At 71.2% G+C, this 57671-nt stretch carries 43 protein-coding genes (2 of these 43 cut by a window edge); 19 read left to right on the top strand and 24 right to left on the bottom strand.

All coding sequences use genetic code 11. The annotated features are described in order from the left end of the window. The 3 genes from ACIOMQ_RS22825 to ACIOMQ_RS22815 form a co-directional block, all read left to right on the top strand. Positions 1-123 carry the 3' portion of a hypothetical protein gene (locus ACIOMQ_RS22825; protein ID WP_402190059.1) on the top strand. The gene continues 48 nt to the left of window position 1, outside the view, so the window shows 123 of its 171 coding nt (coding positions 49-171); its start codon lies beyond the left edge, outside the window; it ends in the stop codon at positions 121-123. Positions 124-688: 565 nt separating this feature from the next. Further along, positions 689-2509 (top strand): choice-of-anchor A family protein, encoded by a 1821-nt coding sequence (locus ACIOMQ_RS22820; RefSeq protein WP_402190057.1) that lies wholly within the window; start codon positions 689-691, stop codon positions 2507-2509. A gap of 130 nt (positions 2510-2639) precedes the next feature. Continuing rightward, positions 2640-3341 carry a L,D-transpeptidase family protein gene (locus ACIOMQ_RS22815; RefSeq protein ID WP_401987298.1) on the top strand — a complete coding sequence of 234 codons (702 nt, stop codon included), beginning with the start codon at positions 2640-2642 and terminating at the stop codon, positions 3339-3341. 55 nt (positions 3342-3396) lie between these two features. On the opposite strand, the gene ACIOMQ_RS22810 is transcribed toward ACIOMQ_RS22815, so the two are convergent. Beyond that, positions 3397-3936, bottom strand: a complete 540-nt coding sequence (locus ACIOMQ_RS22810) for a helix-turn-helix domain-containing protein (protein WP_362206556.1) — start codon at positions 3934-3936, stop codon at positions 3397-3399. A gap of 57 nt (positions 3937-3993) precedes the next feature. On the opposite strand from ACIOMQ_RS22810, the gene ACIOMQ_RS22805 reads away from it, so the two are divergent. After that, on the top strand, positions 3994-4638 hold the full coding sequence (locus tag ACIOMQ_RS22805; protein WP_402190055.1) for a dihydrofolate reductase family protein: 645 nt from the start codon (positions 3994-3996) through the stop codon (positions 4636-4638). A gap of 396 nt (positions 4639-5034) precedes the next feature. Here the strand turns inward: ACIOMQ_RS22805 and ACIOMQ_RS22800 are convergent, their stop codons facing one another. Continuing rightward, positions 5035-6051: a LysR family transcriptional regulator gene (locus ACIOMQ_RS22800; protein WP_401265422.1), complete on the bottom strand. Its 1017-nt coding sequence runs from the start codon at positions 6049-6051 to the stop codon at positions 5035-5037. Between the two features lie 220 nt (positions 6052-6271). Between ACIOMQ_RS22800 and ACIOMQ_RS22795 the strand changes: the two genes are divergently transcribed. Then, positions 6272-7081: a hypothetical protein gene (locus ACIOMQ_RS22795; protein WP_402190053.1), complete on the top strand. Its 810-nt coding sequence runs from the start codon at positions 6272-6274 to the stop codon at positions 7079-7081. Positions 7082-7331: 250 nt separating this feature from the next. Here ACIOMQ_RS22795 and ACIOMQ_RS22790 read toward each other — a convergent pair whose 3' ends face one another. The 3 genes from ACIOMQ_RS22790 to ACIOMQ_RS22780 all read right to left on the bottom strand — a co-directional run bounded on the left by ACIOMQ_RS22790 (position 7332) and on the right by ACIOMQ_RS22780 (position 9423). Continuing rightward, positions 7332-7541, bottom strand: coding sequence for a ferredoxin (locus ACIOMQ_RS22790; protein WP_402190051.1), 210 nt, complete (start codon positions 7539-7541; stop codon positions 7332-7334). A 36-nt stretch (positions 7542-7577) separates the two neighbouring features. Next, entirely contained in the window at positions 7578-8816 is a 1239-nt protein-coding gene (locus ACIOMQ_RS22785; protein WP_402190049.1) for a cytochrome P450, read from the bottom strand. A 124-nt stretch (positions 8817-8940) separates the two neighbouring features. Beyond that, the gene (locus ACIOMQ_RS22780) at positions 8941-9423 is read right to left on the bottom strand and encodes a MarR family winged helix-turn-helix transcriptional regulator (protein WP_362206550.1); all 483 of its coding nucleotides are present in this window, start codon (positions 9421-9423) and stop codon (positions 8941-8943) included. Between the two features lie 115 nt (positions 9424-9538). On the opposite strand from ACIOMQ_RS22780, the gene ACIOMQ_RS22775 reads away from it, so the two are divergent. Then, positions 9539-10183, top strand: coding sequence for an ATP-binding protein (locus tag ACIOMQ_RS22775; RefSeq protein ID WP_402190046.1), 645 nt, complete (start codon positions 9539-9541; stop codon positions 10181-10183). Between the two features lie 222 nt (positions 10184-10405). On the opposite strand, the gene ACIOMQ_RS22770 is transcribed toward ACIOMQ_RS22775, so the two are convergent. Continuing rightward, positions 10406-10822, bottom strand: coding sequence for a hypothetical protein (locus ACIOMQ_RS22770; protein ID WP_402190089.1), 417 nt, complete (start codon positions 10820-10822; stop codon positions 10406-10408). A 99-nt stretch (positions 10823-10921) separates the two neighbouring features. On the opposite strand from ACIOMQ_RS22770, the gene ACIOMQ_RS22765 reads away from it, so the two are divergent. Then, a complete protein-coding gene (locus ACIOMQ_RS22765) occupies positions 10922-11203 on the top strand; it encodes a transposase (RefSeq protein WP_401265408.1) in 282 nt (93 codons plus the stop codon). A 25-nt stretch (positions 11204-11228) separates the two neighbouring features. Here ACIOMQ_RS22765 and ACIOMQ_RS22760 read toward each other — a convergent pair whose 3' ends face one another. Further along, complete coding sequence (locus ACIOMQ_RS22760; RefSeq protein ID WP_362206547.1) at positions 11229-11813, bottom strand: TerD family protein; 585 nt, start codon at positions 11811-11813, stop codon at positions 11229-11231. A gap of 397 nt (positions 11814-12210) precedes the next feature. Further along, positions 12211-12345 carry a hypothetical protein gene (locus tag ACIOMQ_RS22755; protein WP_402190043.1) on the bottom strand — a complete coding sequence of 45 codons (135 nt, stop codon included), beginning with the start codon at positions 12343-12345 and terminating at the stop codon, positions 12211-12213. A 205-nt stretch (positions 12346-12550) separates the two neighbouring features. On the opposite strand from ACIOMQ_RS22755, the gene ACIOMQ_RS22750 reads away from it, so the two are divergent. The 6 genes from ACIOMQ_RS22750 to ACIOMQ_RS22725 all read left to right on the top strand — a co-directional run bounded on the left by ACIOMQ_RS22750 (position 12551) and on the right by ACIOMQ_RS22725 (position 20372). After that, on the top strand, positions 12551-15070 hold the full coding sequence (locus ACIOMQ_RS22750; RefSeq protein WP_401265402.1) for a DUF4118 domain-containing protein: 2520 nt from the start codon (positions 12551-12553) through the stop codon (positions 15068-15070). A gap of 249 nt (positions 15071-15319) precedes the next feature. Then, a complete protein-coding gene (locus tag ACIOMQ_RS22745) occupies positions 15320-15409 on the top strand; it encodes a potassium-transporting ATPase subunit F (protein ID WP_401265399.1) in 90 nt (29 codons plus the stop codon). A gap of 11 nt (positions 15410-15420) precedes the next feature. Then, complete coding sequence (gene kdpA, locus ACIOMQ_RS22740; RefSeq protein WP_401265396.1) at positions 15421-17085, top strand: potassium-transporting ATPase subunit KdpA; 1665 nt, start codon at positions 15421-15423, stop codon at positions 17083-17085. Beyond that, on the top strand, positions 17085-19214 hold the full coding sequence (gene kdpB / locus ACIOMQ_RS22735) for a potassium-transporting ATPase subunit KdpB (protein ID WP_402190040.1): 2130 nt from the start codon (positions 17085-17087) through the stop codon (positions 19212-19214). Before kdpA ends, kdpB begins: the two co-directional genes overlap by 1 nt. A gap of 35 nt (positions 19215-19249) precedes the next feature. Next, positions 19250-19879: a potassium-transporting ATPase subunit KdpC gene (kdpC, locus tag ACIOMQ_RS22730; RefSeq protein WP_401940052.1), complete on the top strand. Its 630-nt coding sequence runs from the start codon at positions 19250-19252 to the stop codon at positions 19877-19879. An 82-nt stretch (positions 19880-19961) separates the two neighbouring features. Continuing rightward, complete coding sequence (locus tag ACIOMQ_RS22725) at positions 19962-20372, top strand: DUF3592 domain-containing protein (RefSeq protein ID WP_401940055.1); 411 nt, start codon at positions 19962-19964, stop codon at positions 20370-20372. A 141-nt stretch (positions 20373-20513) separates the two neighbouring features. Here ACIOMQ_RS22725 and ACIOMQ_RS22720 read toward each other — a convergent pair whose 3' ends face one another. Beyond that, positions 20514-21263, bottom strand: a complete 750-nt coding sequence (locus ACIOMQ_RS22720) for a DUF4118 domain-containing protein (protein ID WP_362206539.1) — start codon at positions 21261-21263, stop codon at positions 20514-20516. Between the two features lie 534 nt (positions 21264-21797). Here ACIOMQ_RS22720 and ACIOMQ_RS22715 point away from each other — a divergent pair. Together ACIOMQ_RS22715 and lysA are read left to right on the top strand one after the other, a co-directional pair. Then, positions 21798-22226 carry an SAV_915 family protein gene (locus tag ACIOMQ_RS22715; protein WP_401265388.1) on the top strand — a complete coding sequence of 143 codons (429 nt, stop codon included), beginning with the start codon at positions 21798-21800 and terminating at the stop codon, positions 22224-22226. Between the two features lie 59 nt (positions 22227-22285). Further along, complete coding sequence (gene lysA, locus ACIOMQ_RS22710) at positions 22286-23617, top strand: diaminopimelate decarboxylase (RefSeq protein ID WP_362206567.1); 1332 nt, start codon at positions 22286-22288, stop codon at positions 23615-23617. Between the two features lie 512 nt (positions 23618-24129). Here the strand turns inward: lysA and ACIOMQ_RS22705 are convergent. From ACIOMQ_RS22705 to ACIOMQ_RS22695, 3 genes are all read right to left on the bottom strand, one after another. After that, positions 24130-25737, bottom strand: a complete 1608-nt coding sequence (locus ACIOMQ_RS22705) for an MDR family MFS transporter (RefSeq protein WP_362206537.1) — start codon at positions 25735-25737, stop codon at positions 24130-24132. Between the two features lie 57 nt (positions 25738-25794). Further along, positions 25795-26400 carry a TetR family transcriptional regulator gene (locus tag ACIOMQ_RS22700; RefSeq protein WP_362206536.1) on the bottom strand — a complete coding sequence of 202 codons (606 nt, stop codon included), beginning with the start codon at positions 26398-26400 and terminating at the stop codon, positions 25795-25797. Between the two features lie 197 nt (positions 26401-26597). Continuing rightward, positions 26598-27503: a S41 family peptidase gene (locus tag ACIOMQ_RS22695; RefSeq protein ID WP_362206535.1), complete on the bottom strand. Its 906-nt coding sequence runs from the start codon at positions 27501-27503 to the stop codon at positions 26598-26600. Positions 27504-27561: 58 nt separating this feature from the next. Here ACIOMQ_RS22695 and ACIOMQ_RS22690 point away from each other — a divergent pair, with 58 nt between their 5' ends. Both ACIOMQ_RS22690 and ACIOMQ_RS22685 read left to right on the top strand, forming a co-directional pair. Next, positions 27562-28119, top strand: coding sequence for an ArsR/SmtB family transcription factor (locus tag ACIOMQ_RS22690; protein WP_401940059.1), 558 nt, complete (start codon positions 27562-27564; stop codon positions 28117-28119). 45 nt (positions 28120-28164) lie between these two features. After that, entirely contained in the window at positions 28165-28731 is a 567-nt protein-coding gene (locus ACIOMQ_RS22685; RefSeq protein ID WP_402190037.1) for a transposase domain-containing protein, read from the top strand. Here ACIOMQ_RS22685 and ACIOMQ_RS22680 read toward each other — a convergent pair. The 11 genes from ACIOMQ_RS22680 to ACIOMQ_RS22630 all read right to left on the bottom strand — a co-directional run bounded on the left by ACIOMQ_RS22680 (position 28728) and on the right by ACIOMQ_RS22630 (position 53855). Continuing rightward, on the bottom strand, positions 28728-29405 hold the full coding sequence (locus ACIOMQ_RS22680; RefSeq protein WP_362206533.1) for a response regulator transcription factor: 678 nt from the start codon (positions 29403-29405) through the stop codon (positions 28728-28730). The genes ACIOMQ_RS22685 and ACIOMQ_RS22680 overlap by 4 nt on opposite strands. Beyond that, the gene (locus ACIOMQ_RS22675) at positions 29402-30754 is read right to left on the bottom strand and encodes a sensor histidine kinase (protein ID WP_402190035.1); all 1353 of its coding nucleotides are present in this window, start codon (positions 30752-30754) and stop codon (positions 29402-29404) included. Before ACIOMQ_RS22675 ends, ACIOMQ_RS22680 begins: the two co-directional genes overlap by 4 nt. Before the next feature lie 56 nt (positions 30755-30810). Next, the gene (locus ACIOMQ_RS22670; RefSeq protein WP_402190033.1) at positions 30811-32796 is read right to left on the bottom strand and encodes a protein-arginine deiminase family protein; all 1986 of its coding nucleotides are present in this window, start codon (positions 32794-32796) and stop codon (positions 30811-30813) included. A gap of 414 nt (positions 32797-33210) precedes the next feature. After that, positions 33211-33429 (bottom strand): transposase domain-containing protein, encoded by a 219-nt coding sequence (locus ACIOMQ_RS22665; protein WP_402190086.1) that lies wholly within the window; start codon positions 33427-33429, stop codon positions 33211-33213. A 350-nt stretch (positions 33430-33779) separates the two neighbouring features. Further along, complete coding sequence (locus ACIOMQ_RS22660; protein ID WP_402190031.1) at positions 33780-35120, bottom strand: MFS transporter; 1341 nt, start codon at positions 35118-35120, stop codon at positions 33780-33782. A 70-nt stretch (positions 35121-35190) separates the two neighbouring features. Then, positions 35191-36306: a GntG family PLP-dependent aldolase gene (locus tag ACIOMQ_RS22655; protein WP_401754320.1), complete on the bottom strand. Its 1116-nt coding sequence runs from the start codon at positions 36304-36306 to the stop codon at positions 35191-35193. After that, complete coding sequence (locus ACIOMQ_RS22650) at positions 36303-36524, bottom strand: MbtH family NRPS accessory protein (RefSeq protein WP_362206528.1); 222 nt, start codon at positions 36522-36524, stop codon at positions 36303-36305. Before ACIOMQ_RS22650 ends, ACIOMQ_RS22655 begins: the two co-directional genes overlap by 4 nt. 30 nt (positions 36525-36554) lie before the next feature. Then, positions 36555-40562, bottom strand: a complete 4008-nt coding sequence (locus ACIOMQ_RS22645) for an amino acid adenylation domain-containing protein (RefSeq protein WP_402190029.1) — start codon at positions 40560-40562, stop codon at positions 36555-36557. Next, positions 40559-45502 carry an amino acid adenylation domain-containing protein gene (locus tag ACIOMQ_RS22640; protein ID WP_402190026.1) on the bottom strand — a complete coding sequence of 1648 codons (4944 nt, stop codon included), beginning with the start codon at positions 45500-45502 and terminating at the stop codon, positions 40559-40561. The genes ACIOMQ_RS22645 and ACIOMQ_RS22640 overlap by 4 nt, the downstream gene beginning before the upstream one ends. Further along, complete coding sequence (locus tag ACIOMQ_RS22635) at positions 45499-53505, bottom strand: amino acid adenylation domain-containing protein (protein WP_402190023.1); 8007 nt, start codon at positions 53503-53505, stop codon at positions 45499-45501. The genes ACIOMQ_RS22640 and ACIOMQ_RS22635 overlap by 4 nt, the downstream gene beginning before the upstream one ends. A 146-nt stretch (positions 53506-53651) precedes the next feature. Then, the gene (locus ACIOMQ_RS22630) at positions 53652-53855 is read right to left on the bottom strand and encodes an MbtH family NRPS accessory protein (protein WP_362206524.1); all 204 of its coding nucleotides are present in this window, start codon (positions 53853-53855) and stop codon (positions 53652-53654) included. A gap of 381 nt (positions 53856-54236) precedes the next feature. On the opposite strand from ACIOMQ_RS22630, the gene ACIOMQ_RS22625 reads away from it, so the two are divergent. Together ACIOMQ_RS22625 and ACIOMQ_RS22620 are read left to right on the top strand one after the other, a co-directional pair. Next, entirely contained in the window at positions 54237-54701 is a 465-nt protein-coding gene (locus ACIOMQ_RS22625) for a hypothetical protein (protein ID WP_362206523.1), read from the top strand. Positions 54702-55059: 358 nt separating this feature from the next. Beyond that, positions 55060-55272, top strand: a complete 213-nt coding sequence (locus tag ACIOMQ_RS22620) for a hypothetical protein (RefSeq protein ID WP_362206522.1) — start codon at positions 55060-55062, stop codon at positions 55270-55272. Positions 55273-55289: 17 nt separating this feature from the next. On the opposite strand, the gene ACIOMQ_RS22615 is transcribed toward ACIOMQ_RS22620, so the two are convergent. Next, a protein-coding gene (locus ACIOMQ_RS22615; RefSeq protein WP_402190021.1) for a BTAD domain-containing putative transcriptional regulator crosses the window boundary here: on the bottom strand, positions 55290-57671 show its 3' portion. It continues 648 nt past the right edge of the window; the window shows 2382 of its 3030 coding nt (coding positions 649-3030); its start codon lies beyond the right edge, outside the window; its stop codon occupies positions 55290-55292.

Here is a 57671-nt window from a genome sequence, read left to right as displayed (position 1 = left end):
GCCACGAAGGAGGAGGCGGCCGAGATGGCTTGGGGCACCGGGTACGTTTCGGCGCTGGTGACGGCCAAGGACGGGGACGCGACATTCGTGTCCCGCGCCGCCGCCTTCGATGTCACACGCTGACCGCCGCCGCGGCCGGCGACTCCGAGGCGCCCGGCCGCCCCGCCACGCCCGCCCGTTCTGCGAGGTGTCCGCGTGATGCTCCGATCGGCGGCACCCTGGAACGACGGCGGATGCGAGAAGCGGCTGCGCCGGGACAACGGCGCGACCTGTACGCCGAGCACCGGAACGGCGCCTGACCGTGCCTCACGTGCCTGAAGAGATCGTGCCCCCTCTGCCCCGGAAGGCCAGGCCGGCAATCCCGGATAGCTTTCGATGACTCCCGATGGTTCCTGGTGGCTGCCGATGACGCGGTTTGTCCGCGGTCCAGGTCCGGCACCTGGAAGCCGGCACACCGAGAGGGCACCCGGCCATCGGCCCCGCTCAACCGCACCGGCCGACGGTCGCATGATGCTCGCCGTGGGGCGTGGCAGCGTCGGCCGACGAGGCCCGGTACGCCTGGGCACCCGTCCGATCGGCCCGGGGACCCACCGGCATACTCCGTTCGCATGAGATAGGTCGCGAGATCCGATCACCGGTACGTGTCATACAGTCGGTTTGTACGGGGGAGCCATCGACCATTCCCCTCATGAGACCCATCTCCCAGCACTTCGGCGCGCTGCGTGCCCGTGTCGGCGCCACCGGAACGGCCTTGGCCGTAGCGGCGGCGACCGTGCCCGCCCTCACCCTTGGCCTCGGAGCGGTTCCCGCCTACGCGGCCCCGCTTCCGGGCGGCCTCGGGCCATGCGTTCCCGGCTCCTGCCCGAACCCGTTCCCCGGAATCAACAACGGGCCGATCACCGGCCGCGACAACGCCATCAACATCTTCGTCGGGAACGACTTCCTGGTGCGCGGCCGGGCGGCGGAGGCCGAGGGCCGCGTGGTCGTGCTCGACAACTTCGACCAGAACAAGGACGCGGCGGCCAGCGGCCTGTACAACCTCGGGATCGTCGGCGTGGGCTCGCGCGTGCCGCCGCCGAACGGGGCGGACTTCCTGACCACCGGCAGGAACGTGACGATCGCGAGTGGCCAGCGCCTCGACACCACCGGCGGACTGATCGGCGAACAGGGCGTCGTACGGTACGCGGGGACCGAGTCCGGCACGGTGACCGGACGACTCGTCCACGACCCCAACGCCGCTCAGCCCTACACGGGCCTGCGGAACCAGCTGACCACGGCCAGCCGATGCTATGCCCGGGTCGACGGCCGGCCCCGGCACGCCACGGGCACAGCGGTCAACCAGGGCACGCAGACCGTGTTCCGCGGCGACGGAACGTCCTCGCTCCAGGTCTTCAACGTGGACTTCGACCTGACCGCGCCGGGCGGCCGCCAGCAGGGAATCGTCTTCCAGAACATCCCCGACGGCGCCACGATCCTGGTCAACATCCTGGGCGGCAATCGCACCATCAACACCTTCAGCGGCGGCATCGACGACAGTACCGACCCGCTGAACTCCTACCGCGAGCGACTGCTGTGGAACGTCCCGGACGCGACCTCCGTCCACCTGAACGGCACCGGACAGATGCAGGGCAGCTTCCTGATGGGTGACCAGTCGTCCATGACGACCGTGACCCTGCCCGGCATCAACGGCCGCTTCTTCACCACCGGTTCCCTGACCCACACCAGCTCCGCGACGGGAGGCGGCGGCCAGGAGTTCCACGCCTACCCCTTCAACGGCGACCTGCCCGACTGCTCGGGGACGACCCCGGTCACCGGTGAGGTGCGGGTCCTCAAGACCGACGCCGAGACCGGAAAAGCACTCCCGGGCGCCGGGTTCGAACTGTGGCGCGAGACCAACGGCACGCCGGGACTGCAGACCACCGGAACGAGCCCCGACACCCGCGTGAGCACCTGCACCACCGCCGCCGACGGGCGCTGCGCCGTCACCACCACGACGGGCACCTACTACTGGCGCGAGACCTCGGCCCCCGTCGGCTACGACCTGCCCGACCCCGCCGTGTTCGGTCCGCTGACCCTCACCGACGACAACGCGGACCACGGAGTCGAGGCCGTGGCCCGCGACACCCGCACCTCCGTACCGCCCACAACCGGCTCGATCCACCTGACCAAGACCGACCGGAAGAACGGCCGCCCCTTGACGGGAGCCGTGTTCGAGACCTGGCGCGAGACCAACGGCGTCGCCGGACTGCAGACCACCGGTGCGACCCCCGACACCCGGGTCGGCCCAGGCTGCGCCACCGACGGCGCCGGGCTGTGCACCTTCGACCACCTGCCGCTCGGCGAGTACTACCTGCGTGAGACGGCTGTGCCCGAAGGATATGTCCTGCCCGAGAACCCGGTCTCCGGGCCCTACGCGGTGACCGAGCGCAACAGCTCCACCGGAGTGAGCGTCAAGCTCTCCAACAAGCGCGGCGAGCCGTGCAAGGGCAAGGACTGCAAGAACAGGTGATGCGGCGTACACCCCGCCCCGCTCCGGGACCGGGGCGCTCACCGGTTCGGCCGCCCACACCTGGGCGGCCGGACCGGCGCGCTGATTCACTGGCAGGGACCGTCCCCCCGCGCGCCAGGAGGTTCACGCCGTGCGCCCTGCCCTCATATCCGGTGTCGTGGCCGCCGCTTCGGCGGCAGCAGCCCTCGTGTCCACGGTGCTCGCCGCCCCGGACGCAATCGCTGCCCCGGCCCGCGCCGGCTGCACCGCGTCGACCGGCCCCTACCAGCGGCCGATGGAGCAGTACCTCGGCCGACCCGTGGACGGGATCCAGTCGGAGGCGGACTGTGAGGCCGTCCGCGCCTTCCAGACGAAGCACGCGGTACCTCGTACCGACGGGTACGCGGACCTGGCCACCTACCGCTTCATGCTTGCGGTGAAGGCTGCCGCGAACCCCAACGCCGCCGGACACTGCCCGGTCCGTACCTACCGGGTCACCTGCGTCGACATGGACCGGCAACTGCTGTGGGTGCAGACCGGCAAGCGGATCGACTTCCGCCCGGTACCGATCCGCACGGGCCGCGACGCGCAGGAGACCCGGCCCGGCTGGCACGCCATCTATTGGCGCGACAAGGACCACGTCTCGACGCTGTACGACAACGCCCCCATGCCGTACGCGCAGTTCTTCGACGGAGGGCAGGCCCTGCACGGGCACCCGGGCAACCTCTTCGACGGCGGTGGCTCCGCCGGCTGCGTCAACCTCACCGTCCACGACGCGGCCTCCCTGTGGAAGCTCCTCGGCATCGACGACGCCGTCTACGTATGGGGGACGAAGCCCGGCACGGCCGTCTGAGGTCCGTCTTCAAGGACCGCCCCGGCACCGGTCTGCGGATGGGGCGGCACACGGACTATCCAGCTGTTTTGTCTCCACGCTCGGCGACAGCTTCGTGATACGCGGCGGTCAGTTCCGCAAGCACCCCATCTGCGGGTGCCGACCCTCCAGCCAGGTGCGTGGCGCGGAGTTCGGCCATGAACCGCTCCCACAGCGGGGGACCCCCGGCCGCCAGCAGTTCGGCTCGCACCGTCAGTTCCGGCGTCGTGTCCAACCAGTAGGCACCCCACGCGCCCAGGTGGGCCATCACCGGGACGAGCTGGATCGCCGCCTCGGTGAGATGGTATTCGACCTTCTGGCGGTGGCTCGGGTCGTCGTCGCGGGTGAGCAGGCCCGCGGCGACGAGTTTCGCGAGGCGGCCGGCCAGGATGTTCGACGCGATGCCCTCGATGGACGCGGTGAGCAGCTCGCGGAAGTGGGTGCTGCCGCCGAACATGATGTCGCGCAGGACGATCAGGCTCCACCGGTCCCCGAGGAGCTCGATCGTCATGTTGATCGGGCAGCCGGACTTGCCCGGGGGTACCGGGAGCTTGTCGTGAGGAACTGGTTGCGTCATGAGATCAGTCTAAGTAGGTTGTTAACCGATTGCATATTGCAACCGGAAGGGGTTTCGATGACTCAGTTGGTCCGCGTTCAGAACTTCAACTTATCCAGTGACGGCTATGGTTCCGGGGAGGGGCAAAGCCTTGAGCGCCCGTTCGGCGACGCCGATGCGGGTCCGCTCTTCTCCTGGTCGGGTGCCACCGCTCACTGCGCCACCCGGACCGAACCGGGCGGCACCTACGGTCTCGACGACTACTGCACTCGCGACTTCACCAACAACATCGGCGCCGAGATCATGGGGCGCAACAAATTCGGTCCGCAGCGGGGGCCATGGGAGAACTACGACTGGCAAGGGTGGTGGGGGGAAGAACCCCCCTTCCACACGCCGGTGTTCGTCCTTACTCATCATGAGCGACCCTCGATCACTCTGGGGGACACCACGTTCCACTTCCTCGACGCGTCTCCGAAGGAGGCGCTGGCGCGGGCCTTCGATGCCGCGGAGGGCAAGGACGTGCGGATCGGCGGCGGTGTTGCCACGGTCCGGGAGTTTCTCGACGCCGATCTCATCGACACGATGCATTTCGCCGTCGCGCCGGTCGAGATCGGTCACGGCGAGAGGTTGTGGGCCAGTCCCGACGTCCTTGTCGACCGCTTTCATTTGGAGCAGATCCCGAGCCCGAGTGGGGTGGTGCATCACTTCTTCTGGCGACGGTGACCGGGGGCGCGCCGACGTGCCCCGCGCCCTTCGACGTGACGCGGGTTCAGGTCCCTGACGAGTGGCAGAGGCACAGCGCTTCGGTCCTACGTGCCGGCAGGGCGGCAGATCAGCCGGCGGAGGGCGCCCGTCGTGGCGCAGCCGCGGCACGCCGTGGAGTTGCGGCCGGTGTGCGCGGGCATGGCGGTCGCAGGTGCAGGTTGCTCTTCGTTTGAGTCCGGTGGGGCGGGCGTGGTGTCGTCGTGCCCGCCCCACCGGTGCCGATCAGAGGGGACTCGCGTGTTCCGTGTGCGGTGCGGTACAGGAAAGAGGGCGCTCTTGCGGACGCCGGAGGCTCGGCCGACCGGTGAAGGGGTTCCTGGGCAGTCCGAGCGGCGCCCCGAGGAGCTGGCGCTGTCAGCGGCTTCGCGAACTGCCCGGTGTGCGACGAGGGGGTGAGGCCGGAGGCGCCTCGGACGGGTCGTGCAGCGGACGGATGACGATGTCGCCCCTCGTGCGTCCGGCGACGGTTGCCGCCTCGGCGTAGTCACGGGCCGCCTGCTTCAACGCTTCGGCCACCACCCGGGCAGCCAGAGCGCTGCCGCCGTGGCCGGTGCGGAAGAGCGTCCGCGTGATCTGGCTGCCGGTGACGGGAAGCGTCGTCACCGTCACGTTCTCCAACTGGGCCGCGAGATAAGCGGGCAGGACCGCAGCACCGACCTGCCCGGCCAACAGTGCCTGGACGGCCATCAAGTGATCGGCCAGGTGCTCGACCGACGGCACGACCTCGTGGGCGTTCGCGAACCGGGTGAAGGCGCGACCGCGAGCAGAGTGCGCAGGGGCGCTGATCCAAGCACGGCCGGAGAGTTCGGCGGCGGCGGTCGGAACGACCCAGGTGGCCGGGACGACCACACGGTAGTCGTCCTCGCTCAGTACCTGGGCTTGCACCGAGGGCGGCAGCGGCAGTGCGGTCTCCCGGTCGTCGGTGATGACCAGGACGTCCAGCTCGCCCAGCCGCAGCTGCCGCAGGCCGTCCGGCAACCCGGCCTCCACGAACCTCGGCTCGACCTGCGGGTGCAACAGGGCGAGCGACCGCAGCGCCCGGACCGCGATCCGGGCAAGCACCCACGACGTCGCCCCGATCGCCACCGGCCCCTGAATGACCTGTTGGTTCACGGAGCCCAACTGCTGCACCGCTAGGCCGAGTTCCTTGCCGATGCGCTCTCCGGTGGCGGCGAGCAGCCGTCCGGCCGCCGTGAGTTCCAGTCGTGCGCCCGAACGGTCGACCAGCGGCAGGCCCACCTCCCTCTCCAGCCGGGCCAGTTGCTGTGAGACCGCCGAACGGGTATGGCCGAGCACGCGCGCCGCCGGAGCGAGGCCGCCGCTCTGTGCGATTGCGCTCAGGACCAGCAAGCGCCTGGGGTCGAGGTCCATGCGCGCCGCGCTCCTCTGCGTCGGGGAAAACCGTGCCACGGACTGTACCGGCGCACCGCCAGCTCTGCTGTCGAGGGGGGTAAGCACTGCTGCGCAACGGGGCTGCCTCGCAGCCGTGCAGCTGCGAAACTTGCCGATATCCCGAGGGCTTCAGCCGGCACCCACCCTGGCACAGGCATGCCCGAAGCCCGGTCATGTCCCGTTCACAAGGAGGCCGCACGTGGCCAGTTCCGTTCCCAAGCGTGTCCGAGCGTCTTCCGCTCTGCGTCCCGGCCGGTCCACTGCCGCGCTGGCCGTGGTCTGCACCCTGCTGGGGCTGCCCCTGGTGTCGGCCTGCGGCCCTTCCAACGGCGCGGCCAACGGCCCCGTCCGTCCCGCTGCTCAGAGCGGTGCGGCCGACCCCGCGACGACTGGGGGTGGTGGCACCACCAAGGGCGGTGCCACCGACCCAGCCTCAGCCGGGAGCGCGGCCGGGGGAGGAACCTCTGACGGCGGCGACGGCGGCGCCTCGTGGGCGCTCACCGCCCCGCAGGTCGCGGCCGGCTATCCGCAGCGCCGGCCACCGGCGGACATGGTGCGGCGGTTCAACGCCGATACCCGGCAGAACGCCGCGCGTCTCGGCGTGTCCGGCACACCGGTACACGCCTATTACGACGACCGGGCGGACGGTGCGTGGATCTTCTACACGGGGGTCACCGGCAGCGGCTTCGACCCCGACCATATGCACGACATCCTCGACCACCTCCCCGCGGTCAACAACGACGGCGCCGGTGACCGGACCACCACCAGCGCCATTGATGCCAAGCCCGGCGAGCACGGCGGCCGGGCCATCTGCAACACCGTCCTGGTCCAGACCGAGTTGCTTGCCACAGCGGTCTCCACGTGCTCCTGGTTCACCCCGACCACCGCCGCCGGCATCACCCTCATCTCAAAGGCCGACGGCACCAGCACCAAGCTCGGCTTCACCGCCGTCGACGTCGCCCCGATCATGCGGGCGATCCGCGCCGAGGTCGAGATACGGCGGCGGTAGCGCCAGGGACCTCGGTTCACCGCGTCGGACGCCTGGCGGGCAGGTCCCGAGTCGTTCTCGCGCCGGACGTACTCAGGCGATCAGTTCGCGGGTCCGGCCTTCCGCAGGGCGGTGGTCATGGGCTGCTCACCAGCGGGAACGGCGCGAGCCGTTCCCGCTCGCCACGCGTGTTGCGGCCGGAGATGCGCGGGCCTGCCAACGCCGGGGTGCGTTCCGGTCCGCTCATGCGCTGGTGGCGGCCCTTGCTGTTTCACTCCTTCTTCTCCTGTTCCTGCACCCAGATCGCCCGGGCCGGGCAGAGGGCGGCGGCCTGCCGGACGCTGCCGACCAGGTGCTCAGGCGGGGTCTCGGTGAGCAGGACGACGATGCCGTCCTCCTCGTCCTGGTCGAACACCTCCGGCGTGGTCAGCACGCACTGGCCGGAGGCGACACACTTGTTCCGGTCGACGATCACCTTCATCGGATCCTCCTTTTCCTGCACGGCACTTGGCCGTGGTCACCAGGTGATGGGCAGTTCGTAGACGCCGTAGACGAGCCCGTCGTGCTTGAACGGGATCTCGTCGAGGTCCGCCGCCAGTTGCAGGGTCGGGACGTGGCGGAACAGGGTGCCGTAGACGACCTGCAGCTCGACCCGGGCCAGTGGCTGGCCCAGGCACTGGTGGACGCCGAAGCCGAAGGCCACGTGGTGGCGGGGGTTGCGGCCGATGTCGAGCCGGTCGGGGTCGGGGAAGGCGGCGGGATCGCGGTTGCCGATGTCGTTGGCGAGGATGACGCCGTCGCCGGCGAGGATGGTCACGCCGCCGATCTCGATGTCCTCCAAGGCCACCCGGCGCCGTCCGCTGTGCACGATGTTCAGATAGCGCAGGAGTTCCTCGACCGCCGAGGCGATCACCTTCGGATCGTCGCTCTCGCGCAGCCGAGCCAACTGGTCCGGGTGGTGCAACAGGGTCAATGTGCCCAGCGCGATCATGTTCGCCGTCGTCTCGTGCCCGGCGATCAGCAGCAGCACACCCATGTTGGCCGCTTCACGACGGGAGAGCTCACCGGATTCGACCCGCGCGGCCAGCGTGGAGAGCAGGTCGGCGGCCGGGTGGGCGAGCTTGCCTCCGATCACCCCGTCCAGGTAGTCGGTCAGCCGCTGGACGGCCGCCCGCGCCTGCTCCGGCGTGGCCGTGCGCTTGATCAGCATCCTGCTGTTGGACTGGAAGAAGTCGTGGTCGGCATACGGGACACCGAGCAGCTCGCAGATCACCAATGACGGCACCGGCAACGCGAACGCCTGGACCAGGTCCACCGGCTTCGGTCCGGCGAGCATCGCGTCGATCAGCCCGTCGACGATCTTCTGGATCATCGGCCGCAGCGCCTCCACACGCTTGATGGAAAAGGCCGCGGTGACCATCCGGCGCAGCCGAGCGTGCTCCGGATCGTCCATCACGATGAAGCTCCGCGACTGCCTCCGGCGCTCCAGAGAGGCCGGGGACTGATGGGGGTAGTGCGGGCGGGTGCTGTCCGAGCTGATCCGAGGATCGGCCAGCAGCGCCCGCATGTCCTCATAGCGAGTGACCAGCCACGGGGTGCTGCCGTCCCACAGCCGTACCCGGCCGATCGGAGCCTGGGTCTGCAGGGTGCGCAGGGCCGGCGGCGGGTCGAACGGGCAGCCGGCCGCCCGGGTCATGGGGTAGTCCGGTACCTCCGCCGGCGGTGCATCAGTGCCGGGTGCCGAGATGATGCTCATGGTTCTCCGCCCTCTCCGGAAATCCGATAGGGAAGCAGGCACCAGGACCGGGGCCCGGCGCGCGGGGCGCGACGGGGTGGGTCCGGCCTGCAGGAGGAGGTGCTGAAGAGCGCGGCCCGGAGGTTCAGGAAGCCGGTCCGCCGGTCTTGGCCCCGAGCCGCGGAGCTGTCCCGAGCATGCGCCGGACGATGGGCATGACCGTGCGCATGGCCTCCGCCAGCGCCCGCACGTCCTGCTCGGGCAACGCGGCCAGCAGGCCGGCCACCCGGGCATCTCCCGCCCGGCGGCGCTGGGCCAGCAGCTCGCGACCGGCATCCGTGATGGCGACGAGGCGGACCCGCCCGTCTTCCGGATCGGCCACTCGCGATGCCACGCCCTGGGCTTCCAGCCGCTGCACCAGCACGGTCATCGACGGCTGGGTCACACCCTCCGCCGCAGCCAGCACGGTCAACCGGATCGGACTCTCCCGCTCCAGCCTGTCCAGCACCGCGGCGGTGGTCAGACTCATCCCCTGCCGGTTCAGCAGAAGGAGCCTGACCATCCCGGTGACCAGCTCGTGCAGCGCCGCCGCCACCTTCGTGGGGCCCTCTTCGAGCGTCTCATCCATACCTCCACACATAGCACTTTTTATATAGACTGTCTATATAAAAAGTGCTATAGATGGTTTTAGGGCTATTTGGAGTTCCAGTCGGATTCAAGGTGCCACCCGGTGCCGGAGGAAGATGATCACTGTGACTTACGCCTTTGCCCCGGCCGGCTCCCCGTCGCAGGGCGCCCGCCGGCCCCCGCAGGCATCGGGCAGTGCCTGGCCCCTGGCCCACAGCCCGGAAGCCGCCGGGGAGGCCCGCAAGATCACCAGAGAGGTCCTCGCCCGGTGGAAGGTCGCCGAGGAAGCGGCCGACACGGTGCTGCTGGCCGTATCCGAATTCGTCACCAACTCCGTGGAGCACGCTCAGCCTCCACTGAACCTCGAACTGAGCCGCGACCCGGGCACCCGGCGGGTGCACATCGAAGTCGCCGACGGAGGCCCTGCCGCCAGGGACGGCGACTGGGCAGCCGGCTGTGCTCCCGGTGAGCACGGCCGCGGGCTGGAGATCATCGACAGGCTCACCGCCGCGCACGGCGACCGCCAAGAGGCCGGACGCGCCATCCACTGGGCCGACGTGAACACCGCGCGCGTCTCCCCTCGGCCACCGGCAGCGCCCCCTCCCGGACGACGCCTTCCGGCCGCCCTGCGACAACAACGCATGCCGGCCACACCGTCGAAACCGTCCGGCCCAGCCCGGCCGGTCACCGCAGAAAACAGGCGGCTCGGCTGTCGGTCTTCTCTGGAAGCGTGCCGGATGCCGCGTCGACGCAGGTACTGACGGCACGGCCGGTTGCTGTGTGCCTTGTCGGTCGTGAGGCTGTCGGGCTTCTTGCGCGGCCCGCCGGGTCCGGGTCTCGGAGCGCGGATCCTGTCCAGCGCGGGCTTGAGCTTCCTGAAGCAACCGTTCCCAGGCTCCGTCGGCCGACCACAGCCGGTGCCATTCATGGGCCGTCTTCCGGGATCCGAACGGTTTCGGCAGGTCACGCCACTGCACGATCAGTCAGGGAGCCGAGCGCAGCCCCAAGGCGCTGTGCTGAATGATACCGGCCGGCGCATCGGCAGAGCCCGACTTCTGGCGCGTCAACTCCACCGGTTCCGCTCGGAGATCAGGCGCCGCCTCGCCGAGCACGATCGCACTGATCACCAACTCGAGCATCAAGCAGTCATAGTCGTCGTCCGCACCCCGATAGCGCTCGCGATCACGTTCGACCACGGCACCAGCGATTCGCCACCCACCGTCGTCAACCGGCGCGAAGGTCGCCGCGAAGACTCCGTTGCCGGTCCAGCTCCGGTGCAGGAAGACGACGTCGCCCTCCGTGAAGACGTCCCACTTTTCGTCCATGTCCCGTGAAGAGTAGCCACGTCGGATCCGCTCCCAGTCGTCATCCGACCAGATCCGCCGGGGCAGCCGTGGCATCGGTTGAGGAACGGATATCGGCTGGATACGACCGGCGAATGAGGACCGGGTCACGCGTTCGTCAGCGGGCATGCCGCGATCCTACGGAAGAAGCAGGGGGTGACCGCACCCTCTCCGCGACCTCATGGCGAAACGGCCATTGCGCGGGTCGGTGAACGGCTTGGCTCCGGCGGTGAGCTGATCACCGACGACACCGGGTTCATCGGGAAGGGCGCTGCATCGCCGGGGGCGGGGCGGCAGTACGCGGGCACGTCCGGGAAGACCGGCAGCTGCCAACTCGGACCCCGTGTCCGAGTTCAAGCCGTCGCGGACGCCTGCGAGGCGCAGTTGGTCGGCGCCGGAGAACGCGAGACCGCCCGGCGGTCCACCGAGCAGACGTAGATGGGGCCGGGCCGGTCATTGCGTGCTACTTGCTGACGGCGAAGCGCATCAGGGCATGCTCGCTGCCCTGCTTGATCTTCCCCGTCGTATTGATCACTTCGAGCTTCCAGCTGTCGCTGACGCGTACGGCCTTGGCCACGGCACAGCCGTTGTCCTGGGTGAGCAGGCTCGGCCAGATGTCGGCGACCTGCTGGGAGCTGCCCCCGGTCGCGTCGTACACCTTGAAGCTGATGTTGCGCGCCTTCTGGAAGGAACTGCCCTTCTTGTAAGCGGCGGCGACGAACACTATCGACGTGATGTTGGGCGGTATCCGCGCGAACTCGACCGTCACCGTCTCGTCGTCGCCGTCCCCACGCCCGGTCTGGTTGTCACCGCTGTGAACCAAGGAGCCGTTCCCCATGGGATCGAGGGAATCGAGTCCCGCCAGGCGCACCGGGTCTCCGCCCTGCATCGCGATGGCGATCAGGTCGAGGTCGGTACCGGACTTGCGGCGGAGCATTCCCATCACCCCGCCGCTGCTGCCGGCAGTTGGATCCCAGGACACTCCGATGGACAGATGGGTCACTCCGTCCAGATCGGCCGGGCCGTCTTCCTTCTTGAGCGTAATCATGCGTGAATCATCCTCTTGACGACGGGAATGCGACACACAGAGTGTGCCTGGGGCCTTCGAAGTCCTGCACACCTGGTCCGACGGTTGTGGATTCGTCCCTTTTCTTCCTGTGTCAGTACAGGGCCACGCCCCTGCTGCGAAACGCGCCTCCGCGACACAGGAGCACCCGTCGCCGTCGCCCCCGCTGTCGCCCCCGCCGTCGTCATCGCCCACTCCGCTCGCTCCGGCTGCTCCGCCCGTCCGATGTTCGCCGGACGAGAGCAGCACGCAACTGATCACGGCCGGCACCGTGATTGAGCCCCAAGAGCCCCAAGAGCCCCAAGAGCCCCGGAGCCACGAGTAGCGACTGCGGACCCGGACGCCCGTACCCGTGACTCGGGTCGTGGCAATCTTCCGTTCACGGTGCGTCGAGAATGCGGGCCACCCCCCGCTTGGCGTACGCCAGTCCGGCGTCCACCGTCGCCTCCAGGAGCCGGCTGAAGCCCGGTGCGCTCAGCCAGGTGCAGTCGGGCATGACCGTTGCCGCCAGCATGCCGGCCGGACCGCATCCGAGTACATGCGGCTCCATTCTCCGACGGGTCAGGCGCATCGTGCTTTCGCCCGACCGGGGCGGGCAGCGGGGCGCCGGGGTGCTCTTGGCGGCTCCGGACCGGTGTCGTCGGGTGGAACGGTTGCGAGGGGCGCACCATGGAAGGGCGCGAGCACGTCATGGGGGTGACCTGGGCAGGAGTCCGCCGGTGGCACGTGGACGGTTGCGGATCTACCTCGGGGCCGCCCCCGGGGTCGGGAAGACGTACGCCATGCTCGCCGAGGGGCAGCGGCTGCGTTCACGGGGCGCGGAGGTGGTCGTCGGCTTCGTCGAGCCGCACGGGCGTCGGCCCACCGCGGCCATGGCCGAGGGGCTGGAGACGATGGCCCGCCGTACGCTGAGCCACCGCGACGCGCTCTTCACCGAGATGGATCTCGACGCGGTGCTGGCCCGCCGTCCCCAGGTCGCCCTGGTCGACGAGCTGGCCCACTCCAACGTTCCGGGGGCCCGCAACGCCAAGCGGTGGCAGGACGTCGAGGAACTCCTGGCCGCCGGCGTCGATGTCGTCACCACGCTCAACGTCCAGCACCTGGAATCCCTCAACGACGTGGTACGGCAGATCACGGGGGTCGTACAGCGGGAGACCCTGCCCGACGAGGTGGCCCGCCGGGCGGACCAGATCGAACTGGTCGACCTGCCACCGGAGGTGCTCCGCCGCCGCATGGTCCACGGCGACATCTATCCGCCGGATCGCATCGAGTCCGCCCTCACTCACTACTTCCGGGTCGGCAACCTCACCGCCCTGCGCGAGATCGCCCTGCTGTGGCTCGCCGACCGGGTGGAGGAGGGGCTGCAGCGCTACCGCGCGGAACACGGCATCGTCGCTCCCTGGGAAACCCGGGAGCGCATCCTGGTGTCCCTGAGCGGCGGGCCGGAGGGCGAGACCCTCATCCGTCGTGCCGCGCGGATCAGCACCCGTACCCCCGGCACCGAGTTGCTGGCCCTCCACGTGGTCCCGGAGGACGGACTCCCCGGCTTCGACCCGACGGTACTGGAAGCCCAGCGCACCCTTCTGGAGTCGCTCGGCGGCAGCTACCACCAGACCACCGGCGAGGACGTCGTCGATGCCCTGTTCCAGTTCGCCGAGGCGGAGAACGTCACCCAGATCGTGCTGGGCGCGAGCCGGCACGGTCGTCTCGCCTCCCTGCTGAGAGCAGGTGTGGGAGAGCGGGCGATCAGGGGGTCCGGCCCGATCGACGTGCACCTCGTCACCCACGAGGAGGCGGCAGGGCCGGCTGGGCTGAGGCTTCCGCGTCCGAGCCGCGGCACGGGCCCGAGACGGTACTGGTCCGCGCTGGCCGGCGCCGTGCTGCTGCTGCCCGTACTGACGCTTGTGCTGACCGCGCTGCGTGGCAGCCTCGGCCTCTCCAGCGACCTCGTGATCTATCTGCTCGCGGTGGTCGTGGTCGCTCTGGTCGGCGGGGTCTATCCCGCGCTGTTCGCCGCCGTCGCCGGAGCACTGCTTGCCGACTACTACTTCACCGCACCGGTGCACACGCTGGCCATGGAGCGCTCCGACGAGCTCACCGCACTCGTGGTCTTCGTCGCCACGGCCGTTCTCGTCGGCACGGCAGCGGGCACGGCTGCGCGGCGTACGCACCAGGCGGTACGCGCGACGTCGGAGGCGAGGACGTTGAGCCGCCTGGCCGCCGCCATGATGCGCGGCCAGGATCTGACGGCACTGGTGGAGCAGATCCGGGAGAACTTCGGCCTCCGTGCGGTCAGCCTGCTCGAAAGGGATCCGGAGGCATCGCCCGTACCCCGCTGGTACGTGGTCGCCAGCGCCGGGGAGCGGCCGCCGGAAAAGCCCTACGAGGCAGATGTGGAAAGCCCCGTCGACGACAACCTCATCCTGGCCGCTCGCGGCTCGGGACTGAGTACGGAGGACCGACGCGTCCTCGCCGCATGCGCCGCCGAACTGGGACTGGCCCATGCCCGGGAGCGGGTCGCCGGGTGTTCCGGCGGCACGGACGCCTTCGCCGACGCCGAACGCACCCGGGCATCCCTGCTTCTCGCGGCAGGCCGCGATCTGCGTGCTCCGCTGCACACCGCCGAAGCAGCGCTCGTGCGCTTGCGGCGTCGAGGTGCCGCGGTGTCCGGCCCGCAGGAGGCGCAGCTGCTGGACACCGCCCGCGCGGCGGTGCGCCGTGCGGCTCAGTTGGTCACCGATCTCGACGACGTGAGCCGTCTGCACGCCGGGGCGCTCGCTCTGTACCTCCGCCCGGTCGACCTCAACGAGGTGCTGGGCGCTGCTCTGGACGACCTCGGGCCCGGTGGTCACTCGATCGTTCTGCGCATGCCGGAGCGGCTGCCCGACGTGATCGCCGACGCCGCTCTTCTCACCAGGGCCCTGACGGCCCTGGGGGCCGACGCGTTGCGTCACAGCCCGCCGGAACGGCCCCCCGCCTTCACCGCCGAGGTCCGGGCCGGCCGCGTGACGATTCTGGTGGAGGACGGTGTGTCCGACCGGGAGCCGGAAGTGGGCACCGGGGCCTCCCGGCCTCCGGGTACCAGGGCCGGCAGCCTGGCTCTGCGGCTGTCGCGCGACTTGACCGAGGCCATGGACGGGACCCTGGAGACGACCGCCGAGGGGCCCGCCTTCTCGGTGATGCTCACCCTTCCGGGTTCCGCGTCCGGCGGCAGCGGAGCATCCGGCGGCGCCGAGTGAGTCCGTACACCGCATCGTCATCCCATCGGCTCACAGGGCGGCAGGGCACGCGCGACCTCAACTGATATAGCGTCAGAAATGAATCGGCCTCGCGTGCGGGATCGACACCACATTCCAGCCGGGAGGGCCGAACAGCCCCGCCCTCATGACTCTGCGGGGTGCCTCGCACATGTCGGACGTTGTGTACATCGGCCTCACGGTGGCGGTGTTCGCCCTGATCGGCCTGGCCGCCAAGGGGGTCGGACGCCTGTGAGCGTGGAGAACCTCGTCGGCTTGATCGTTGCCGCGTGCCTCGTGATCTATCTGGTCATCTGCCTGGTCTTTCCCGAGAAGTTCTAGGGAGAGCCCGGATGAACGACACCCTCGCGGGCTGGCTCCAGGTACTCGCCCTGGTGGTCGCGCTAGGTCTCTCGTTTCGCCCGCTGGGCGGTTACATGGCTCGCGTCCTGGTTGACGGCCATCATGGGCGAGTCGAACGCCTGATCTATCGAGCGGGCGGAGTGAACGGTGACGCGGACCAGAAGTGGACGATCTACCTGCGCAGCGTCCTGGCCTTCTCCGCCGTGTCGGTACTGTTCCTGTACGCATTCCTGCGCCTGCAGAACCATCTCCTGCTGTCCCTGGGAATGAAGCCGGTCACCACGGACCAGTCGTTCAACACCGCGGCATCCTTCGCCACCAACACCAACTGGCAGTCGTACTCGGGTGAGTCGACCATGGGCCATCTGGTCCAGATGGCGGGCCTCGCGGTGCAGAACTTCGTCTCCGCAGCCGTCGGCATCGCCGTCGTCGCCGCACTGATCCGCGGCTTCACCAGGAAGAAGACCGATCGCGTCGGAAACTTCTGGGTGGACCTGACGCGGATCGTCGTTCGCGTCCTGTTGCCCCTTGCGTTCGTCTTCGCGCTCGTCCTGGTGGCCGCGGGCACCGTTCAGAACTTCCACGGAATCCATGACATCACCACCGTCGCGGGCGGGCACCAGCGTCTGACCGGGGGCCCCGTCGCCTCTCAGGAGGCCATCAAGGAACTGGGCACCAACGGCGGTGGTTTCTACAACGCGAACTCCGCGCACCCCTTCGAGAACCCCAACGCCTTCACCAACCTGATCGAGATCTACCTCATGCTGGTCATCGCGTTCTCGCTGCCGCGCACCTTCGGGACCATGGTCGGCGACAACCGGCAGGGCTATGCCATCGTCAGCGTGATGGCATTGATCTGGGCCGCGTCGGTCGCCATCGTGACCGCCAACGAACTGCACAGCGTCAGCAGTACGGCCGGTCACGCGGCCGGCGGAATGATGGAGGGCAAGGAGACGCGGTTCGGGATCTGGGCCTCGGCCCTGTTCGCCGTGTCCACCACCCTCACGTCGTGCGGAGCGGCCGGCTCTTCCCACGACTCGTACACGCCGGGCGGCGGCGGAATGACGATCTTCAACATGATGCTGGGGGAAATCGCACCCGGCGGTACCGGATCCGGGCTCTACGGGATCCTGATCCTCGCGATCGTCGCCGTCTTCGTCGCCGGACTCATGGTCGGCCGTACGCCCGAGTACCTGGGCAAGAAGCTCCGGGGCCGGGAGATGAAATTCGCCTCGCTCTACATCCTGACCACACCCGCGCTCGCCCTCGTCGGTGCGGGGCTGGCGATGGCGTTCGCGGGCGAGAGGGCCGCGATGCTCAATTCCGGACCGCACGGCTTCTCCGAGGTCCTCTACGCCTTCGCGTCGGCCGCGAACAACAACGGCTCGGCGTTCGCCGGGCTGAGCGCCAACACCGTCTGGTACAACACCGTGCTCGGCGTGGTCATGCTGGTCGGCCGGTACCTGCCGATGGTGTTCGTCCTGGCGCTCGCCGGCTCGCTCGCCGGGCAGCAGCCCGTTCCGGTCACCGCGGGCACCCTGCCCACACACCGGCCCCAGTTCATCGGGCTGTTGACCGGAGTGATCCTCATCGTCGTCGGACTGACATACTTTCCCGCGCTCGCGCTCGGACCCCTTGCGGAGGGTCTGCACTGATGTCCACGACCACCACTCCCGCTCCCGTCCCGCCGGGCGCCGGGAATCAGCAGCGCCGGGTCTCGGGCGGACTGCTCGATCCCAAACAGCTTCTGACGTCCTTCCCCGACGCCCTGCGCAAACTGGATCCGCGCTCGATGGTCCACAACCCCGTCATGTTCGTCGTGGAGGCCGGGGCGGTCCTGACCACGCTGTCGGCCATCAGGACGCCCAGCGTATTCGCGTGGGTGATCACGGCATGGCTCTGGCTGACGTCCGTCTTCGCCAACCTTGCCGAAGCCGTGGCCGAAGGGCGCGGCAAGGCCCAGGCGGAGACTCTGCGCCGTACCAGGACGACGACGACGGCCCGCCGTCTCACGGACTGGCGGCCCGGCGCGACCGACGCCGCAGAGGAGGAGGTTCCGGGCGTCGCGCTCCGTCTGGACGATCACGTCGTCGTCGAGGCCGGGCAGACCATCCCCGGCGACGGCGATGTGGTCGAGGGCATCGCGAGCGTCGACGAATCGGCCATCACGGGCGAGTCGGCGCCGGTGATCCGCGAGTCGGGCGGCGACCGGTCGGCCGTCACGGGCGGCACCAAGGTGCTCTCGGACCGCATCGTCGTGAAGATCACCTCGAAGCCGGGGGAGACCTTCATCGACCGGATGATCGCACTCGTGGAGGGGGCCGCGCGGCAGCGGACGCCCAACGAGATCGCACTCAATATCCTGCTGGCATCCCTGACCATCATCTTCCTGATCGCGGTGGCGACCCTCCAGCCCTTCGCCATCTTCGCAGGGGCCGAGCAGACCATCGTCATCCTCGTCGCCCTCGTCGTGGCCTTGATCCCCACGACGATCGGCGCGCTGCTTTCGGCGATCGGCATCGCGGGCATGGACCGGCTCGTCCAGCGCAACGTGCTGGCGATGTCCGGGCGCGCGGTGGAGGCAGCGGGCGACGTCAACACCCTTCTGCTCGACAAGACCGGCACCATCACCCTCGGCAACCGCCGGGCCGCCGAGTTCCTGCCGGTGGACGGGGTGAGTGTCGAGGAACTCGCCGACGCCTCCCAACTGTCGTCGATGGCCGACGAGACGCCCGAGGGCCGCTCGATCGTCGTCCTGGCCAAGCAGCAGTACGCGCTACGCGGCCGGAGCGAGGGCGAACTGGACCGGGCGACGTTCGTCCCCTTCACCGCGCAGAGCCGGATGAGCGGTGTCGACCTCAACGATCCTCAGCAGAACGTGTCTCTGCGCAAGGGAGCGGCGGCGGCAGTGATGCGCTGGGTCCGTGACAACGGCGGCCACCCCTCGGCAGAGGTCGGCGGCATCGTCGACGGCATCTCCGCGAGCGGTGGCACCCCGCTGGTCGTCGGCGAGGTGACCCGGAACGGCGACGCGCCCGGTGCCCGCGTCCTCGGCGTCATCCACCTCAAGGACGTCGTCAAGGAAGGAATGCGCGAACGCTTCGACGAACTCCGCCGCATGGGCATCAGAACCGTCATGATCACCGGCGACAACCCGCTGACCGCGCGCGCCATCGCCCAGGAGGCGGGGGTGGACGACTTCCTCGCCGAGGCCACCCCCGAGGACAAGATGGCCCTGATCAGGCGCGAACAGGAAGGCGGCAAGCTCGTCGCGATGACCGGCGACGGTACGAACGACGCGCCCGCGCTGGCCCAGGCGGACGTCGGCGTGGCGATGAACACCGGAACCTCGGCCGCCAAGGAGGCCGGGAACATGGTGGACCTGGACTCCAACCCGACCAAGCTGATCGAGATCGTCGAGATCGGCAAGCAACTGCTGATGACCCGCGGTGCGTTGACGACCTTCTCGATCGCCAACGACGTCGCGAAGTACTTCGCGATCATCCCGGCGATGTTCGCGGTGGTCTACCCGGGCCTCGACGAGCTCAACATCATGCGCCTGCACAGCCCGACCTCGGCGATCGCCTCCGCGATCGTCTTCAACGCGCTGATCATCATCGCGCTGATCCCACTCGCGCTGCGCGGCGTGCGCTACCGGCCGTCCTCCGCCGCGACACTGCTTCGCCGCAACATCTGGATGTACGGGCTCGGCGGGCTGGTACTGCCCTTCGTGGGCATCAAGCTGCTCGACCTCCTGATCCAGTTCATCCCCGGCCTGCGCTGACGGACGGCCCGACGAGAGAAGAAGGCGATCCCACGGTGCGCACCCACCTTCCCCCCGTACTCCAGCACCATCTGGCCGCCCTTCGGATGCTGCTGGCGTTCACCGTGATCACCGGCATCGCCTATCCGCTGCTCGTCACCGGCATCGCCCAGGCCGGCCTCTCCCACCAGGCCAACGGCTCCCTGCTGACGACGGACGGCACGCCGGTGGCCTCCAGCCTGATCGGCCAGAACTTCGCCCTGCCGAAGAAGAATCCCCGAGACGCCAAGGAGCCGCTGCGCCCCGACCCCAAGTGGTTCCAGCCCCGCCCGTCTGCCGGGGGCTACGATCCCACGGTCTCCGGCGCCTCCAACCTGGGCCCGAACAACACCGACTTGATCGAGACCGTCAGGAGCCGCCGCGCCGCCGTCGCCGCCTTCGACGGGGTCCCGCCCGCGTCCGTTCCGGCGGACGCCGTCACCGCCGGCGGCTCCGGGCTCGACCCGGCGATCTCCCCGGCGTACGCCTACGAACAGGTCGGCCGCGTCGCGAAGGCCCGCCACCTCGCCCCCGCCGAGGTCAGGAAGCTGGTCGCCCACCACGTCCAGGGACGTGTTCTCGGCTTTCTGGGTCAGGAACGCGTCAACGTCGTCGAACTCAACCACGATCTGGCCCGGCTGATGTGACCAGAATGTGGGGGCGCCGATGCGACGGCGGCCGAAGCGAGGACATACACCGGCGTGGGGGCGTGACATGGATGTGGGAGCCGTGGCCGTACTTGCGGGGATCGCCGCGTTCGGCGGCCTGCTCGCCGCCCTCGTCGGGGCCCACGGCCTGAGCCAGGCACGGCGTGTGAGCGAAACGGGTGTGCGCGTCCAGGCGCTGGTCAAGCGGCGCCCGGGAGAGGTCCGTGAGGAGTCGGCCCCACCGCGCCCGCTGCTGCAGTTCGTGACGGAGGACGACAGGGTGATGGAAGTCGTCTGTCCCGTTCCCCCCACCCGGCGGAAGCCGCTCGACGACGGCGACGACGTGCTTGTCTCCTACGATCCGGCCGACCCGCGAAGCGTCGTCGTCCACGGGCGGGAACACGTGGGTTCCGACCGTGTGTTCATCGCCGGGGGTGCCCTTGTCCTACTGCTCTCGGTGACCGCGCTCGTTGTCGCGATCGCGGCTCGGTGACAGCCCGGAGAGCTTCTCGTCGTTGCCTCTCGCAGGGGAGTCCTGCGAGTTGCGGGGGAGTCCTACGAGTGGTGTCCGGGCGTCGGCAGTGCGGGCCGACCGGCAGCCGGGACAACGGCTCGGCCGACGCGGTCCGGGCCGTCAGACGCCGGCGCGGCCGGCCGTGTCGAGTGCCGCCCCTACCTGGTCGGCGAGAGTCACCGCGACCAGCCGCGCGGCGAGTGGGGGCGCCGCGCCGGGTGCGGGCCGGAGCATGAACCGGCCGTGGAAGTGTCCGTTGTGGAAGACCCGCAGTTCCAGCTCCTCGCCCGGCAGACCGTCGCGGTCGGCGTCCCAGCGCCGGTGGCGGTCCCAGGTAATGCTGCCGTCCTCCTCCAGGCGGGGCGGACGCCCGATGAGGGTGCCGTATTCGAAGCGGCAGCCGTTCAGGCCGAGCAGTCCCACGAGCTGCCGGCACACATGGTCGATCACGGTGTACGGGCTGGTGGCGGTCTCGGCCAGCCGGGCGGTGTGGTGGATCTGCGCCAGGTAGTCGTCGTCGGTGAGGGCGATCACCTTCAGCTTCCGGGCCCGCGCCGCGAGCTGGGAGACGGCGATGCCGACGACGAGCAGCAGCACGGCGGTGATGACGTCGGCAGCCTTGACGATGGCGAACTGTCCGTAGGGACGGGTGAGGAAGAAATCGAACCACACCGCCGCGGACAGGGCCGTGAGCGCACCGGCGAGGCGATGGCCCAGTGCGGCCACCGCAACGACGGCGACGACGAGCACCAGGGCCGCGTCGGTGTTGGACATGCCGGTCCGGAAGGGCACCAGCACCGCGCACACGGCCGGCGGCAGTGCGAGGGCGGCCCCCACCGCCACCTGGTTCCGGGTGAGGTACAGAGACATGAGGCACACCTCCACCTCAGGTGTAACGGGGACGGACGGGCCTGTGTCCAATTGTGGACCGCTTTGATGGATCCTTGACGACATCGGCTCGGGAGGGCGCACCGGTCCGCCGGATCCGCCCTCGTCCGCTACTGCCCGTAGCGAGGGCCGGCACAACGTGTCGAACGCCCGTGAAGGGCACGCGTGGCGCTGCCCGAGTCCGTCGAGGAACTCGGCCCGCCCTCCGGGAGCACCGGCGCCATGACGCCCGCCGCCCACGCTCCGGAATGGTGCCGGGGACATCGGCAGGGGACGGAGCAGCAGGTGCGCCACCGGATGCCGGGCCCGTACCGCCGGGGCGCCAACGATGCTCGGCGCAGCTGCGAACGAGGCCGCACGACTGGCCGTCGTCAATCCCGCGTCAAGGGTCGGCGGTGCGGGGTCAAGGGTCCGCTAACGGAGAAGTCCGGCCCAGGCGGGGCGGGCATAGCGTCACTGCTGTGCCCCGGCTTGCCAGCAGTCCGGGTTGATGTGCCCGTCTTCACGAGGAGTGCCATGATCGACAACCAGCGCGCCGAGGACCCCGACCCCCTTCAACCGGACCGGACCGGGGCGCTGTTCGTTCCGGTCCGGCCGGGGCCCGCGGGCTGCTGCGCCCGCCTCTTCCGGACGCCCCTGGGCATCCGCACCGCGGTCGCCTTCACCAACGAGCGGCAACTGATCCTCACCCTGGGGGAGCGGCAGACCTGGATCCGGCTCTCCGAGCCGGCGGTACGCGCCCTCGTCGCACCCTTGGGGGTGGTCGACCTCGTCGTCGACCCCCTCCTCGTTGCCCCCGGGCCCGGTGCCGCGGCCGCTGTGAAGCCCGCTCGCCGAACGGCCCCCGCGCCGCGGCGGAAGCGCAGGCAGGGCTGGGAACCGGGAGCGGCCGATGGGGTCCGCGCGACCGGCACACAGTCGTTGTCTCCTGCATCAACCTCTTGATCGGCCGAGGGAACACCATGACCACATCACTGCCAGGACGGTCGGTTCCGGCGCCGGACATGCCGCACGCGGTCCCCGCGCCGCCGGGCAACGCCGCAAGTCTGTCCGTCTGGCCCGCTTCGGCGCGGCCCGCCCCCCGCGGCGATGTCGCGGTGGGAGGAGTCTCCCTCGTCGAGGCGGCCGAGCGGTTCGGTACCCCGGTCTACCTCCTGGACGAGGGCGAGGTGCGGGAACGCTGCCGCACCTATCTGCGGGCCTTCCCGGACACCGATGTCGTCTACGCGGCGAAGGCATTCCTCTGTCGCGCCCTGCTGCGCTGGGTGCGGGAGGAGGGTCTCGGCCTGGACGTCTGCTCCGCGGGCGAGCTGGAACTCGCCGTCACCACCGGCTTCCCGCCCGAGCGCATCGTGCTGCACGGCAACGCCAAGAGCCCGGAAGACCTGAGCGCCGCGCTGCGCCTGGGTGTCGGACGTATCGTCATCGACAGCGCGTGGGAGATCGCCCGGCTGTCCGCGCTCATCCCGGACGGCGCCCGCCAGAAAGTGTTGGTGCGCGTGGTTCCGGGCGTGAGCGCGGGCAGCCACGCCGCGATCCGCACCGGCACGGACGACCAGAAGTTCGGGCTGTCGATCACCGATGGGAGCGCTCAGCACGCCATCGCCCGGATCCTCGACCAGCCGCGGCTCGAACTGGTCGGACTGCACTGCCACATCGGCTCGCAGATCCCCACGGCCAAGCCCTACCTGACTGCGCTCCGACGGGTGGTCGGGCTGCTTGCCCAGGTCCGCCACCAGCACGGGACAGTCCTGCCGGAGCTGGACCTGGGGGGTGGGCATGCGGTCGCCTACCGGCCGGGGGAGAACGCGCTCGACATACCGTCGCTCGGCGCCCGCATCCGCCGCGAACTGGCCACGAGCTGCGCGGCGGCCGGCATCCCCGTGCCCCGGCTCACCATCGAGCCGGGCCGCGCGCTGGTCGGGCCCGCAGGCGTGGCGCTCTACCGCGTGCTCGCCGTCAAGAGGACCGGCGACCGGGTCTTCGTCGCCGTGGACGGCGGGATGAGCGACAACCCGCGGCCCGCGCTCTACGGAGTCCGCTACGCACCCCGGCTCATCGGCCGCCCCTCGACGGCCGAGCCCTGCACGGCGACCGTCGTCGGCCGGCACTGCGAGGCGGGCGACGTGCTCGCCGCCGACGTGGCCATGCCGGGCGACATCCGCCCGGGTGACCTGGTGGCCGTCCCTGTCGCGGGCGCATACCACCTCTCCATGGCGTCCAGTTACAACGTGGTCGGCCGCCCGCCGGTGGTCGCCGTCCACGACGGCCGTGCGCGGCTACTGGTCCGCCGTGAATCCCTCGCCGACATCAACGGCCGCGACGTCGGTCTCTGAATCGTCCGCGCCCATGTCCGTACGCTCCCGGCCACCGGTAACCGGCTACCGGTAGCCAGTAACCGGTAGCCGACAACCATCACGGAGCTGATATGCCCTGCGCCGGCCGTTCGTCTCTTGGCGAGCGTCCGTGGGCGGAGCGTCGCCGCTGGGCGGCGGGCGCGGTCGGTCCCGCGTTCGCCGGCCGGGCAGGAGTACCCCGCCCTGCCGGTCTCCCGAGCCTCGGCTCCGCGTGGTCATGTGCCGGCTTCAGCAACACTCCGACGCGCGGACTCACTGCTCGCGGTCGGTGGGCCGGCGCCAGATCCTCATCGGCGGGGGAAGGAGCGCAGGACCGTGCGCCGGGAGACCACCGCCAGGTCCGCCACCTGGTCGACGGTGGTCTGGTTCATACCCCTGGGCGAGAAGGAGCCCGGCCGCCGTGCTCGGCACGTCCTCACGCGTCCGCCGCGTCGTGCGCGTCCGCAGATTCTGTCCGGGCACGGCGTCCGGCCTCCTCGGGCTCGCCGTGCTCAGTGCGCCGGAGCGGCCGGTGCCTTCGAGGCGGCGGCGTTCTCCTCCGCGAGCCGCTCCATGCCGCTCTGCGTCTTGAGCGGCTTCTCCTTGATGAAGAGCACCGCGATCAGGGCGAGAAACGCGAAGGGGGCTCCGATCAGGAAGACATCGGCGGTCGCGACCCCGTAGGCGTGCTCGACCACCTGCCGGGCCGGTTCGGGAAGGGTGCTGAGGTCGGGGACACCGTGCCCGGCGCCCCCGTTGTCCGCCGCCCCGCCGAAGCCCTTCGCCATCTCGCTCGCCACCCGGTGGCTGAGCACGGCGCCCAGCGCGCTCGTGCCGATCGCCCCACCGAGGCTGCGGAAGAACGACAGCACCGAGGTCGCTGCGCCGAGCTCCGACGCGGGCACGTCGTTCTGAGCTGCCAGCACCAGGTTCTGCATCAGCATGCCGACACCGACGCCGAGCACCACCATGTAGACGCTGAGCAGGACGAACGAGGAGTCCGCGCTGATCGTGGACAGCAGGCCCATGCCCGCGGTCATGATGACGCCGCCCGCGATCAGGAAGCCCTTCCACTTGCCCCGGGCGGAGATGATCTGCCCGGCGACGGTCGTGGACACCATCAGGCCGAGGATCATCGGCAGGCTCATCAGCCCTGCGATGGTCGGTGACTTGCCGAGGGAGATCTGGAAGTACTGGGAGAGGAAGACCGTGCCGCCGAACATGGCCACGCCGACCAGCAGGCTCGCCACCGTCGTCAGCGCCACGGTGCGGTTGCGGAAGATGTCCAGCGGGATGATCGGTTCCTGGACCCTGGATTCGACCAGGACCGCTGCGATCAGAAGTACCAGACCGGCGGTGACCAGGGCGGCGGTCTGCCATGACGCCCAGTCGAACCGGTTGCCTGCGAGTGTCACCCACAGCAGCAGTGCGCTGACCCCGCTCATGATGAGGACGGCACCGAAGTAGTCGATCTTCACCTCCCTGCGGACCGTGGGCAGCTTCAGCGTCAGCTGGAGCAGCACGATCGCGAGCAGGGCGAACGGCACACCGATGAAGAAGCACCAGCGCCACCCCAGCCAGGAGGTGTCCACGAGCACGCCGCCGATGAGCGGTCCTGCGACCGTGCCGACGGCGAAGACGGCGCCGAAGATGCCGGAGTAGCGGCCGAGTTCACGAGGCGGGATGATCGCCGCCATCACGACCTGGGCGAGGGCGGTGAGACCGCCCGCGCCGATGCCCTGCACCACACGGCTCACGATGAGCAGGCCGACGCTGTGTGAGAAGCCCGCGACGAGTGAGCCGACGATGAACATCGAAAGAGAGAGCTGGATGAGCAGCTTCTTGTCGTAGAGGTCGGACAGCTTGCCCCAGATCGGGACGGTCGCTGTCATCGCCAGGAGCTCGGCGGTGACCACCCAGGTGTACGAGGACTGGCTGCCGTGCAGATCGGCGATGATCCTGGGGAGCGCGTTGGAGACCACGGTGGAGGCCAGAATGGCCACGAACATGCCGGCCATCAGGCCCGACATGGCCTGGAGTATGTGACGACGCGTCATGGCTGGTGCGGCCCCCTCGGGCGCACCGGCCGTACCGGTTTCGGGTGTGACGGCAGCGGTCATTGGCTGACGTTTCCTCATTCTCTGGTGAAATGCCCCGGTGGGGGCTTCGGATGTGCTTCAGCCGCTCAGACCGTCGGCCAGCGAGGCGAACGCCTCACGATAGATGCTCTGGAACGTACGGGTACGGCCGGAGGCCACCCAGAGCTCGACGGCGGCGCGCACGGCAGCGATCGTCACGTGCGTGAGAAGCCGAGGGTAGAGATCGGACTCCGGATCCTGGCCGAGGCGCTCGGCCACGACGGCGACCAGTGCGCGTTCGTCCGCGCCCTGGGCGGCCAGGAATCCGGACAGCAGCGAAGGGCTCGTCCTGAGCGCGGCCATCTGGAGCTCCCAGCGTTCGTGATCCTCCTCGATGTGGGCGAGTTCCTGGCCGATCGCCTCGCGGAGAGCATGGAGTGCCGTGAGTTCCTCCGGTGCGTTCAGCACCGCGCGGCGGGCCCGCTCGGCGCTGTCCTGGTCCGGACGGGTGATCGCGTCTTCCAGGCACGGGAAGTAGTTGAAGAAAGTGCGCACCGAGACACCGACCGCATCGGTGACCGCTTCTACGGTCATGTTCTCGATTCCGCGGTCCGCGGCCATGCGCAGCGCCACGTCCGCGAGGGCGTCACGCGTGGCACGCTTCTTGCGTTCACGCAGCCCGAGGGGCATGTCGTCGGCACACATGAAGTGCATGCTATGCAATTTTGCGTGGCGTGCAAAATTCTTTCTGCAAGGGTTCCGGTGCCGGACGGGTGCCCCGAACCGGTCCAGGCAGGCCCCGGCCCCGGCCCGCCGCCGTCCCCGCCCGACCGCGCGTACGCCTCCCGCGCGGTCCGGGGCGTGGGCGCTGCGCGCCGTGCTGTCGGTGGAACCGAGGTGGATCAGCCTGCCAGCCGGGCGAGGGCCAGTTCGTGGGCGCGGTCGAGGGAGTCGGCGGCGGCGCAGGGGATGTCCGGTTGCACACCGGTGCCCTCCCAGTTGGTGCCGGAGACGGGGTTGACGGGGCGGCCGAGCGGGATAGTGGCTTCCAAGTGCGGGTGTACCGTCCAGCCCTCCCGGGGATGCGCACCGCCACCGGTGCGCTCGCCGACGACAACGGCGCGGCCGAGCTGCTGCAGGTTGTACGTCAGCTCCTCGGCACCGGAGAAGGTGATGCCGCTGGACAGTACGTACAACGGCTTGCTGCCGCCGAAGCGCGCGCCGGGGACGTGCGGCAGGCTCCAGGACTGCTCGCGGCGCTCCCCGTCGCGCCAGTGCATGGTGTTGAGGTGGGTGCGCTCATCCAGCAGGTAGCTGCAGACGAAGGCGACCGTGTCCGGGTCACCGCCCTGGTTGGCGCGAAGGTCCACGATCAGCGCCCGGGCGCGGGAGGCGAGGGTGAGCGCGGCACTCAGCGGTTCGGCGGCCCACTCCAGCGGAAAGAGCGCCGGTGCCAGCTCCACCACGGCGACCCCTCCGTCGAGCAGCTCCACCCGGGGCGCACCGCCCAGCGAGATGTCGAAGTCCCGGCGCATCGCAGTCAGGGTGGCCGCCCCTTGCTCCGGAGGCACCGGGGCGGCGTGGTACTTCAGTCTCAGGTGGCGGTCGCCGTTGACGGACTGCAGGTCCGCGGTGACGAGCCGGCCGAGCTCCTCGGCGCTGTCGACGTCGTAGGCGCCCTCGGCGAGGCGCCGTTGCAGCAGGTCTGTGAGCTGTTCGGCCGTCTCGGGGAATACATAGTGCTCGATCAGGAGCCGGGCCGTCTCGTCGATGACCGGGGCAGGCCGAAACCGCGTCGGAGTTGTCATGGCAGGGGAGTAGAGCACCGCCCTTGCGAAAGCGTCAAGACAGTTGGACACTTTCCGTATGCATGATCAGCCTTCCTGTCCGCCGCCTCCTGAGGACGTCCAGGAGATCGGTGCGCCTGAGCAGTTCGCGGCGCTCGCCCACCCCTTGCGTCAGCGACTGCTCTTCGCTCTGGGCCACCGGCCCGCCACCATCAGCCAGCTCGCGGCGCAACTCGACGCGAAGAAGGGCAACGTGGCCCACCACCTCAAAGTGCTCCGCGAAGCCGGACTCGTCCACGTCGCCGAAACCCGCCAGGTCCGCGGCGGCACCGAGCAGTACTACCAGCGCACGGCCCGCCGCATGGTCGTCGCCGAACCCCGGGCGGCGGGCACCGCCGCGATGCTCTCCGCAGTCGCCCAGGAGCTGGACCGCTCACCCGCCGAGACTCACCTGACGCTGCGCCACTTGCGTCTCAGCCCTGCGAAGGCAAGGGAACTCGGCGAGACCCTCGCCCGGTTGGTCGACGAGGCCGAGGAGGAGGTAGGGGATCAGCCCATGCACGGCGTACTGGTGACGCTCTATCAGCAGGCCTTGCCGACCGGCACCACAGGTTCCGTCCAGCAACAATACCGGTGACTTTGTTGGTGGGTCGTCGGGTGTGGTGTGCCAAGGCCTGGACAGGTGAAGTCGTCGGGTGAGCGGTTGTCGGACCGGATCGCTCCGGGTGTGCTGACGCGGGTGTTTCCGCCCGAGTTGGTGGATGAGGTGGTTGTGGGGTGTGGGCGTCCGGAACAGCGGTCGCGGCTGTTGCCGGCCCGGGTGGTGGTCTATTTCGTGCTCGCGATGTGTCTGTTCTCCGGGCAGGGCCATGAGGAGGTGGCCCGGCTGCTGAAGCAGGGGCTGGAGCGGGTGCGGCGGTGGGAGAAGCCGTGGCGGGTGCCGACGACAGCGGCGATTGGCCGAGGCCGCCGACGGTTGGGGCCGGAGCCGTTGAAGGTGCTGTTCGCGCGAGTGTGCCGGCCGGTGGCCGTTGAGGAACCTGCTGGTGCCTGGTATCGACGGTGGCGTCTGGTTGCGGTGGACGGCACGGTCTTCGATGTGCCGGACACCGGGGCGAACAGCGGTTTCTTCGGTCGGCCCGGCTCGGACAGGGGACAGCAGTGCAGCACCTACCCGCAGGTGAGGCGGCTTCCTTCTTGTCCACCACGCACTTCGGGACGTCATCTGAATCACCGGTATTGCACCTAGCGGACCTGATCGGTGGGTGCCAGACCGGACTCCCAGGCCCAGGCGGCGATACCGACCCGGTTACGGACGTCCAACTTGCGCTGGAGGCTGGCCACATGGGACTTGACGGTGGCGAGCGAGATGAACAGCTCCTCGCCGATGTCGGTGTTGGACAGCCCCCCGGCCACCAGCGCCGCGACCTCCTCCTCGCGCGGCGTCAGCGGCTCGGGGGGCGGCTTCCCCTCCCCGAGCACCGGTGGGACGAGCCGGTGCAGCATGCGCGCGGTGATCTGCGGGCTGATGAGGGCGTCGCCGGACATCGCCGCACGTACTGCTTCGACCAGCAGCGTCGGTCCGGAGCGTTTCAGCAGGAAACCCGAGGCTCCGGCGCGGAGCGCGGTGTGTACGTACGCGTCGAGGTCGAAGGTGGTGACCACGACGACCCGTAGCGGCGGGTCCGCGCCGGGTCCGGCGAGCCGCCGGGTCAGTTCCAGGCCGTCGAGACCCGGCATCCGGATGTCCGCGAGGAGCACGTCGGGGCGGAGCCTCATGGCGGCGCCCAGCGCGGTGACACCGTCTGCCGCCTCGCCGATCACGGTCATGTCGGGTTGGGCGTCCAGGACGAGGCGGAAACCGGCGCGGATGGTCTCCTGATCGTCCGCCAGCAGAATCCGGATGGTGCCGGTGCCGCTCATGCGACGGTCCCCTCGGGTGCCGTGTGCCGGGCGGCGGCCGTATGTTCGTGCCGGCCGCTGGTCGGTGCCGCGCTGTCGGGCAGCGGGAGTGTGGCCGCGACCTGCCAGCCCGCGGTCCCGTGCGGCCCCGCAGTCAGCGTGCCGCCGAGAGCCTCGGCACGGTCGGTGAGGCCCGCCAGTCCGAGACCGCCCCGCGAGCGCTCCGGGAGCGGAGAGGTCCGCTCGGCGGCCCGGGCCCCGGCCTCAGCGGCATCGGTGACAGTGAGCTGAAGGGCCGTACCGCCGCCGTACGGAACCCGCCGGGCGGCGATGCGGACGGTGACGGCAGCGGGAGCGTGGCGGCGCACGTTGGTGAGGGATTCCATCACGATGCGGTATCCGGTCGCGCTGACCTGCACGGGTAACCCTTCCAGCACACCGGCGGGCACATCGAGCCGGGCCGGAACGGTGCCGGTGCGGGTGAACCGGGCTGCCAGGGCGGGCAGTTCGCCGAGGTCGCGCTGACGGTCGCGGGTGCGCGCGGCGCACTCCGCGCGGGGCGGCCGTCCGGACGGCTCGGCGGAGGCGTCGCCCGAACCGGCAGCATCCCCTTCACGGTCCCGGTCCTCCTGTGCGTTGAGCGTCCGGACCGTGCGGTCCATCGCGGCCAGCGCCTGCATACCCGCCTCCTCCATCCGCGGCAGCAATTCCACGGCCCGCTCGGGGTCCTCGCGCGCCAGGAGCCGAGCGGCTTGGACAAGGACCACCACCCCCATGACATCGTGCGAAGCGAAGTCGTGCAGATCACGGGCCACTTCGAGAAGCTGCTCACGACGCTGGTCCGCGAGCGCCCGGCGCCTCCTGGAGTCCTGGCTGCGCAAATACCCGCCCAGCGCCGTGGCGCCCGCCGCCAGCAGGGACCAGAACAGGCACAGCACGCCGATCTCCGCCGCTGCCGCAGGCGGCGTCAGATGCAGGCCGATCCGCAGCGGCAGCACCGCGACCGCCGCGCCGAGCACCATGGCGCATGCGATCGCCCCGGCCCGCCCGTTCATCCGGCGCACCGTCGGCACCAGAAGAGCGAGCAGCGCGCTCGTCTCCACGGCCCACCACCAGCCCGTGGCATTGACAACCGGCCCCTGGAAGCAGGCCGTCAACACCAAGGAGGCAGCGGCGGCAAGCCACGGCCGCCGGGCTGCAGGAGGCAGCGGCAGGCGGGCCGCCGTCGCCACCGCCGCACCGGCCGTCACCAGACCCACGGCGACGATCGCGACACCCGCGGTGGACGCGGTCGCCCACGCGGCGGTGGACAGGCCCAGGAACAGAAGACCGCCGAGGACGCGCAGGACGGGCAGGTGTCGATCGCTCATGAGCATCGACCCTATGAGACGCGGCGGTTCGATGGGATGGCGCCCCGGGACCGGGATCAGTCCCGCTCGGTCCACCACGGCCGGCTCCCGGACAGGCTTCGCAGGGCGTTGGTCGCGCAGTGCACTTCCCCGCCGACGGTGCCGAGGTGGTGCGAGTAGGCCCAGTCCTCCACCCAGAAGATCCGGGTGCCCGTGCCGCTCAGGGCCTTCTCGGCCGCCCGCTCGAAGACGTCCCGGCCGTCGGTCTCCGGGGCGTGCGGGCGTGGCGCCAGGTAGACCCCGGTGCCGGTGCTCACGCCGTTGGCCGCGCCGGGCAGGTAGTTGGCAACCACGTCCCGGCGCGGATACCCGACGGGCACGTCGAGCCGGTTGAAGAGAGCGGGAACACGGACGACATGGCGTTCCGTCAGCCCCACCTGCTCGCGAAGGGTACGCAGAGCGGAGTCGATGCCCTTTCGGGCGATCTCCGTGCCCCGGGTGAGTGAGGGCTTGCGCAACGCGTCGGCGACCGTGAGACGGGGATCCTCGGTGTCCTCCGGAACGATTCCGCGGACCAGCGACTCCCCGCCCCGACCGCGCTCCACGAGATCTTCCAGCAGTTTCCGTCCCAGGCCGGGGTCGGCGACAACGGCCACCCAGCCCCGGTCGTTCCTGGCCGGGACGAAGGACAGGAACTCGTCGATGTGACCGACCCCCAGCCAGCTGGTGTCCACCGATATCGGCCGCTGGTAGCCCTGCGCGGCGAGCATCCGGGTGAAGGAGGCGTCCGGGGATTCCTTGCCTCCCGTACCACCGTAGATGACCCGGCCCACCGGGTAGCGGTGGCCCCGCCAGGTGTACGGCGGGACGGTGCCGAAGTTCCCGGTGGAGCTGAACGAACCGTAGTACAGGCTGTCGTCGCTGCCGACGCGCTGGGGATCGTACTGCTGAATCACTCCCGTGCCGGGACCGCGGAGCAGCGGGAACACGCTCCGCGAGGCGTCCCTGAGCGGGAAAGCGGGTGTGGCCGTGCCGGGCATCACGTCCGCGGACCGCAGGATGACGGTGACGCGGTGTTCACGGCCGCCCGGCGCGGGTATGGACGCGTAGGCGGCCTTGAACAGGTCCTGCATCCAGACATCGCCGCCGGTGGGGTAGTTGTACAACGGGGCGGGCAGCCCGGCCCGGTCGAGACCGCGTCGCAGATCGCGGCGGAACGTGGCTTCCCCCGGTCGCACGGGCCGTGGCTGCACGGCGGGGTCGTAGTGCTTGCCGCGCTCCACCTCGACCGGCGAGGTGCTGTGATCGGCCGTCATCATGTGCTGTATCGGCATCAGGTCGTGCTGGAACACGAGCGGCGCGACCCGTAGTCGTACCCGGTCCTCGGTCATGGCGCCACCGCGTTCCACCTTGAGAACGATGTCGGTGAAGCCCGCCCACTTCTGGGGGTCGCGTACGAAATCCTTGGCCTCCACGCCCAGCCGGACGCCGTGGCGCAGTTCGTCGGTGGTCAGCCGGTCGTCGGGCCTCAGCGGAACCATGCGGCCACGGCGCTCGGCGAAGATCCGGACATGCTTCCGGGAGGCCGGGTCGGCAGCGACGGTGGCGGTGGTGCCGGCCATGACGCGCGGGGCGGCGGTGATGTGCACCGGCGCGAGGTCCGCGAGGTCGGCAGGGCCGTTGACCACGGTGTCCGTGGCATCGTTGCAGTCCGCCAGGCGCCTGTCGGGCAACCGCGCGCCTCCGGGGCCCCCAGTGGGGCAACGCCGCTGGTCGTCGTCCACGTTGGGCAGCATCAGCGCACCGCGGCGGCGGGCCCAGGTGTCCTTGCCGGCGTCGTCGTCCGGAGTGATCAGGCCGTCCCGGTTCGTATCCGCTCGGATCACCGGTCCGGGAGGCGCGGCGTGCGCCGGTTGTGCCGGGAACGTCCCGGTCACGACCGTGAGGAGAGCGGTTCCCAGTGCACCCGCGCTCATGGGCACAAGGCGGCGGCGCCGGTGGCGCGGGCTTCCGACAGTGCCGGAGCCGGTGGCCGAGAGAGCCAACAGTGTTTCGTCGTCCATGGCCCCACCCTCGGCCACGGACCGTGGACGGGGCATCCGCCCGATGGCTGGTTCCCGCGCGGGAGACGACGGCCGCCTCATCCTTTCGGCGGATCGGCCGACCGGGACGTGCGCGGGCCCGGCGAGGCAAGCAGCACCCCGCCGGCAGCACCGTCCACAGCCACCGTTCCTCCGGCCGCCCCCTCACACCAGGAGCGCCTCGGCCCGCTTGACGACACCCGGCGTGAGGGCCTCGCCGACCTCCCACGGCTGTTGCTCGGTCGGCCACGACACGCTGTGAGGCATCAACCGGCGCGGGAAGGGTGCCGGGAAAGCGCATGCCTCCGGTGGCGCAACGCCAACGCCCGCCACCGGGACCTCCCGGCTGCCGAACACCGTGAACGCGCCCGCCCCGGTCACTCCGTACCCGACAGTTCATGACGGCGTATCACCCGGCCTTGATCCACCACGCGAGATCGTTTGAAGACACGACCCCCGGGCCACCTCCTCATGGCCCTGCCCGGAGAACAGACACATCGCGAGCACGAAATAGACCACCACCCGGGCCGGCAACAGCCGCGACCGCTGTTCCGGACGCCCACACCCCACAACCACCTCATCCACCGACTCGGGCGGAAACACCCGCGTCAGCACACCCGGAGCGATCCGGTCCGACAACCGCTCACCCGACGACTTCACCTGTCCAGGCCTTGGCACACCACACCCGACGACCCACCAACAAAGTCACCGGTATTGCGTCTAGCAAGTCTTGTTCGGGCCGACGAGCGGACCGGAGCAGGATGTCTGCTGGGCCTCGCCCGCAATCGCCTCGCGCGGTCTTCACAGCAGCGCGCCGCGCACGTGGAAGCCGTCGCGGGGGCTGACGCGCGTGACCTGAGTTCCTTCCCGGACGATTCCGCCGACGCCCTTATGCGCTGCTGATCGAGACCGTGATGCCGCCCTGCACGCGGTGAGTGGATTTCGCTGAAGTCGCTGTTCAGCGGTCAGTTGCGCGGGGGCAGGGACGCCCCGCGCAGTGTTGCGCAGGCCGGTACGAGAGCTGCCGCCAGCGCGCAGACGCACGCGTAGCCGAGGAAGACCGCGGGCAGTCCGACGTGCGGAGCGAGCGCCCCGGTCAGGGGGTAACTGAGGGGAACGACGCCCACGGTGAGGAGGGTCGTCGTCGCGGTGACACGTCCCAGATAGGCAGGGTCGGTCGAAGTCTGGAGCAGGGCGGCGAAGACCGCGCCCGTGAACCCGGCTGCCAGTCCGGCCACCGCCGCTGCCGCGGCGGCGAGGGGGAGGGCGGATGTGGTGCCCAGTGCGCCGACAGCCAGGGACCCCAGCAGCAGGAACCAGCCGCTGAGAGGCACGGCTCGTGGGATGCGGCCGCCCAGGGCCAGGGCGAGCGCGCTGGCGCCCGCTCCGGCTCCGAAGGAGGAGATGATCAGGCCCATGCCTCCGGGGCCCCAGCCCCGGTCCTCGACCAGCAGCACCAGACCGATGTTGAGCGGTCCGGAGAAGCCGAGCTCCACCAGCCACGCGACCGTGATCAGCGCGAGGAGCATCCGGTGGCGCTTGACGTACCGGAGGCCCTCGGCCAGATCATGCCAGGGCGAGGCGGACGGGGTGGGCGAGGTGGACGAGGTGGGCGAGGTGGACGGGGTGGAGGGGGTGGAGGGGGTAGACGGGGCGGCGGCTTCGGAGACGTCCGCGGGGTGCGCCGGCGGGGAAGCGGCCACGCGGAGATTCAGCAGCAGGACGAGGGACAGGGCGAAGACCAGCCCGGCGGCGGCGAAGGCGGCTGCCGGGCCGCCCAGCGACATCGCCGCCCCGCCGACGAAGGGTCCGACGATCACGGCCAGCCGGGTGGCGAGTGTCCGCAGGCCCTGCACCCTGACGAGCTGGTCCCGTGTCGTGATCCGCGGGGGCAGGGCCCCCACCGCCGGCATGAACACGGCGTCGACGACGCCGAAGACGAGCGCCACCGCGGCCAGCAGCCAGACCCCCGGTGAGGCCAGGCCCAGGGCGAGGGCCACCGCCAGGACGACCCCCGCCCGGACGGCGTCGGCGGTGATCACCACGCGCCGGGGCCCCAGCCGGTCGGCGATCACCCCGCCGCCCAGCATCAGTACGGCCCGGGGGACCGCTCCCAGGGCCAGCACCACGCCCACCTGCGCCGGACCGGTCACCCGGGCCGCGGCCCAGGCGAGCGCCAGGAAGTACACGCTGTCACCGAGCAGCGAGGCGGTGTACGCGCCCAGCCAGCGCAGCACGTTCGGGTCGCGGTGGGCGGGAGGTGCGGCGGTGGCCCGCCTGGTGCCCGTCGCCGTTTCGCTTGTCATCTCTGCGGCCTTCCTTCGAAGCCTGCGGGGGCGTGTCGTCAGGGGCGGGTGCCCCGCACAGAGGGGCCGGTCAGCCGGCCGCGGGCGGCTTCGCGAGCAGTTCGGCGAAGACCGCCACGGCGCGGTCGACGTCGGCCGTGGTGACGCCCGCGTGCGTGACCGCCCGGATCTGGCCCGGCCCCAGCTCCTCGACGTTCACCCCCCGGTGGGCGAGCGCGCGGATCAGCTGCCTGGTGTCGCCGATCCGTTCGTCGACGGAGAAGAAGACCATGTTGGTCGCGGGAGTGCCCGGGCGGAGCCGCAGGCCCGGCAGGGCCGCCAAGCCGCGCGCGAGACGGGCCGCGTGGGCGTGGTCCTCGCTCAGCCGGTCGACCATGTCGGTGAGAGCGACGATGCCGCAGGCGGCGACCATGCCTGCCTGGCGCATGCCCCCGCCGAGCATCTTGCGGGCCCGGCGCGCGCTCGCGACGGACGCCCGGTCACCCACCAGAACGGATCCGATCGGTGCGCTCAGACCCTTGGACAGGCATATCTGAACCGTGTCACCGTGGGCGGCGAGCCGTGCGGGCGACACGCCCAGGGCCAGGGCGGCGTTGAACAGCCGGGCACCGTCCAGGTGCAGCGCGACCTGGCGTGCGCGGGCCATCTCGGACACCTGGCCGAGGTAGTCCACCGTCAGGGGAATGCCCCCGCGCCTGTTGTGCGGCGTCTCCAGGCAGATGACCCCCGCCAGGGCGAACTGGGGGTCGTCGCCGTCCACGTCCAGGGCCTCGGCAAGGGCCTCGGGATCGATGGTGCCGTCGGGGCGGTTGTCGAGCGGCTCGTAGGAGATGCCCCCGCACACGGCGGCACCGCCGGCCTCGTAGACGTAGATGTCGGACTCCCGGCCGACGACGGCCTTGCGGCCGCGCTGGCAGTGGGTCAGCAGCGCGGTGAGGTTGGCCATGGTGCCGCTCGGCATCAGGCAGCCGGCCTCCTTGCCGAGGATGTCGGCCGCCAGTGCCTCCAGTTCGGCCACGGTCGGGTCCTCGCCGTAGACGTCGTCCCCCAGGGGGGCGCGTACCGCCGCCGTCAGCATGCGCTGGGTCGGCAGTGTGAAGGTGTCGCTGCGCAGTTCCACCGGCCGGTTGGGGGCGGCCGTGCTGCTCCGGGCGTCGTGCGCGTGGCCGTCGAGAAGAAGTGTCATCGTGTGGCTCCTTGTGTCGCGCATCCGGTGGTCCGGGTGCGGGTGCGCAGGCTGAGCGGGCGCATGTCCGTCCAGAGGCGTTCGATCTCGGTCAGGCAGTCCTCCTTCGCCGCGGGGCTGCCCACCGCGCTCCAGTCGCGCGGGAGGTCCAGGGTCGCGGGCCAGATGGAGTACTGCTCCTCGCTGTTGACCACGACGAGGTATGGCTTCGTTGACACAGGGGACTCCTGTCGGGAAGAGAGAGGGGCTCAGCCGGTGCGCAGGCCGTGACCGAGCGCTCGGGCCAGGCCGGTGACATACGGGGGTGTGGCGATGCTCCAGTGGTCGCCGTCGATCACGGTGTCGTGGAGCTGCCCGCGGGTGCGCATCCGCCAGCTCTCCGGGCGGACTTCGGGGCGGCCGTTCTCCGGGTGCTCGTCGCGCGAGCGGATCAGGTGGATGTCGCAGTCGATGACCGCCGTGCACCGATAGGCGTTGATCGCCTCCTTGTTGGCCAGGTAGACACCCGCCATCCGATTGACGGCGTCGGCCTGCGCCAGCCCGGAGACCATGCCCTGGTCGCGGGCCTGGTCAAGCAGCTCCTTCATGGCGTGCTGGGGCGACAGGGCCGCCAGATCGTCGGGTTCGAGGCGCAGTACCGCCCGGCTGAACCACTCCAGCGGCTGCGTGCTCCGCACCTCGGGCAGATGGCTGTTGATCGCGTCCACCCCGAGAACGGTCGAGTCGATGACGGCGAGATGTCCCACGGGCCGGCCGGACCGTTCGGCCTGGCGGGCCATCTCGTAGGCCACCGATCCGCCCATCGACCATCCCGCCAGGAACAACGGCCCCTCGGGGTACACCTCGTCGATCTCGGCGAGGTAGCGGGCGGCGATCTCCTCGATGGTGAACAGGGGCTGCTCGTCCGGGCCGTAGCCGACCGCCTGCAGCCCGAGGACGGGCCGTTCGGGCTCCAGTTCCTGGACGAGCGGGAGATACGGGAACGGGGTGCCTGCGGTCGGCGGTACGAGGAAGAGCGGCGGAACGCCTGCCGACCCCGGGGACAGCGGTACGACGCAGCCGGCCGCGCCGGAACCGGTGTTCCGCAGCCGGGCGCACAGCTCGCGTACGGTCGGGGTGCGGAAGACGTCCGTCAGTGCCACGTCCTGCCCCAGCAGGGTCTTCATCCGGTCGACCATGCTGACGGCCAGGAGCGAATGCCCGCCCCGGGCGAAGAAGTTGTCCGTGACACCGATACGGGCGTCCAGCACGTCTTCCCACAGCCGCAGCACGGCCAGCTCCAGCTCGTCGCCCGGCTCGACGCGCTCCGCGGCGGACGTCGCGCGGTCCGGGGCGGGCAGAGCGGCCCGGTCGATCTTCCCGTTGGCGGTCAGCGGCAGCGTCTCCAGGGCCGTCAGCGAGCCGGGCACCATGTGGTCGGGCAGCAGTTCGGCGAGCCGGGAGCGGAGTTCGGCCACGTCCGTACCCGCGGGGGAGACGTAGCCGGCCAGCCCGCCGTCGCGCACGACGACGACGGCTTCCCGCACGCCGGGGTGCGCGATGATCGCGGACTCGATCTCGCCCAGCTCGATGCGGTAGCCGCGCACCTTCACCTGATGGTCGGTGCGTCCGACGAACTCCAGCCTCCCGTCGGGGAGATAGCGCGCCAGATCGCCGCTGCGGTACAAGCGGCCGGGGCCGTAGGGGTTGGGCACATACCGTTCGGCGGTCAGAGCCGGGCGGGAGACGAAGCCGCGCGCGACCCCGGCTCCGCCGGCGTACAGCTCACCGGTCGCGCCGTCCGGCACCGGGCGCATGTCCTCGTCGAGGAGATAGATCTCGGTGTTCCAGATGGGCCGGCCCACCGATACCGGTGTGTCGACGGCGTCCCCGGCCGCCAGCACATTGATGACATTGGCCACGGACGTCTCGGTGTGCCCGTACTCATTGGCGACCCGTACCTCCGGCGCCAGTTCGCGCCAGAACGACAGTGCCTGGGGAGTGAGCTGCTCACCACCCACCACGAGATGCCCGGCCGCCCGCGCGGCCGATGCGGGCAGACACCGCTTGAGCGGCTCCAGGTGCGCCGGGGTGAGCTTGACGAAGCTGAACCGGCGCCCGCTGGACAGCAGTTCGGCCAGTCCGGTCACGGGATGCCGGTCCTCGGGGACCAGGGTGACCGTGGTTCCGGCGAGCAGGGGCAGGAACAGGCCGGTCACGGTCAGGTCGAAGGAGAGCGAGGAGTGCACCGGGGCGCCTTCGCCCTCCCAGGCCCGGTACGCCTGGTAGCACCAGTCGAGGTAGTGCAGCACTCCGCGGTGCGTGATCATGACGCCTTTGGGCCGCCCCGTGGAGCCCGAGGTGTAGATGACATAGGCGAGGTCGTCGGGGGCGACGTCGACCAGCGGGGCCGGGCACGGGCCCGCGTAGCCGAGCTCGTCCGCGTAGAGTGCCTCGGCGTCGCAGGGCGGCAGTTGCCCCCGGTACCGGGACGTGGTCACCAGCACGCGGGCGCCCGCCTCCCGGAGCATGAACTCCTGGCGCTGGGAGGGGTAGCCGGGGTCCAGCGGCACGTAGTGGGCGCCGGTCCTGAGGATGCCGAGCAGCACCGGGAGCAGGATCGTGCCGCGCTCGCAGAGCACCCCGACCGGGGTCTCCACCGTGACGCCCCGGGCCATCAGCGCCGCCGCCACATGGTTGGCCCGGCGCTCCAGCTCCGCGTAGGTCAGTTCCTCGTCCCCGCAGCGAACGGCCACGGCGTCTGGGTTGCGGGCCGCGCTCGCGGTGATGCGTTCGTGCAGCAGACCGGGGGTGTACGGGTGGGCGGTGTCGTTGTGCGTGTTCAGCAGCCGCTCGCGCTCGTCGGGCGCCAGGATCTCCAGAGAGCTCAGCGGCGTCCGCGGTGCCTCGGCGAGGCGGGAGAGCAGCGTGGTGAAGTGCGTGGCCATGCGCGCGATGCGGGCCCGGTCGAAGAGCGCGACGGCGTAGTCGAGACAACCGGTGAGCGAGCCGTCGGGATGCTGGACGAAGGAGACGGTCAGATCGCACTTGGCCCTCTCCGAGGGCACGGGCACCTCCTCGGCCGACAGGGCTCCGAGCCGCCCGGGTGTGCCGCTTCCCTCGTAGAGCGCGAACATCACCTGGTAGAGGGGGGTGTGGGCGAGGTCGCGCTCGGGGGCGAGTTCGCGGACCAGATGGGCGAAGGGGAAGTCCTGGTGGGCGTAGTCGCGCAGCACCGACAGGCGGGTCCGCCCCAGAAGCTCTTCGAAGGTCGGATCACCGGACAGATCGCCCCGGGCCACCATCGTGTTGGTGAAGAACCCCACCACGTCCTCGAACTCACTGCGGGTGCGTCCGGCGACCGGGGTGCCCACGGCGAGGTCGTCGCGGCCGGTGTGACGGCCGAGGACCACCTGCACCACGGCGAGGAGCGTCATGAAGGGCGTGGCCCCGGCGGAGCGGCCCGCCTCCGTGACCGCGCGGGCGATGCCGGCGGGCACCTCGAAGGACAGGTTCGCCCCGCGGGTGTCCCGGGTGGCGGGCCGGGGCCGGTCGGTCGGCAGCTCCAGCGTCTCCAGCCCGGCCAGCCGCTCGCGCCAGTACGCCAGGTCCGCCCCGGACGGGGGACTCGACCGCTGCCACTGGGCGAAGTCGGCGTACTGGAGACCGGGTGCCGCGAGCGCCGCCTGTCCGGATTCCGAGTACAGCGCGGTGAGTTCACGCAGCAGGACACCGTAGGACCAGCCGTCGCAGGCGATGTGGTGCACATTGAGCACCAGGACGTGACGCTCGAAGTCCTCGCGGATCAGCAGGGCGCGGAGCATCGGCCCGGTGGTCAGGTCGAAGGGGCGGCCGACGAACTCCCGGAGAACCGCTTCGAGTTCCGGGCCTTCGCCCGGCGGGCCGAGTGTCACCGTCGGCAGGTCCACGGCGGACGGCGGACCGATGTGCTGGACGGGGTCGCCGCCGTCGGCGGTGTACGTGGTCCGCAGCGCCTCGTGCCGGGCGACGAGCAGGCCGAGGCAGTGTCGCAGGAGCGCCTCGTCGAGCGGGCCGGTCAGCCGCAGCGCCAGGGGGACGGCGTACTCCGCGCTGTCCGGATCCATCCGGCTCAGGAACCACAGCCGCTGCTGGCCGTCGGAGAGCGCCAGTGGCCGGGTGCGGTCGGCGGTCGGGATGCCGGCCGGCTGCGTCCGGGGGCCGGCCGGCCCGCGCAGTCGGCGCTGCAGCAACTCGCGGCGCAGCTCGTCGCGCGCGGACGGGCTTACGGTGCTCATGACAGGTCCTCCAGTGAGTGGACGAGCTCCTGCTCGGACATGGCGGCCACCTGGGCCTCGATCTCCTGGACCACCGAACCGGCCAGTGCGGCGACCGTGGTGTCCGTGAAGAAGCGGTGCATGGGCAGATCGACCCCGAAGTCGGTCTGCAGACGCATCCGGACGCGGGCCGCGAGCAGACTGTGCCCACCGAGCGCGAAGAAGTCCTCCGAGGCGTCGGTGACCGGAACGCTCAGGATGTCGGCCCAGATACGGGCGACGGCCTCCTCCGCCCCCGGCGCCGGGGGCCTGCCCGGTCCGCTCGGCGCGGTGCGCGGGAGGGGAGCCGAAGGACTGGGCGGGGCCGGCGGGAGCGGACCCGTGGGAATGTGCGCGGAGTCCGCGATCACCGCCGTCAGCAGTCGCTCGAACCGGGTCACGAACTCCTCGGCGGTGGCGGCGTCGAAGAGAACCGGGGAGTACTCCACCAGCCCGCGGTAGCCGTCGGCGGTACGGGACAGCCCCAGCGCGAGTTCGTAGCGTGCGGCCAGGATGCGTTCGGGACCGCGCTCGACGTCCAGGCCCTCCAGCGTCCAGGACTCCTCGGGGGTGTGGTCCAGCGCGAAGTAGACCGGGGTCAGTGCCGGGCGGGCGGGGTCACGGCCCGCGGCCAGCTCGTCCACCACTGTCTCGAACGGCAGGTGCTGATGGGCCAGGGCCCCGGCGACCTGTTCCTTCGCACCCTCCACGAGGGCGTCGAAGGTGCGGCCGGCACCGAGGTCCGCCCGCAGCACCAGTACGTTGACGAACATGCCGATCAACTCCTGGGCCCGGTCGGTGACCCGGTTGGACACCGGCGTGGCGACGGCGACGTCCGGTGCACCGGCCCACCCCGCCACGGTCGCCTGGAACGCGGCCATCAGCACGGTGAACGGGGTCGTCGAGTGGCGGCGCGCGAGCGCTTCCACCCCGGTGGCGACGGCGGGGGAGAAGACGAAGCGGTGTGCCGCGCCGTCCGTGCGCCGCACCGGCGGCCGCGGCCGGTCGACCGGTGTGTCCAGAGGTTCGAGACCGGTCAGCCGGGCGCGCCAGTAGGCGAGGTCCGCCGCCGCCTCCGCGCTGTGGAGCCGCTCGCGCTGCCAGTGGGCCACGTCCGCGTACCGCAGGGACGGCGGGGTCAGGTCGGGCCCGAGGCCCTGCCGGGCGCGGCGGTAGCCGGCGGCCAGTTCCCGGCGCAGGATGTCGAGCGAGGCGCCGTCGGCCCCCGCGTGATGCAGGGTGAGAGCCAGCACGTGCTCGTCGGGGGCGAGCCGCACGAGGCGGGCCCGCAGCAGCGGATCGGCGGCGAGGTCGAAGGGGCGTGCGGCTTCCGCGGCCACCAGGTCACCGGCGCGGGCCCGCGCGTCCGCGACCCCGCCCAGATCCTCCACCGGGAGCGCGAACTCCTCCCCGGCGGGTTCCACGACGGCCTCCAGCCCGCCGTCGCTCGTGGTACGCAGCCGGGTGCGCAGCGCCTCGTGGCGATGGACGATCGCACCCAGCGCGGCCCGGAGGGACGCGAGGTCCAGCGGCCCGGAGATCCGCAGCTCCAGCGGAATGTGGTACTCGGGGCTGCCCGGGTTCATCTGCTCCAGGAACCACATGCGTTCCTGCGCGGGGGAGGGCGGTGCCACCGCACCGTACGGTGCCCGTGGGATGACGGTGCTCCCCGCATCGCCGCCCGGCTCCCGGACGGCCGCGTCGGCACGCCGGGCCAGGGCCGCCACGGTCGGCGCGTCGAAGACCGCGCGGACGTCGAGTGCCGTGCCCAGCTCGGAGTTCAGCCGGTTCACGGTGTGAACGGCCAGCAGACTGTGTCCTCCCAGCGCGAAGAAGTCCGCCTCCACGTCGCGGACCGGCGTGCCGAGCACCTCGGTCCACACCTGCGCCACCCGCTCCTCCTGGCGGGTGCGGGGAGCCTGCCCGCCCGGCTCGTGCGGCTGGGCACCCGGCGAGGGCAGCGCCTTGCGGTCGACCTTCCGGTTGGGCGTCAGGGGGAACCGGTCCAGCGTCATGAAGAAGCCGGGCACCATGTAGGCGGGGAGCTTCCCGGCGAGGTGGGCGCGGAGCGCGGCCGGCGCGAGGTCGTCCTCGGTGGCCTCCGGTGCCGGGGTGAGGTACGCGACCAGACGCCGGTCGCCGGGGCCGAACTCGTGCACCGTGACGGCCGCCTGGCCGACGGCGTGGTGTTCGGTCAGCCGGGCCTCGATCTCGCCGGTCTCCACGCGGTAGCCCCGGATCTTCACCTGGTGGTCGTTGCGGCCCAGGAACTCCAGCTCCCCGTCGGGCAGCCGGCACGCCATGTCCCCGGTGCGGTACAGACGGGCCCCGGGCGGGCCGTACGGGTCGGGGACGAAACGCTCCGCGGTCATTCCGGGCCGGCCGTGGTACCCGTGCGCCACCCCGAGGCCGCCGATCAGCAGCTCGCCGGGAACACCGAGGGGGGCGGGCCTGCCGTGGCGGTCCAGGACGTGGCAGCTGGTGTTCGCGATGGGACGGCCGATGGGCAGCGCCCCCTTTCCGCGCAGGTCCTCGGCACGGATCCGGCGCACGGTCGACCAGATGGTGGTCTCGGTCGGCCCGTACATGTTCCACACCTGTCCGGCGGCCGCGACCAGCGGGGCGGCCACGTCCGGGGTCAGTGCCTCACCGCCGACCAGTGCCGTGAGACCGGCGAGTTCAGGGGCGTCCTGGAGCAGCCGCCAGGTGGCCGGGGTGGCCTGCAGCACCGTCGCGCCGCTCGTGGCGATCAGGGCGCGCAGCCGGCCGCCGTCCACGGTCGTGTCCCGGTCGGCGATGACCAGCCGGGCGCCCGCCGTCAGCGGGAGGAAGAGTTCGAGTGCGGCGATGTCGAAGGACGGCGTCGTCACGGCGATCAGCACGTCGTCCGCGTTCATGCCCGGCTCACGGCCCATGGAGGCCAGGAAGTTGACGAGTGCCCCGTGGGGCACCGCGACCCCCTTCGGACGGCCCGTGGAACCACTGGTGAAGATGGTGTAGGCGAGCGAGGCCGGATCGGTGACGTCCACCGGCGGCGTGGCCGGCAGCCGGTCGAGCGCCGGCCCGAGGCCGTCGAGCGCCAGCACCGGCGCCGTCGTCGGCGGCAACTGCCCGGACAGGGAACGCTCGGTGACCACCAGCGCGGGCTGTGCGTCCCGCAGGATCAGTTCGATGCGGTCGGCCGGCTCCCCCGGGTTGAGCGGCACATAGGCGGCGCCCGCCTTCAGCACGGCGAGCAGGGCGACCGGCAGGTCCAGGCCCCGTTCGAGGAAGACGGCCACCCGGTCGCCGGTACCGACGTCCAGGGCGCGCAGATGGTGGGCCAGCCGGTTGGCACGGGCCTCCAGGGCGGCGTAGTCGAGCTTCTGGCCGCCGAAGACGACGGCCGTACGGTCACCGCACTCGGCGGCGCGGGCGGTGATCAGACCGGGCAGGAGCGTGCCCGGCAGACCGGCCGCGGTGTCGTTGCACTCGACCGTGAGCAGCCGGTGCTCGGCGCTCGGCAGCAGCGACAGCTCGCTGATCGGTGCGTCGGGGCGGGCCGCCGCGGACGCCAGCAATTCCAGCAGGCGGTCCGCGAAGCGGTCGGCCGTCGCCTCGTCGAACAGCGCGGTCGCGTACTCCAGGTTGAGTTCCAGCGCCCGGCCCCGGTCGCGGAAGAAGAACGACAGGTCGAACTTGGCCACGTCGCCCGGGACGGCGATCTCCGTGACGTCCAGTCCGGGCAGCGACCAGCCCTCGCCCGTACCCCGGTCGAGCTGTACGAAGGCCTGGGCGATCGGATTGCGCGAGGTGTCGCGTCCGGCGGCCAGTTCACGCACCAGCACGTCGAACGGCAGCTCGCAGTGGGCGAACGCGTCCAGCACGGTGGTGCGTTCGCGCCGGACCGTCTCGGCGAACGAGGGATCGCCCGACAGATCGCCGCCCAGGGCCAGCGTGTTGATGAAGCAGCCGACGACGTCCTCCAGTTCCGGGCGGTCCCGTCCGGTGATCGTCGAGGCGAGTACGAACCGGTCCTGTCCGCTGTGCGCCTGCAGCAGGACCCGTACGCCCGCCACCAGCAGCGCGTACAGACCGGCGTCGCACGCGGTGGCGAGCTCGCGCAGCCGCCGTGAGAGCTCCGTGCCCAGCCGGCGCCTGCGGTTGGCGCCGGCGAAGTCGGACACCGGGGGCCGCGCCCGGTCCGTGGGCAGGTCCAGCACCTGCGCCTGGTCCGCCAGTGCGGTACGCCAGAAGCCGAGCTCCGCCTCCTCCACCTGGGCCACCCGCTGCCGCTGCCAGGCCGCGTAGTCCCGGTAGGTGACCTCGCCACGGGCGGGGTCGCCGCCCGCGTAGAGCGCGGCGAGGTCCCTGGCCAGCACCGTGGTCGACCAGCCGTCGGTGGCGGTGTGCGGCAGGGCCAGCACGAGGACGTGCTCGGTGGGGTTCATCCTGATCAGTTCCGCGCGCAGAACCTGCGCGCAGGACAGGTCGAACGGGGCACGGCTGACCTGGAGCAGACGATCCGTCAGTGCCGTCTCCCGTGCCGTGCCGTCCAGTTCGCCGAGGTCGACGACGGGCAGGGTCACGGCCGCCGGATCGGCCACGGTCTGGAGCGGGCAGGTCTCGCCGGCCACCAGGGCGGTGCGCAGCACGGCATGACGCTCCGTCAACCCGGTGAGGGCGCGCCGCAACGCCGCCGTGTCCAGGGCGCCGCGGATCCGCAGGGCGTGGTAGACGTTGTACGCGTGGGTGTCGGCGTTCAGCCGGTCGATGAGCCACATCCGCTCCTGCGCGAACGACGCGGGTGCCGGACTGTCCGCGGGCAGCGACGGTATCCGCCTGGCGGGGGCGCGACGCGCGGCCCCGACCCGGTCGGCCAGCAGCGAGCGCTGCCGGTCCGACAGGGCGGGAGCGTGCTGGGGTGAGGGTGCGGTGCTCATGATGTCTCCCGTTCGTCCGCCTCGACGGCGTCCAGTTCCGCGAGCAGAAGCCGCTCCACCGCCTCCGCGGTGGTCTGCAAGGTCCTCGCTTCGAAGATCAGGCTGAGCGGTATCTCGGCGTCCAGAGCCGCCCTCAGCCGGGCGACGGCGCGCGTGGCCAGCAGGGAGTGGCCGCCCAGATCGAAGAAGTTGTCGTCCGCGGAGACCCGGGGCACGCCGAGCACCTCCGCCCAGATCTCGGCGGCGAGCTCCGCCACCGCACCCTGCGGGGCGCGGTACGCGACGCCCTCCATGGCCGCCGGGTCCGGCGGCGGCAGCGCCTTGCGGTCCGTCTTCCCGCTCGCCGTGGTGGGCAGTCGGGGCAGTATCGCCAGCGCCGCCGGCACCAGGTAGCCGGGCAGGCGTTCCCGCAGCCGGGCCCGGAGCTCGGCCACCGTCAGGTCGCAGCCCTCCTGCGGCACCACGTAGCCCGCCAGCCGTTTGTCGCCGGCGTCGGCCGTCCACACGGTCACCGCCGCGTCGCGGACCCCCGGCAGCTCCCGTACCGCCTGCTCGACCTCGCCCGGCTCGACCCGGATGCCCCGGATCTTGACCTGGTCGTCCTGCCGGCCGAGGAAGGTCAGCGCTCCGTCCGCGCGCCGGATCCCCCGGTCGCCCGTGCGGTAGAGCCGTGCACCGGCCGTGAAGGGGCTCGGCAGGAAGGCCGCGGCCGTCTTGACGGGGTCCGCGTGATAGCCGCGGGCCAGGCCGATGCCACCGATGTACAGGTCTCCGGGCACACCCACCGGCACCGGGCGCAGATACCGGTCCAGGACGTGCACCTCGTTGTTGGCGATGGGCGAGCCGACGCTGACGGAACCGGGTACGTCGCAGTCCTCGGCGGAACAGTGCCGGGCCGTGGAATCGATCGACACCTCTGTCGCGCCCCACTGGTTGTGCAGGACGGCCCCGTCGAGCGTCCGGGTGAACACCTTCAGCAGCTCCGGGGTGAGGGCCTCGCCGCTGGAGATGACGTGGCGCAGCGCGCCCAGCCCCGCCCGGTCCTCGGGCCGCACGCTCTCCAGGAACAGCGCGAGCATGCTCGGCACGAACTGGAGGACGGCGACGCGGTGCCGCACGGCCGCGTCCCGGATGGCGACCGGGTCGCGGTGCAGGCCCGGCTCCAGCAGGACGACGCGGGCACCGACCATCAGCGGCCAGAAGCACTCGACGGCCGCGTCGTCGAAGACCAGCGTGGTCTTCTGGAGCACCGCCTCGTCCGCGCGGAGCCGGTAGGTGTCCTGCATCCACCGCATCCGGTTGACCCAGCCGCGGTGCGTGCTGGCCACTCCCTTGGGACGCCCGGTGGAACCCGAGGTGTAGTACACGGAGATCAGGTCGTCGGCCGAAGCGTGGGTCCGCGGCGGATGGGGCGCGCTCGCCGGCCGCACCGGAACGAAGGCGCCGTCGTAACCCGCGGGCGTCGCCGCCCCGTCGTTGATCAGGCACACCGGTGCGCCCGCGTCGCCGAGGACGTCCAGAACCCGGGCGTCCGGCGCGTCGGCCTCGATGGGCACGAAGCAGCCGCCCGCCTTCAGCACCGCCAGCAGCGCGACGATGAGCTCCACCGAGCGGTCCATCCGTACGCCGACGGGAACGTCCCGGCCCACGCCCAGTGCCCGCAGCCGCAGCGCCAGGCCGTTGGCCCACTCCTCCAGCTCCGCGTAGCGCAGCCGCCGGTCGCCGTACTCGACCGCGACCGCCTCGGGGGTAGCGGCGCTCTGACGGGCGATGAGTTCGTGCAGCGTCTCATGGGCCGGACGTGCGACGGCCGTGTCGTTGACGCCCCGCACCAGATGATGTTCCTCGGCCGGGCCGAGCATCGACGCCGCGTCCACCGGTTCGCCGGGACGCGCCACCAGTTCGGCCAGCAGCGCCGTGTAGTGACCGGCCAGCCGCTCCACGGTCTCCGCGTCGAACAGCGCCACCGGGTACTCGACGCTGCCGGCCAGGGAGCCGTCCGGCAGTTCGCGCAGCGCCAGGAAGAGGTCGAACTTGCTGGTCCGGGAGTGCACCGGCAACGGGTCGCAGGCCAGACCCTTCAGTTCCCACAGCTCGTCCATGCCGCTCTGCAGGGCGAAGACCAGCTGTACCAGCGGGTTGCGGGACAGGTCCCGTACGGGCTGGAGCTCCTCCACGACCCGGTCGAAGGAGACGTCCTGGTGGGCGAGGGCCGTCACGGTCGACTCGCGGACCCGCCCCAGTACGGTGGCGAAGTCGGGGTCGTCGCCGAGGTCCGCGCGCAGCACGACCGTGTTGACGAAGTGCCCGATCAGCTGTCCGGTGTCGGGGTGTTCCCGACCCGCCACGGGAGTGCCCACCGCGAAGTCGCTGAGTCCGGTGTACCGCCCGGCCAGTACGTGGAACGCGGCCATCAGCACCATGAACGGGGTCACCCGGTGGGCACGGGCCAGGTGGTCCACCTGCCGGGCGAGGGGGCCGGGCACCGTGAAGGTGTGCAGGGCGCCCGTGCGGTCCCGGACGGGCGGGCGGGGGCGGTCGGTGGGCAGCTCCGCGACCTGCGGCATGGCGGCCAGTGCGGTACGCCAGTGGTCCAGGTCGCCGGGGTGGTCCGCCCGCCAGGCCGCGTGAGCGCCGTAGCGCACGGGCAGCGGTGGCAGATCGGGGGTCCGGCCGGCCAGGAAGGCGCCGTACGCCGCGCTGACCTCCTGGGCCAGCAGCCCCAGTGACCAGCCGTCCGCGGCGATGTGGTGGACGCTCAGCGCGAGCACGTGCTCCGTGGCACCGAGACGGCCCAGGGACGCGCGGAACACCGGCCCCCGCGCCAGGTCGAACGGGCGGGCGGCCTCGGCGCGCAGGAACGCCTCGGCATCGGTGACGTCGGTCAGCGGGAACGGGACCGGAGCGGGTTCGGAGACAACCTGCACGGGGCTGCCGTCGTGCTCCTGGAAGCGTGTGCGCAGGGGTTCGTGGCGTGCCACCACCGTGTCGAGCGCCGCCCGCAGCGCGGCCACGTCCAGCGGTCCGGTCAGCCGCAGTGCCCGCGTGATCAGGTACTCGGGGCTGCCGGGGGCCAGCCGGTCGGCGAACCACAGGCCCAACTGCGCGGGGGACAGCGGCGCGTGGCCGGAGAAGGCGGGGATGTGCGCCGCGGTCACGGCTGGCGCGGCGGCCTCGGCGGCGAGGGCGCCGAGCGTGGGGGAGCGGAAGAGGGCCTGAACACCGAGTGCGGTGCCGAGCCGCCGGCCGAGCCTCGCGACGACCTTCGTGGCGAGGAGCGAGTGCCCGCCGAGGTCGAAGAAGTCGTCGTCGAGCCCCGGCCGCTGCACACCCAGCACCTCGGTCCAGATCTCCGCGACCGCCTTCTCCTGAGGTGTCGACGGAGCCCGGTAGGGGCGTTCGGACACCGTGTGACCGGGGTCCGGCAGCGCGGCGCGGTGCACCTTGCCGTTCGGGTCCAGCGGGAAGGAGTCCAGCTCGACGAAGGCCGACGGAACCAGGTGCTCCGGCAGGGCCGCGCGACAGAACGCCGCCAGTTCGTGCCGGTCTCCCGCGGCCGCGCCCACCACGTACGCGACGAGGCGCTTGCCGCCCGCGCCGTCCGCACGGGCGACGACGACACAGCGCTCGACACCGGGGTGGGCGCCGAGGCGGGCCTCGACCTCGCCCGGCTCGATCCGGAAGCCGCGGATCTTCACCTGGTGGTCGGCCCGTCCCACGAACTCCACGTCGCCGTCGGCCCGCAGCCGTACCAGGTCACCCGTGCGGTACATCCGCTGTCCCGGCTCGAAGGGGCAGGCGACGAACCGCTCGGCGGTCGGCGCGGGCCGGCCCCGGTAGCCGCGCGCCAGCCCCGGCCCCGTCACCATGAGTTCGCCCGTCACTCCCGGGGGGACCTGGTGGAGATGGCGGTCGACGACGTAGACACGCGTGTTGGTGATCGGCGGGCCGATGGGAACGGGGCCGTCGGCGGTGGTGATGCCCCGTTTCACACAGGTGAAGGTGGTGCACTCGGTGGGGCCGTAGCCATCGCTCACCTCGACGCCGGTGGCCGCCACCAGCGTCCGCACATGGGCGGCGGACACCACATCGCCGCCGGTGAGCAGGTGCCGCAGCCCGTCCAGGCAGGACGGGTCGCTCTCCACCAGGGAATGGAAGAGTCCGGCAGTCAGCCACATGGTGGTCACCCCGTGGCGCCGGATCAGCGCGCGCAGTGTGCCGGCGTCGGGCAGAGCCGGCGGGTGCACCGCCAGTCCCGCGCCGTTGCACAGGGCTCCCCACAGCTCCCACGTGGACGCGTCGAAGGACAACGGGGCCAGCAGCGCGAGGACATGATCGGGCGTCAGATTCGCGTACCGCGCACCGTGCACCAGCCGCACCACGGCCCGATGACTGACCTCCACGCCCTTGGGACGCCCGGTGGAGCCCGAGGTGTACATGATGTACGCCAGCTGGTCGGGCGCCGGACCGGTGCCGGGCGGCGTCACCGGCATCCGTGCCACCTGCTCCTGGATGTCCTCCCACACGAGCACGGGGCGGGGCAGCCGGGGTGCGAGGTCCCGCTCGGCGAGCACCAGCGTCGCGCCGGTGTCGTTGAGCATGAAGTCGATCCGGTCCGCGGGATAGGCCGCGTCCAACGGGACGTAGCAGCCGCCGGCCTTCAGGACGCCCAGCAGCGCCACCACGAGGTCCGTGCCGCGCTCGAAGCAGACGGCGACCGGGGTCTCCGCACGCACGCCCCGTGCCCGCAGAAGATGTGCCACCTGGTTGGCACGGGCATCCAGCTCCCCGTACGTGACCTCGCCGGCCTCGGTACGCAGGGCGACGGCCCGGGGCCGGTCGGTGGCCTGCCGGGCCACCAGATCCGAGACGGTCCAGTGCCCCAGGTCGAACGCCGTGTCGTTGACGGTCCCGCGCAGTCGGTGCTCCACGGGCTGCTCGGTCAGCGGGCGCGTCATCAGCGGCAGACCGGGGCGGCCCGTCAACTCGTCGAGCAGAGCCACGTAGTGGCGCGCCAGGAGGTCGATGGTCGCCGGATCGAACAGCGCCCGGGGATACTCGATCCATCCCTCCATGCCGCCGTCCGGCCGGTCCTCCAGGGAGACGAAGAGATCGAACTTGCTGGTACGGGTGTCGGCGGGCAGTTCGTGCACCGTCAGCCCGTCCAGCCGCCAGGAAGCGGTGGCGGCGCTCTGGTGCGCGAAGACGATCTGCGCCAGCGGGTTGCGGGAGAGGTCCCGCTCCGGCTGAAGGGCCTCCACCACCTGGTCGAAGGGCGCCTGCTGGTGTTCGAACGCGGCGAGGGCCCGCTCGCGCACCCCGCGCAGCAGATCGGCGAACGTCATGTCGTCGTCCAGCGTCGCCCGCAGCACGAGAGTGTTGACGAAGAAGCCGATCAGCTCCTCCGTGTCCGGATGGTCCCGGCCGGCCACCGGTGTGGCGACGGCGAAGTCGCGCTCGCCCGTGTACCGCGCCACCAGCACCTCGAAGCCCGCCAGCAGGGACATGAAGAGACTGGCTCCGCAGGTGCGGCCCACCCGCGCCACCCGGCCCACCAGCTCCGGTGTCAGCCGAAACGCGTGACGAGCGCCCCGGACATCGGTCCGCTCGGGTCGCGGACGGTCGGTCGGCAGCTCCAGCACCTGGGGCATGCCCGCCAACTCCGCACGCCAGAACGCGAGATCGTCCCGCGTGTCCTGGGCGCTCTGCCAGGCGGCCACGTCCGCGTACTGCACGCGCAACGGCGGCGGCGAGACCCCTGCCGAACGGTGCGCGGCGCTGTACAGCCGGGTCAGTTCACCGGCGAGTACGGCCAGCGACCAGTCGTCGGCGACGATGTGATGCAGACACAGCACCAGAATGTGCTCCTCGGCGCCGGTCCGGCCCAGGGCCTGACGGAAGACCTCGCCCGCGGACAGGTCCATCGGAGCCGAGATCTGCTCCGCCACGAAGCGCGCGACGTCCTGTTCGCTGTACAGAGCCGTGACGGTCAACGGCCGCACGTCGGCGGGGAGCACCTCCTGCAGGGGGCCGTCGTCGGTCTCCACGAACCGGGTGCGCAGGACCTCGTGCCGTTCGACGAGCGTACGCAGCGCCGAATCGAGGGCTCTCCCGTTCAGCGGCCCGTCCAGGCGCAGAGCGACCGGGACGAGATAGTTGGCGGCGTCCGGGTGGAGCCGGTCGGTGAACCAGAGCCGGGTCTGCTGCGGGGAGAGCGGGGCCGGTGCGTCGGCGTCGCGCCGCGGTATCTCCCGCACCGCGTCGCCGGTACGGGGAGCGGTGAGCAGCCGGGCCAGTGCGGCAGGGGTGGGCGCATCGAACACGGTACGCATGTTCAGAACGATGCCGAGCCGGGACCGGAGCCGGCCGAGGAGCCCGGCGACCAGCAGTGAGTGCCCGCCCAGATCGAAGAAGTCGCTCTCCGCCGTTACCTCGGCGACCCCCAGCACCTCCGAGAACAGCTCGCACAGCAGTTCCTCGTCCGGGGTGCGCGGTGCACGCCCGCTCGGCCGTGGGGCGGCCTCCGGCAGCGGCAGGGCGGCCCGGTCCAGCTTTCCGTTGGGGGTACGCGGCAGATCGTCCAGGACGAGGACCGCGGCCGGGCACAGATGCGCGGGGAGCAACCGCGCCAGATGCGCGCGCAGTTCCTCGGGCGTGGCGTCCGTGACGGCATACGCCAGCAGCCGCTTCCCGCCCTGCGGAGCCTCGGCCACCACGACGGCCGCCTGCGTCACCGCCGGATGACCGGCGAGCGCGTGCCGTACCTCCGCGGGCTCGACCCGGAAACCCCGGATCTTGACCTGCTCGTCGCTACGGCCGCAGAACTCCAGCGCGCCGTCCGCCCGGTGGCGGGCGAGATCGCCGGTGCGGTACATCCGCTCACCCGGTGCGCCCATCGGGTCGGCCACGAAGCGTTCGGCGGTGAGCGCGGACTGTCCCAGGTAGCCGTGCGCGAGACCGTCGCCCGCGACGTACAGCTCACCCGTGGTGCCGGTGGCCACCGGCCTCAGCTCCGCGTCGAGCACATACGCCCGCTTGTGGGCGACGGCGACGCCGATGGGGACGGACGGGCCGGTCAGGTCGGCCGCGCGGATGGTGTGCGCGGTGGTGTAACCCATGCTCTCGGCGGGGCCGTATCCGTTGGTCAGCCGCACGTGCGGGAAGGCGCGCAGGGCCTTCGCCGCGTGCGTCGCGGAGGCCGGTTCGCCGCCGGTCATCGCGTGCTGGAGCCGGGCGAACATCTCCGGGTGCTCGTCCAGGAGGTGGTTGAACAGGCTCGCGGAGGCCTTGAGTACGGTGACCCGGTGTTCCCGCGCGAGTGAGGCCATCAGCTCCGGGTCGGGGAGCTGGCCGGGCTGAAGGACACAGGTACCGCCCGAGAGCAGCGGACCGAGGAGTTCGGTGGCGAAGGCGTCCCAGGAGACGGGGGCGCTCTGCAACCAGACCTGACCGGGGCCGAAGGAGGCGTACCGCTGGCCGGTGAGTGAGGCCACCAGGGCGCGGTGGGGGCTCACCACACCCTTCGGAGTGCCCGTCGACCCGGACGTGAACATCACGCAGGCGACGTCCTCGGGGGACACCTCCGGCCGTGGATCGCCGAAATCCGCTACCTCGTCCGGAAGGTGCGCCGGGATCAGCATGCCGACTCCGGGCCAGCGCGTCCGGTCGGCCAGGTCGGCGCTGGTGACGCAGACGGTCAGCCCGGTGGCTGCGACCACGGCACGCAGCCGCTCGTCCGGATGACCGGGGTCGAGCAACGTGTAGGCCGCCCCGGATTTGAGGACGGCGAGCAGCGCCGTGACCAGGCCGGGGCCGCGCTCCAGGTGTATTCCGACCAGCACACCGCGCCGCGCCCCGCGTGCGCGCAGCTGCCGGGCCAGCCTGTCGGCACGGGCGTCGAGGTCGCCGTACCCGATCTGCTCGGAGCCGAACACGAGGGCGGTGGCATGCGGTGTCCGCGCTGCCTGCTCCTCGAACCTCTCGTGTACGCACGCGGTAGCCAACCGCTCCGCTGTCCTTACCGACCCGGTCACTTCAACCATCTCCAGCTGCCATGAGAAGACTCTTCGGGGACGAGCACGTTGCCCGCGGGGCGTTGCGTCCGGTCAGGCATCCCGGTGCGGGACGGCCCGTCCGGTTGTGACGGGCATCAGTTCCGTACGAGGGACGCGGGACGGATGTCGGTCCAGTGGGATTCCACGTAGTCGAGCGCGGCCTGCCGCGTTCCGGGCTCGGTGACCGCGTCCCAGCCGGCCGGGACCTCCAGGCGGACGGGCCACAGCGAGTGCTGGTTCTCCGCGTTGACGACCACGACGAACGTGCCGTCCACATCGTCGAAGAGCGAGTCGGACATGGGGTCTCCTCGGGGGTTCGCGCAGCGATGCTGCAACAGGGGCGGGGCCGACCGGCCCGCCGAACGGGGCACGACCGACGCTAGGCGGCCCCGTCCGCCCCGACCGGCAGTAGGAACGGCAACTGCCGGGCACTTGCGCCCCCGCGCCGGCCGCGTGCCGTGTCCGGTCGGGCTGTCCGAGCCGCGGCGCCGCCGCCGCGCATCCCGACGGGACGGGACGGGCCGGGAGAGGAGGGGGGCGAGGGACGGGCCGCGCGACCGCGCCCGCCCACGGCACGCGGCCACCGTGCCCACGGCCGGGCGACCGGGAACGGAGCGGGAAGGGATGAGGACCGGGCGGGGGGAGCGTGCCCCTGTGAGTGTCTGCAGGAGGAGTATCCAGTGAAACATCCCCCGGACCGCAGGGCCGGAGAGGCGAGGGCGCGCCGACTCGCTCATGAGCTGTCCGTCGTGGAGCGGTGGGCGATCCGAGCCAGAACGGGCGCGGACCCGCAGACGCTTCCGTACCGGGCCGAAGAATCCTGGAACGGGAGGGAGTTCGCGGTCGAGACGAGGACGACGAACGGCATGCACGAGGTCGTCGCCGTGGCTCGGGCCGCCCCGGAGGGCCGCCCGGCCACCGACGGGCCCCAGGGAGGCGCGGGTGCCGTGCCCGATCCGTGCGACGAGGACGAGCTGGCCGCGCTGCGATCGGCGGTCAGGGCGCTGCTCGACCTCGCCGGCCATCAGGAAGGCCCGGCCCGCACGGCTGTGGTGCTGACACCGTACGGCCCTCGTGTGGTGGCCTGTGTGCTCGGCTCCACATCCCTGGGCGCGCAGGGTGAGGAGGTGCGGCTGCGCCACTGACGGACCGGTACGTGAAGAGCGGGCCAGGACCCGCTCTTCACGTACCCCGCGAGGGGGTTCGGCCCTCGCCGCTCCGCGCCGCCCTGCACCCCGGCCCGTCCGTTCCCGTGCCGTGTGCCGCGTCCGGACCAGGTACCCGAATCCGTACCTGACCCGACCCGACCCGTCCCGTCCCCCATCTCCCCGCCGGGCGGCCTCGTCCGAACGGTCGTGCTCCGTCCCAGGTCGAACCCCCCTTACCGTGCCGTTCCCGCAGCCGTCCGGGCGGCGGGAACGCCTCGGGAATCGATCGGGAACGCCCCGTCACAGCATCAGTGGTGTCGGAAACGGAAGCGGTAAACCACCTGAGGGGTGTGCAATGGGACGCAAGCTCGCGGAACTCGTCGGAATCCTCGTGGCGGCTCTGGTCCTCGGCCTCGGTGCCGCCGGACACGGAGCCGGGCAGCACATCAGCGCCGAGGACAAGGGCCCCACCGTCGTCCGGGCCGAGGACAAGGGCCCCACCGTCGTCGCCCCCGTGATCGCCGAGGACAAGGGCCCCACCACCGCCCCGGACCGGCCTGCGGCCTGACCCGCCCGCGGCCCCTGTCAGCCGCGGCGCCGGTCCTGGGGTACGCCCATCTCGGCGAACAACTCCTCGGCCGCCGCGGTGTGTTCGTCGGCTGCCACGAGGTCACCGAGCGCGGCCGCGGCCCGGGCCATCCCGGCCAGCGCGTATGCCTCCTCCGCCCGGTAGGTGAGCGCGGCGGCCAACTCGTAGGCATCGACATGGAGTTCGAGAGCCTGCTCGGGAAGCCCCTGGCGCTGCCGGAGCCGTCCCACCATGTTCTTGACCTTCGCCCGGCGCAGCGGCGACGCACTCGAACCGATCAGGAGCAGCGCCCGCGCCGCGTGGTCCGAAGCCTCGTCGGACCGGTCCAGCCGGTGCGCCACCTCCGCGGAGAGAGCCAGCGCCATCGCCACCTGCCCCGGCTCCCGTGCCTCGTCGCACAGGCTCCGTGCCGCGTCCAGGCACTCCCGCGCACGGTCGTACGCGTGGAGCCCCAGATGGGCGAACGCCAGGTCGGTCAGGGCCACCAGCTCGTTCTCGTGCTGACCCAGTCGACGGCCCAGGTCGAGGGCCCGCCGCGCCGCGTCCGCGGCCTCCTCGTACCGGCCCCACTGCTCGTACAGCGTGCTGAGCACCGTCAGGCTCTCGGCCTCCGCGCGGGGTGTGCCGAGCTCACGCTCGTAGCCGATGGCCCGTTCCAGATGGGTGAGCGCCTCGGGGAAGCGGCCCAGCAGGCTCTTGAAGAGCCCGAGTGTGCCTTCGCTGTGCGCCTCGGTCGCCCGGTCGCCGAGCCGGGCGGCCACGTTCCGGCTCTCGTAGGCGACCTCGATGCCCTCGGCGAACAGGCCGAGCTTCCAGCAGGCCACCCCGAGATTCGCCAGGCTCACCCCGAGCAGCGACAGGTCGCCGAGCCGTCGCGCCGCGGTCACCGCGACCCGCCCGATGTCGCGGAACTCCTCCAGGTGCCCCCGCGAGTTCAGCTCGAACACGACATTGCGGGCGAGGCAGACCGCGTGCCGGTCGTGCGCCAGGCGCTCCGCCGTCGTGATCGCGGACAGCAGCGCCGTGTGCTCACGGGCGAACCACGCCTGGGCGCTTTCCGTGCTGGTGAGACGCGGGAGCTCGGCCGTGGAGGCCGGGAGGCCGGTGGGGCGGCGGTGCCGGCCCGGGAAGAGCGTCTCGCAGGCCGTTTCCGTCGTGGCCAGGTAGTAGTCGAGGAGCCTTTCCACGGCCGCCGTCTCCTCCTCGGCCGAGGGATCCGACCGCAGACTGCGGGTGAAGCTGCGCACCAGGTCGTGGAAGCTGTAGAGGCCGATCTCCGGCTGCTGGACCAGATGCACGTCGAGCAGCAGCTCGAGGACGTCCTCCGCGTCGCGGAGACCGGTGCCCAGCAGAGCGGCGGCGGCGTGCACATCGATGTTCCCGCCCGGATGCAGCGCCAGCATCCGGAAGGCCCACCGGTGGTCCTCGTCCAGGACCTGATAGGACAGCCGCAAGGTGGCGGCGACACTGCGCTCCCCGGAACTGAGCTCGTCGAGCCGGCGGGTCTCGTCGCGCAGCCGGTCGGCCAGGTACTGCAGGGTCCAGCGCGGCCGGTTGCGCAGCCTGGCCGTCGCGATCCGCAGGGCCAGCGGCAGATAGCCGCACAGCCGGGCCAGTTCGGCCGCCGCCTCGGGCTCCGCCGCCACCCGCCCGGCCGCCAGTGTCTCGGAGACCAGGGTGGCGCTCTCCTCGGGCGTCATCACGTCGACGGAGATCCAGTCGGCACCGTCCAGCTCCACCAGACGGGCCCGGCTGGTGACGAGCACCAGGCAGCCCGGCGAGTTGGGCAGCAGCGAGCGGACGACGGCCGCGTCGGCCGCGTTGTCCAGCAGCAGCAGGACCCGCTTGCCGACCAGCGCGGTCCGCCACAGGGCGGCGCGGCCCGCGACGTCGTCGGGTACGCGGCCACCGGACAGGCCCAGCGCGCGCAGCAGACTGCCCAGTGCCGGGCCGGCCGTGACCGGTTGCTCGCCCGGGGTGTAGCTGCGCAGATCGATGTGGAGCTGGCCGTCCGGGTAGGTGCCGGCGAGGCTGTGCGCGGCACGTACGGCCAGCGAGGTCTTGCCGCTGCCGCCCATCCCGTCCAGAGCGACGATCCGGGTGCCGCGCCCGCCGCTCTTCGCGGCGAACTCCAGCAGCACCTGGAGTTCCCGCTCACGTCCGGTGAAGTCGGCCAGGTCGTAGGGCAGTGTGCAGGGCGCGTCGGCGGGCGGGGGCACCGGTGCGGGTGCTGCCGTGTGCGGGGCCGGGGGCTCCGGAGCCGCCAGTTCGGGAGAATCCCGCAGGATGCCCTCGTACACCCGGGTGAGCCCCGCGCCCGGATCGATGCCGAGCTCCTCGACCAGCAGCTCACGCACCGTGCTGAACTCCTCCAGCGC

The sequence above is a fragment of the Streptomyces sp. NPDC087845 genome (assembly GCF_044742755.1).
Lineage (GTDB): Bacteria > Actinomycetota > Actinomycetes > Streptomycetales > Streptomycetaceae > Streptomyces.
The sequence above is the reverse complement of the archived record's forward strand: the minus strand, read 5'-3'. Positions and strand labels throughout refer to the sequence as shown.

Coding starts and splice junctions, on each gene's coding strand:
- ACIOMQ_RS22775 (WP_402190046.1), top strand. CDS start 9,539: ATGATCACTGTGACTTACGCCTTTGCCCCGGCCGGCTCCCCGTCGCAG.
- ACIOMQ_RS22715 (WP_401265388.1), top strand. CDS start 21,798: ATGATCGACAACCAGCGCGCCGAGGACCCCGACCCCCTTCAACCGGAC.
- ACIOMQ_RS22755 (WP_402190043.1), bottom strand. CDS start 12,345: ATGCTGGCGGCAACGGTCATGCCCGACTGCACCTGGCTGAGCGCACCG.
- ACIOMQ_RS22800 (WP_401265422.1), bottom strand. CDS start 6,051: ATGGACCTCGACCCCAGGCGCTTGCTGGTCCTGAGCGCAATCGCACAG.
- ACIOMQ_RS22805 (WP_402190055.1), top strand. CDS start 3,994: ATGACTCAGTTGGTCCGCGTTCAGAACTTCAACTTATCCAGTGACGGC.
- ACIOMQ_RS22660 (WP_402190031.1), bottom strand. CDS start 35,120: ATGACAAGCGAAACGGCGACGGGCACCAGGCGGGCCACCGCCGCACCT.
- ACIOMQ_RS22720 (WP_362206539.1), bottom strand. CDS start 21,263: ATGTCTCTGTACCTCACCCGGAACCAGGTGGCGGTGGGGGCCGCCCTC.
- ACIOMQ_RS22630 (WP_362206524.1), bottom strand. CDS start 53,855: ATGTCCGACTCGCTCTTCGACGATGTGGACGGCACGTTCGTCGTGGTC.
- ACIOMQ_RS22640 (WP_402190026.1), bottom strand. CDS start 45,502: ATGAGCACCGCACCCTCACCCCAGCACGCTCCCGCCCTGTCGGACCGG.
- ACIOMQ_RS22680 (WP_362206533.1), bottom strand. CDS start 29,405: ATGAGCGGCACCGGCACCATCCGGATTCTGCTGGCGGACGATCAGGAG.
- lysA (WP_362206567.1), top strand. CDS start 22,286: ATGCCGCACGCGGTCCCCGCGCCGCCGGGCAACGCCGCAAGTCTGTCC.
- ACIOMQ_RS22760 (WP_362206547.1), bottom strand. CDS start 11,813: ATGATTACGCTCAAGAAGGAAGACGGCCCGGCCGATCTGGACGGAGTG.
- ACIOMQ_RS22645 (WP_402190029.1), bottom strand. CDS start 40,562: ATGAGCACCGTAAGCCCGTCCGCGCGCGACGAGCTGCGCCGCGAGTTG.
- ACIOMQ_RS22690 (WP_401940059.1), top strand. CDS start 27,562: ATGCATGATCAGCCTTCCTGTCCGCCGCCTCCTGAGGACGTCCAGGAG.
- ACIOMQ_RS22785 (WP_402190049.1), bottom strand. CDS start 8,816: ATGAGCATCATCTCGGCACCCGGCACTGATGCACCGCCGGCGGAGGTA.
- ACIOMQ_RS22655 (WP_401754320.1), bottom strand. CDS start 36,306: ATGACACTTCTTCTCGACGGCCACGCGCACGACGCCCGGAGCAGCACG.
- ACIOMQ_RS22620 (WP_362206522.1), top strand. CDS start 55,060: ATGGGACGCAAGCTCGCGGAACTCGTCGGAATCCTCGTGGCGGCTCTG.
- ACIOMQ_RS22780 (WP_362206550.1), bottom strand. CDS start 9,423: ATGGATGAGACGCTCGAAGAGGGCCCCACGAAGGTGGCGGCGGCGCTG.
- ACIOMQ_RS22820 (WP_402190057.1), top strand. CDS start 689: ATGAGACCCATCTCCCAGCACTTCGGCGCGCTGCGTGCCCGTGTCGGC.
- ACIOMQ_RS22705 (WP_362206537.1), bottom strand. CDS start 25,737: ATGACCGCTGCCGTCACACCCGAAACCGGTACGGCCGGTGCGCCCGAG.
- ACIOMQ_RS22675 (WP_402190035.1), bottom strand. CDS start 30,754: ATGAGCGATCGACACCTGCCCGTCCTGCGCGTCCTCGGCGGTCTTCTG.
- ACIOMQ_RS22810 (WP_362206556.1), bottom strand. CDS start 3,936: ATGACGCAACCAGTTCCTCACGACAAGCTCCCGGTACCCCCGGGCAAG.
- kdpB (WP_402190040.1), top strand. CDS start 17,085: ATGTCCACGACCACCACTCCCGCTCCCGTCCCGCCGGGCGCCGGGAAT.
- ACIOMQ_RS22670 (WP_402190033.1), bottom strand. CDS start 32,796: ATGGACGACGAAACACTGTTGGCTCTCTCGGCCACCGGCTCCGGCACT.
- kdpA (WP_401265396.1), top strand. CDS start 15,421: ATGAACGACACCCTCGCGGGCTGGCTCCAGGTACTCGCCCTGGTGGTC.
- ACIOMQ_RS22700 (WP_362206536.1), bottom strand. CDS start 26,400: ATGTGTGCCGACGACATGCCCCTCGGGCTGCGTGAACGCAAGAAGCGT.
- ACIOMQ_RS22695 (WP_362206535.1), bottom strand. CDS start 27,503: ATGACAACTCCGACGCGGTTTCGGCCTGCCCCGGTCATCGACGAGACG.
- ACIOMQ_RS22770 (WP_402190089.1), bottom strand. CDS start 10,822: ATGCCACGGCTGCCCCGGCGGATCTGGTCGGATGACGACTGGGAGCGG.
- ACIOMQ_RS22790 (WP_402190051.1), bottom strand. CDS start 7,541: ATGAAGGTGATCGTCGACCGGAACAAGTGTGTCGCCTCCGGCCAGTGC.